The 57,671-nt window shown below is 59.3% G+C and carries 44 protein-coding genes and 3 pseudogenes (2 of these 47 only partly in view); 18 read left to right on the top strand and 29 right to left on the bottom strand.

Translation table 11 applies throughout. The features are described from left to right. The 6 genes from A7J50_RS13920 to A7J50_RS13895 form a co-directional block, all read right to left on the bottom strand. Positions 1-21 carry the beginning of an HlyD family type I secretion periplasmic adaptor subunit gene (locus A7J50_RS13920; protein WP_064452323.1) on the bottom strand. Its footprint begins 1,293 nt before the window's first position, so the window shows 21 of its 1,314 coding nt (coding positions 1-21); it begins with the start codon at positions 19-21; its stop codon lies beyond the left edge, outside the window. Continuing rightward, the gene (locus A7J50_RS13915) at positions 18-1,769 is read right to left on the bottom strand and encodes a type I secretion system permease/ATPase (RefSeq protein WP_064452322.1); all 1,752 of its coding nucleotides are present in this window, start codon (positions 1,767-1,769) and stop codon (positions 18-20) included. The genes A7J50_RS13920 and A7J50_RS13915 overlap by 4 nt, the downstream gene beginning before the upstream one ends. 101 nt (positions 1,770-1,870) lie before the next feature. After that, positions 1,871-2,239 carry a protease inhibitor Inh/omp19 family protein gene (locus A7J50_RS13910; RefSeq protein WP_064452321.1) on the bottom strand — a complete coding sequence of 123 codons (369 nt, stop codon included), beginning with the start codon at positions 2,237-2,239 and terminating at the stop codon, positions 1,871-1,873. A 48-nt stretch (positions 2,240-2,287) separates the two neighbouring features. Next, positions 2,288-3,721 carry a serralysin family metalloprotease gene (locus A7J50_RS13905; protein WP_064452320.1) on the bottom strand — a complete coding sequence of 478 codons (1,434 nt, stop codon included), beginning with the start codon at positions 3,719-3,721 and terminating at the stop codon, positions 2,288-2,290. 368 nt (positions 3,722-4,089) lie between these two features. After that, positions 4,090-5,193: a P1 family peptidase gene (locus A7J50_RS13900; RefSeq protein ID WP_064452319.1), complete on the bottom strand. Its 1,104-nt coding sequence runs from the start codon at positions 5,191-5,193 to the stop codon at positions 4,090-4,092. 9 nt (positions 5,194-5,202) lie between these two features. Beyond that, positions 5,203-6,567 (bottom strand): APC family permease, encoded by a 1,365-nt coding sequence (locus A7J50_RS13895; RefSeq protein ID WP_064452318.1) that lies wholly within the window; start codon positions 6,565-6,567, stop codon positions 5,203-5,205. 199 nt (positions 6,568-6,766) lie between these two features. On the opposite strand from A7J50_RS13895, the gene A7J50_RS13890 reads away from it, so the two are divergent. Beyond that, on the top strand, positions 6,767-7,552 hold the full coding sequence (locus A7J50_RS13890) for a helix-turn-helix transcriptional regulator (protein WP_064452317.1): 786 nt from the start codon (positions 6,767-6,769) through the stop codon (positions 7,550-7,552). Positions 7,553-7,633: 81 nt separating this feature from the next. Here the strand turns inward: A7J50_RS13890 and A7J50_RS13885 are convergent, their stop codons facing one another. The 4 genes from A7J50_RS13885 to A7J50_RS13870 form a co-directional block, all read right to left on the bottom strand. Beyond that, complete coding sequence (locus A7J50_RS13885; protein WP_064452316.1) at positions 7,634-8,713, bottom strand: polyamine ABC transporter substrate-binding protein; 1,080 nt, start codon at positions 8,711-8,713, stop codon at positions 7,634-7,636. 87 nt (positions 8,714-8,800) lie between these two features. After that, positions 8,801-9,169, bottom strand: coding sequence for a cupin domain-containing protein (locus A7J50_RS13880; RefSeq protein WP_064452315.1), 369 nt, complete (start codon positions 9,167-9,169; stop codon positions 8,801-8,803). A 26-nt stretch (positions 9,170-9,195) separates the two neighbouring features. Beyond that, on the bottom strand, positions 9,196-10,602 hold the full coding sequence (locus A7J50_RS13875; RefSeq protein ID WP_064452314.1) for an NAD(P)/FAD-dependent oxidoreductase: 1,407 nt from the start codon (positions 10,600-10,602) through the stop codon (positions 9,196-9,198). Between the two features lie 49 nt (positions 10,603-10,651). Beyond that, entirely contained in the window at positions 10,652-11,461 is an 810-nt protein-coding gene (locus A7J50_RS13870; RefSeq protein WP_064452313.1) for a helix-turn-helix transcriptional regulator, read from the bottom strand. Between the two features lie 257 nt (positions 11,462-11,718). On the opposite strand from A7J50_RS13870, the gene A7J50_RS13865 reads away from it, so the two are divergent. Further along, positions 11,719-11,991, top strand: a complete 273-nt coding sequence (locus A7J50_RS13865; RefSeq protein ID WP_064452312.1) for a DUF1652 domain-containing protein — start codon at positions 11,719-11,721, stop codon at positions 11,989-11,991. A gap of 72 nt (positions 11,992-12,063) precedes the next feature. Here the strand turns inward: A7J50_RS13865 and A7J50_RS13860 are convergent, their stop codons facing one another. Continuing rightward, the gene (locus A7J50_RS13860; RefSeq protein WP_064452311.1) at positions 12,064-14,514 is read right to left on the bottom strand and encodes a UvrD-helicase domain-containing protein; all 2,451 of its coding nucleotides are present in this window, start codon (positions 14,512-14,514) and stop codon (positions 12,064-12,066) included. A gap of 218 nt (positions 14,515-14,732) precedes the next feature. Between A7J50_RS13860 and A7J50_RS13855 the strand changes: the two genes are divergently transcribed. Continuing rightward, entirely contained in the window at positions 14,733-15,428 is a 696-nt protein-coding gene (locus tag A7J50_RS13855) for a pirin family protein (RefSeq protein ID WP_064452310.1), read from the top strand. A gap of 67 nt (positions 15,429-15,495) precedes the next feature. On the opposite strand, the gene pgm is transcribed toward A7J50_RS13855, so the two are convergent. The 4 genes from pgm to A7J50_RS13835 form a co-directional block, all read right to left on the bottom strand. Further along, complete coding sequence (gene pgm, locus A7J50_RS13850) at positions 15,496-17,139, bottom strand: phosphoglucomutase (alpha-D-glucose-1,6-bisphosphate-dependent) (RefSeq protein WP_064452309.1); 1,644 nt, start codon at positions 17,137-17,139, stop codon at positions 15,496-15,498. Between the two features lie 106 nt (positions 17,140-17,245). Beyond that, the gene (locus tag A7J50_RS13845) at positions 17,246-18,652 is read right to left on the bottom strand and encodes a PLP-dependent aminotransferase family protein (protein ID WP_064452308.1); all 1,407 of its coding nucleotides are present in this window, start codon (positions 18,650-18,652) and stop codon (positions 17,246-17,248) included. Next, complete coding sequence (locus tag A7J50_RS13840; protein ID WP_064452307.1) at positions 18,649-20,079, bottom strand: hypothetical protein; 1,431 nt, start codon at positions 20,077-20,079, stop codon at positions 18,649-18,651. Before A7J50_RS13840 ends, A7J50_RS13845 begins: the two co-directional genes overlap by 4 nt. A 716-nt stretch (positions 20,080-20,795) precedes the next feature. Next, positions 20,796-21,818 carry a zinc-dependent alcohol dehydrogenase family protein gene (locus A7J50_RS13835; RefSeq protein ID WP_064452306.1) on the bottom strand — a complete coding sequence of 341 codons (1,023 nt, stop codon included), beginning with the start codon at positions 21,816-21,818 and terminating at the stop codon, positions 20,796-20,798. 268 nt (positions 21,819-22,086) lie between these two features. Between A7J50_RS13835 and A7J50_RS13830 the strand changes: the two genes are divergently transcribed. The 3 genes and pseudogenes from A7J50_RS13830 to A7J50_RS13820 all read left to right on the top strand — a co-directional run. After that, positions 22,087-23,001, top strand: coding sequence for a LysR substrate-binding domain-containing protein (locus tag A7J50_RS13830; RefSeq protein ID WP_064452305.1), 915 nt, complete (start codon positions 22,087-22,089; stop codon positions 22,999-23,001). A 154-nt stretch (positions 23,002-23,155) separates the two neighbouring features. After that, positions 23,156-23,715, top strand: a pseudogene (locus A7J50_RS13825) (tyrosine-type recombinase/integrase); the annotation flags it as partial. Then, positions 23,709-24,254, top strand: a pseudogene (locus A7J50_RS13820) (hypothetical protein); the annotation flags it as partial. The pseudogenes A7J50_RS13825 and A7J50_RS13820, both read left to right, overlap by 7 nt. A gap of 21 nt (positions 24,255-24,275) precedes the next feature. On the opposite strand, the pseudogene A7J50_RS30690 reads toward A7J50_RS13820, so the two are convergent. The 7 genes and pseudogenes from A7J50_RS30690 to A7J50_RS13790 form a co-directional block, all read right to left on the bottom strand. Then, positions 24,276-24,485: pseudogene (locus A7J50_RS30690) on the bottom strand (ADP-ribosylglycohydrolase family protein); the annotation flags it as partial. A 249-nt stretch (positions 24,486-24,734) separates the two neighbouring features. Continuing rightward, positions 24,735-25,292 carry a hypothetical protein gene (locus A7J50_RS13815; RefSeq protein ID WP_064452304.1) on the bottom strand — a complete coding sequence of 186 codons (558 nt, stop codon included), beginning with the start codon at positions 25,290-25,292 and terminating at the stop codon, positions 24,735-24,737. Position 25,293: 1 nt separating this feature from the next. After that, positions 25,294-26,550 carry an HlyD family type I secretion periplasmic adaptor subunit gene (locus A7J50_RS13810; RefSeq protein WP_064452303.1) on the bottom strand — a complete coding sequence of 419 codons (1,257 nt, stop codon included), beginning with the start codon at positions 26,548-26,550 and terminating at the stop codon, positions 25,294-25,296. 522 nt (positions 26,551-27,072) lie between these two features. After that, positions 27,073-29,142, bottom strand: coding sequence for a prolyl oligopeptidase family serine peptidase (locus A7J50_RS13805; protein ID WP_064452302.1), 2,070 nt, complete (start codon positions 29,140-29,142; stop codon positions 27,073-27,075). A gap of 31 nt (positions 29,143-29,173) precedes the next feature. Next, a complete protein-coding gene (locus A7J50_RS13800) occupies positions 29,174-30,085 on the bottom strand; it encodes a LysR family transcriptional regulator (RefSeq protein ID WP_064452301.1) in 912 nt (303 codons plus the stop codon). Positions 30,086-30,121: 36 nt separating this feature from the next. Further along, a complete protein-coding gene (locus tag A7J50_RS13795) occupies positions 30,122-30,811 on the bottom strand; it encodes a cysteine hydrolase family protein (RefSeq protein WP_167353729.1) in 690 nt (229 codons plus the stop codon). 197 nt (positions 30,812-31,008) lie between these two features. Next, positions 31,009-31,914, bottom strand: a complete 906-nt coding sequence (locus A7J50_RS13790) for a LysR family transcriptional regulator (RefSeq protein WP_064452300.1) — start codon at positions 31,912-31,914, stop codon at positions 31,009-31,011. Positions 31,915-32,055: 141 nt separating this feature from the next. Here A7J50_RS13790 and A7J50_RS13785 point away from each other — a divergent pair, with 141 nt between their 5' ends. From A7J50_RS13785 to A7J50_RS13765, 5 genes are all read left to right on the top strand, one after another. Next, on the top strand, positions 32,056-33,261 hold the full coding sequence (locus A7J50_RS13785) for an MFS transporter (protein WP_064452299.1): 1,206 nt from the start codon (positions 32,056-32,058) through the stop codon (positions 33,259-33,261). A 329-nt stretch (positions 33,262-33,590) separates the two neighbouring features. After that, positions 33,591-34,832 carry a multidrug efflux RND transporter periplasmic adaptor subunit MexE gene (gene mexE / locus A7J50_RS13780; protein WP_064452298.1) on the top strand — a complete coding sequence of 414 codons (1,242 nt, stop codon included), beginning with the start codon at positions 33,591-33,593 and terminating at the stop codon, positions 34,830-34,832. Between the two features lie 15 nt (positions 34,833-34,847). Beyond that, positions 34,848-38,027, top strand: coding sequence for an efflux RND transporter permease subunit (locus tag A7J50_RS13775; RefSeq protein ID WP_064452297.1), 3,180 nt, complete (start codon positions 34,848-34,850; stop codon positions 38,025-38,027). Beyond that, positions 38,024-39,439 carry an efflux transporter outer membrane subunit gene (locus A7J50_RS13770; protein WP_064452296.1) on the top strand — a complete coding sequence of 472 codons (1,416 nt, stop codon included), beginning with the start codon at positions 38,024-38,026 and terminating at the stop codon, positions 39,437-39,439. Before A7J50_RS13775 ends, A7J50_RS13770 begins: the two co-directional genes overlap by 4 nt. A gap of 152 nt (positions 39,440-39,591) precedes the next feature. Continuing rightward, on the top strand, positions 39,592-40,494 hold the full coding sequence (locus A7J50_RS13765; protein WP_064452295.1) for a lipase family protein: 903 nt from the start codon (positions 39,592-39,594) through the stop codon (positions 40,492-40,494). 7 nt (positions 40,495-40,501) lie between these two features. Here A7J50_RS13765 and A7J50_RS13760 read toward each other — a convergent pair whose 3' ends face one another. The 3 genes from A7J50_RS13760 to A7J50_RS13750 all read right to left on the bottom strand — a co-directional run bounded on the left by A7J50_RS13760 (position 40,502) and on the right by A7J50_RS13750 (position 44,911). Beyond that, complete coding sequence (locus tag A7J50_RS13760) at positions 40,502-42,202, bottom strand: aspartate:alanine exchanger family transporter (RefSeq protein ID WP_064454931.1); 1,701 nt, start codon at positions 42,200-42,202, stop codon at positions 40,502-40,504. Between the two features lie 68 nt (positions 42,203-42,270). After that, complete coding sequence (locus tag A7J50_RS13755; RefSeq protein ID WP_064452294.1) at positions 42,271-43,701, bottom strand: glutamate decarboxylase; 1,431 nt, start codon at positions 43,699-43,701, stop codon at positions 42,271-42,273. Positions 43,702-43,888: 187 nt separating this feature from the next. Then, positions 43,889-44,911 carry an AraC family transcriptional regulator gene (locus tag A7J50_RS13750; RefSeq protein WP_064452293.1) on the bottom strand — a complete coding sequence of 341 codons (1,023 nt, stop codon included), beginning with the start codon at positions 44,909-44,911 and terminating at the stop codon, positions 43,889-43,891. Between the two features lie 167 nt (positions 44,912-45,078). On the opposite strand from A7J50_RS13750, the gene efeU reads away from it, so the two are divergent. The 4 genes from efeU to efeO (A7J50_RS13730) are packed head-to-tail and all read left to right on the top strand — an operon-like array spanning position 45,079 to position 49,303. Beyond that, positions 45,079-45,924 (top strand): iron uptake transporter permease EfeU, encoded by an 846-nt coding sequence (efeU, locus tag A7J50_RS13745; protein ID WP_064452292.1) that lies wholly within the window; start codon positions 45,079-45,081, stop codon positions 45,922-45,924. A 10-nt stretch (positions 45,925-45,934) separates the two neighbouring features. Further along, the gene (gene efeO / locus A7J50_RS13740) at positions 45,935-47,137 is read left to right on the top strand and encodes an iron uptake system protein EfeO (protein WP_064452291.1); all 1,203 of its coding nucleotides are present in this window, start codon (positions 45,935-45,937) and stop codon (positions 47,135-47,137) included. Positions 47,138-47,151: 14 nt separating this feature from the next. Beyond that, positions 47,152-48,459 carry an iron uptake transporter deferrochelatase/peroxidase subunit gene (gene efeB / locus A7J50_RS13735; RefSeq protein WP_064452290.1) on the top strand — a complete coding sequence of 436 codons (1,308 nt, stop codon included), beginning with the start codon at positions 47,152-47,154 and terminating at the stop codon, positions 48,457-48,459. A 25-nt stretch (positions 48,460-48,484) separates the two neighbouring features. Next, positions 48,485-49,303 (top strand): iron uptake system protein EfeO, encoded by an 819-nt coding sequence (efeO, locus tag A7J50_RS13730; protein ID WP_064452289.1) that lies wholly within the window; start codon positions 48,485-48,487, stop codon positions 49,301-49,303. A 65-nt stretch (positions 49,304-49,368) separates the two neighbouring features. On the opposite strand, the gene A7J50_RS13725 is transcribed toward efeO (A7J50_RS13730), so the two are convergent. Together A7J50_RS13725 and pssA are read right to left on the bottom strand one after the other, a co-directional pair. Continuing rightward, positions 49,369-53,223 carry a hypothetical protein gene (locus A7J50_RS13725; RefSeq protein WP_064452288.1) on the bottom strand — a complete coding sequence of 1,285 codons (3,855 nt, stop codon included), beginning with the start codon at positions 53,221-53,223 and terminating at the stop codon, positions 49,369-49,371. Positions 53,224-53,380: 157 nt separating this feature from the next. Beyond that, the gene (pssA, locus tag A7J50_RS13720) at positions 53,381-54,724 is read right to left on the bottom strand and encodes a CDP-diacylglycerol--serine O-phosphatidyltransferase (RefSeq protein WP_064452287.1); all 1,344 of its coding nucleotides are present in this window, start codon (positions 54,722-54,724) and stop codon (positions 53,381-53,383) included. 124 nt (positions 54,725-54,848) lie between these two features. Between pssA and A7J50_RS13715 the strand changes: the two genes are divergently transcribed. Then, positions 54,849-55,412, top strand: a complete 564-nt coding sequence (locus A7J50_RS13715) for a TetR/AcrR family transcriptional regulator (protein ID WP_064452286.1) — start codon at positions 54,849-54,851, stop codon at positions 55,410-55,412. A gap of 53 nt (positions 55,413-55,465) precedes the next feature. Continuing rightward, the gene (locus A7J50_RS13710) at positions 55,466-55,945 is read left to right on the top strand and encodes a DUF1348 family protein (protein ID WP_064452285.1); all 480 of its coding nucleotides are present in this window, start codon (positions 55,466-55,468) and stop codon (positions 55,943-55,945) included. Positions 55,946-56,001: 56 nt separating this feature from the next. Here A7J50_RS13710 and A7J50_RS13705 read toward each other — a convergent pair whose 3' ends face one another. After that, positions 56,002-57,159 carry a PQQ-dependent sugar dehydrogenase gene (locus A7J50_RS13705; RefSeq protein WP_064452284.1) on the bottom strand — a complete coding sequence of 386 codons (1,158 nt, stop codon included), beginning with the start codon at positions 57,157-57,159 and terminating at the stop codon, positions 56,002-56,004. Between the two features lie 12 nt (positions 57,160-57,171). Next, a complete protein-coding gene (locus A7J50_RS13700; RefSeq protein WP_064452283.1) occupies positions 57,172-57,486 on the bottom strand; it encodes a hypothetical protein in 315 nt (104 codons plus the stop codon). A 183-nt stretch (positions 57,487-57,669) separates the two neighbouring features. Here A7J50_RS13700 and A7J50_RS13695 point away from each other — a divergent pair, with 183 nt between their 5' ends. Further along, positions 57,670-57,671, top strand: partial view of a Ku protein gene (locus tag A7J50_RS13695; protein WP_064452282.1) — a 2-nt sliver only. Its footprint extends 874 nt past the window's final position; a 2-nt sliver of its 876-nt coding sequence is all that appears in the window; the start codon is cut by the window's right edge — 2 of its three bases fall inside, at positions 57,670-57,671; the stop codon falls past the right edge of the window.

Here is a 57,671-nt window from a genome sequence, read left to right as displayed (position 1 = left end):
TTCAACAATAAGGCTGCTCATGCGCCTGGATTCCTTCCGGCTTGGTACTGACGGCTGAGGCTCACGCCGGCCTTTTCGCGGGGTGCTTCCTGCTGGCCCGACAAGGCGCGCAGCACTTCCTGGCTCGGCCCGAACGCCTGCAGGCGCCCTTCGTTGAGCACCAGTAACTTGTCGGCCTGGGCCAACGCCGAGGAACGGTGAGTCACCAGCACAACGCTGCTGCCCTGGGCTTTCATCTGCACGATGGCGCTGGCCAAGGCCGCTTCGCCGACGGTGTCGAGGTTGGAGTTGGGCTCATCCAGCACGATCAAGCGCGGGCCGCCGTACAGCGCACGCGCCAGCGCCACGCGTTGTTTCTGGCCACCGGAGAGGCCGCCGCCGTTATCGCCCAGCACGGTGTCGTAGCCTTGGGGCAGGCGCAGGATCAGTTCATGTACACCGGCTTGTTGCGCGGCTCTGACCACGAGTTCCGGGTCGGCATCGCGAAAGCGTGCGATGTTGTCGGCGATGCTGCCGCTGAACAGTTCGATGTCCTGGGGCAAGTAACCGATATGCGGGCCAAGGTCGTCGCGGTCCCAGCGATGAATATCCGCGCCGTCCAGGCGCACGGTGCCGGCCAGGGTTGGCCACACGCCCACCAGCACGCGGGCCAGGGTGGATTTGCCCGAACCCGACGCGCCGAGCACGCCCAGCACTTCGCCCGCGCCGAGGCTGAAGCTGACTTGATGCAAGGTCGCCATGCGCCGCCCCGGCGGGCCTGCGCTGACTTGCTCGAAACTGACCTGGCCCTTGGGGGCCGGCAACGCCATCTGCTCAACTTCCGGCGGGAATTCACGCAGCAACTCGTCAAGCCGCTGGTAGGCCAGCTTGGCCGAACTCCACTGCTTCCACACCGCAATCAACTGGTCGATGGGGCTGAGCACGCGGCCCATGAGGATGGAGCCGGCGATCATCATCCCGGCGGTCATCTCGCCCTTGATCACCAAAAATGCGCCCAGGCCCAGCACCAACGATTGCAGGCACAGACGCAGGGACTTGCTCAGCGAGGTGATCACCGAGCCGGTATCGCTGGCCGTGTTCTGATAGCCGAGAAATTGCGAATGCACGGCAAACCAGCGTTTGCGCAACGCGCCGAGCATGCCCATGGCCTGGATCGTTTCGGCGTTGTGCAAATGGCTGGTCGCCAACTGCGTGGACTGCTGGGAGAACGCACCCGCCTCGCCCAACGGCTTTTTGGTCAGGTATTCATTCAGGCACGCCAGCGCGATCAGCAGCACCGCGCCCGCAGTGGCCAACACGCCGAGCCACACGTTGAACAGGAAAATCACGAACAGATAGATGGGAAACCACGGCGCATCGAAGAACGCGAACAGCGCCGGCCCGGTGATGAACTGCCGGATAACCGTCAAATCGCCGAGAGATTGCCCGGCATGCCCCTGGCCCCGCTGCAGGTTGCGTTCAAACGCAGCCTTGTACACGCGCAAGTTGAAACGCCGCTCCAGCTGGCTGCCAATACGGATCACGATAAAACTGCGCACGACTTCCAGGGTGCCGATAAAGGCAAAGAAGCCCACGACCATCAGCGTCAACATCACCAGGGTGGTTTCATTCTGGGAGGACAGCACACGGTCATACACTTGCAGCATGTAAATCGACGGCACCAGCATCAACAGGTTAATCAACGCCGTGAAGCAGCCGATGCTGATCAAAATACTCTTGTATTCACCCAACGCCCTGAATAAGGGCGCAACCGCATGGGACTTCGCCATATCTTCTTATCTTCCGTGAGCGAATGACGCGCAATAGTTGCCCAAACCCTTAGTAAGGGCGGCCAACTATAAAAATCGAGTTATATGCTTATAACTTTTAACTAAGGTCTTCGTTGCAGTACAACTTCCGTGCCGGACGGTGTGCGCCCTTTATATTCGCCTTCTTTCTGGCGGTTTAAATGGGTAATGCCCGTGCCTTCGGCATTCATCAGCCAGATACCATCCGGGGTGGGCGTCCAGGTCAGGGGTTTCTCGCCCAGCCATGCGGTGACACAGCCGACATCACCGGCCAGGGCATTGGCCTGTTCCAGCAAGTCCAGCGCGCACACCCGATCCTGCTGGTGTAACTGCCAATGGCCGGCCAATTGCGCGGTGGTGGGTAAAACAAGACTGCTCGCCATTACATGGGCTCCTGCCGAAACGAACAACACCTGTGAAGCACAGGCGATCAAATGAGAAAAACGCGGCATCTTTCGCTCCATCCTAGAGCGCGGCGCCGAAGCGCCGCGCGCTTTACATCACGCTACGATGTCGCTGACCGCTGCCTGGCCAACGGTGGTGACGAGGAAATCCGCCACGCCGTGCCCGGAGAAGTCCACGGCCAAGGTGCCCAGGTTGGTGCCCGAGGCATAACTCAGCACTGCGTCGCCGGCATGCCCGGAGAACGCGTTGACGAAGGTCAAGCCTGCACCTTTGGTGATACCGGACAGGTCGATCTTGTCCGAACCGGAGGTGAAGTCAAAGATCTTGTCTGCCGCACCCGGCTTGGAATCGGAACTGGCACCGAACACGAAGGTGTCGTTGCCGGCGCCGCCCCACAGTTGGTCCGCACCGCCACCACCGTAGATGATGTCGTTGCCGGCACCGCCTTTGATGAGGTTGGCTGCGTTGTTACCAATGATCAGGTCGTTGCCCGAACCACCGAACGCGTTCTCGACGGTAACGCCCTTGGCGATGGACACGTTGCCCACCAGGCCGCCAACGTCGGAGAACGAGGCCTCATTGAGGTTGATCTTCTGGTTCTGGGTGAAACCGGAGAAGTCCAGGGTGTCGTTGCCGCCACCGTCCCATACCGAAAACACCAGCTTGTCGGCGTTGGAGGTGGCGCTATAGAAGTCACGCCCGGTGTTGGAGTTGAAACCGTAGGTGGTGTCGCCGGCGCGGGTGCTGTAGTTGGCACCGTAGAGCTTCTGGATCGCGGCAATGTCGTCGATCAGCGGGCCCGAAGAATAAGCTTCGACGCCGCCTTTACTGAAGTTCTGGTTGGTGTTGCTCTCGCTCCAGTAACTCATGACGCTGTAGCCACGCGTGTCCTGTCCATAGGTCGCGTCGTTATAGGTCGGGTTGCCATTCCCGGCGTTGTAGTCGCCAGGGTGAGCCAGGCCCAGGGTGTGGCCGATTTCGTGGGTCAGGGTCTGCCGGCCATAGTTATTCAGGTCCGGCGTCTTGTTCGGCGTGTAGCTATTGTTGGTCAGGTACCACGAGGTGCCGTCGTAGCCTGCGCCGGTGCCGGGCAGGTAAGCGAACGCCGCCGCGCCGTCCTGGCCACCGCTGTAGTTGCCGAAGGTCATGTGTGCGTCACCGCCCGAGGCCTTTTCGCTAAAGGTCACGTTGGCAACATCCGACCAGGATTGCATGGCCAGTGCGGCCTGTGCTTTCTGCTGGGTGTTGAACTGGCTGAACCCGGAGATGCCATGCTTGTTCATGGTGGCCGAGGAAGCCGAGGTGAGGAAGGTGTAAGTCAGATCAATCTTGCCGTTGCCATCAAAATCCCGATACGCGGCGCCATCACGCAGCAGCTGGGTGGCTGCCTGGTCCACGGAATAGGACGGTTTGCCATTAACCGTGAGGTTGCCGCCACGGTCGTATAAATGGCTAAAGCTATCGATTTGCGAGTAAGCAGTGCTGGCTTGCGCGGCAGAAACAATAGCTTTGTCTTTTACTTTTGACATAAACGTACTTCCTTGTTTGCAAGTGCATCAGTCTTTGGTCGATAGGAACCTCGCGGGCGAGATCGTCCTATCACTCGCCTCTTTTGAAGGCGTATCGAAACTGACACAACTTGAAATCTTTCGTCTACAAATATTTCTGAACTGAAAATGTGACGCAGATTCAACTTAAAGAAGTCGCGCGTAGCATTTATTGGGCGGCATTGCTGTTGCGCGGCAAATTGCCAGCCACTGTTATTTAAATATTAAATAGACGAAACGCCGCTCTAGTTGAGCGGCGCACTTGAATAATGGATCCAATATATTGTCACGGTGTCATTGGCGACATTAAAGAGCCATTACTTAGACTATTTAATTAACGTTGTCCCCTATTACCGGGACACACCCCAACCCGACTTGCCTAATGCCTCCAATAAGGTCTCGCCCGCCAACCCAGGCACCTGGACGCCGTCATCCGTGGTCATGGCCTCGCCGGCCAGCATGGCATTGATGATCGCCTCCTCCACCGCCTCGGCCGCAGCGCTGAACAGCGGCGAAATATGGTCGTTATTGACCATGCGCAACACGGTGCTCAGCGGCAGGTCCTTGCGCGCGTAATCCGCCGGTGGTAGCGCGTGATTGCCGGTGGCGAAGGCCAGGAACAGGTCGCCACTGGAGTCCTCGGTGCCGCCACCGGTGCGGGCAATGCCGATGGAGGCGCGCTGCGCCAGGCGCTTGCATTGATGGGGCAGCAGCGGCGCGTCAGTGGCGATAATCACCACGATCGAGCCCATGCCCGGCGTGCCCCGTTCGGCGAACGGTGAAGCAATGCCCATCAACTGGCGGCCCACCGGGTAGCCATCCACGCGCAGTTCCTGGCGTTTGCCATGGTTGGCCTGCACCAATACACCGACGGTCCAGCCGCCTTGCGCTTCAGGCAAACGTCGGGACGCCGTGCCGATGCCGCCCTTGAACTCATGGCAGATCATGCCGGTGCCGCCGCCCACCGCGCCCTCCTGCACCGGGCCGCTCTCGGCAGTGTCCAGCGCCTGGCGCACATGCTCGGGTTTGACGTGTTGGCCCCAGATGTCGTTGAGCAGGCCATCGTAGGTTTCCATGACGACCGGCATGCACCAGTACACCGCCGGGTCCGCCAGGCGCTCGCGCTCCAGGGCGATCAAGGTGTCACGCACGATACCGATGCTATGGGTGTTGGTGATGGCCATTGGCGTGGTCAACAACCCGGCCTCGCTGATCCACTCAAGGCCGGTGGCGTCGCCATTGCCATTGAGCACGTGGTAGCCGGCAAAACACGGCTGGTGCCGCGCCTCCCCGGCGCGCGGCTGGATCACGGTGACGCCAGTGCGCACTTGCTTGCCGTCGATACGGGTCTTGAGCGTACTGTGGCCGACCCGGACGCCTGGAACATCGGTGATAGCATTCAATTCGCCAGGCGTACCCAGCCCCAACGTGATGCCCAATTGACGTGCACGCATACCCACTCCTTACAATTTCTGAAACGCCGGACTCGACCGGCCACTGATGCAATACAAAATCACCGACAAGGCCAGCAAGCCGATGATAATCATGATGTCGCGCACGGACGCTTGTGCAACCAGGGTCACCAGCAGATAACCCGCGCCCAGCACCGCCAACAGCGCCGGCAGCGGCCACAACGGCATGCGATAGGGATGTTCGCGATCACGCAGCAGCACCCGGCTCATCAGCGCGCTCATCGCCACCACCAGGTACACCAGCATGATCAGCAACACGCTGAACGAAGTGAGGTCCGCCAGGTTGGAGCTGAAGCTCAGCAGCGCCGAGGGAATGGCCAGGAACAATGTCGCCAGCCACGGCGAATCCCAGCGCGGGTGAATGCGTGTGAACAGCGTGTTGATGCGCGGCGTCCACAAGGCATCGCGGCCACTGCTGAACACCACACGACCAATCTGAATAACGATGGCGACGATTGCGTTGAACACCGACAGGAAGATCCCCGCGCTGACCAGTCGGGATAAGGTTTCATTGCCATGGCTGGTCAGCAAATAGCCAATCGGGTCCGGGCTGCTGATCATCGCACTCAGCGACGGCGCGCCGATCAACAGCGCGGTGATAGGCACCAGCTCGATCACCACCACCAGGCCCAGCGACCACAACACCGCCTTGTGCACGCCTTTGCCACCGCACTTCATGTCCTCGGCGAGCAAGACGGCCGGGCCGTAACCATTGAACGAGAACAGGCCGATACCCACCGCACCGATCACCAACGCCCAAGGCGCCAGGTGCAGCACGCCGTTTTCGACGATCTGCGGTTGAAACAACACGCTGGCGGGCTGCACCGGGTTACCGAAGCCGATAAACACGATGACCAGCAACGCCGCCACTTCCAACAGCAGGCAGGTGCCGGTGATCCAGGCATTGAGCTTGATATTGAGGATGCCCAAGGCGTAGCTGCACACCACAATCACCAGGGCCACGGTTTGGGAATCGAATCTCGTGCCCAGGGCGTTGTTCAGGTAAGTCGCCGCCCCCGTCGCCAGTACCGGCGGGATAAACAGCAACATCACCAACACCGTCAGAAACGTCGCATAACCCGCCATACCGCCAAATACCCGCTTGGCATACACGTACTCACCCCCGGCGCTGTTGTGCGCCCGGCCCAGCTCGGCGTAACAGAACGCGAACATCAGGGCGAGCACCGCGGCCATCACAAACGCCAGGAATACACCACTGCCCGCCTGCTGAATGGCAAAGGGCGCAATCACAAACACGGAACTGGCCGGCGTGACCGCCGAAACCGTAATGGCCACCACATCGAAAACGCTCAGCGTTGGCTTGAGCACGCCATCTGGCGCGGGGGAAGCACTCATATCGTTATCCTCTGTCGTTGTTTTTGGTAGGAGGCAGAAACGAAAAGTCGGGCTTTTGCGGGATATGTTTCCCACTGGACAGTGGCAAAGGTAAACGCTGTGTTTATGCCGGCCAATTCCCCTATTGGCGTACTCCCCTTGACGGTACTCGTTAAAAGCCGAACCCTTGGCCGATCTTTTGATGGCGGGAGCCTGTTACATGAGCCTGTTCAGAGAGGTCGGCATGCACGCCGGTTTAGGGCGTACCGTCGCGCACATCGGCACCGAGCGGTTCTGGAAACAGCTGGTGTTGTTGCTGCACCAATGCCTGCCGTTCGATAACGCCTTGGCGATTTTCTATCCCAAAGGCGGCCCGCCCCAGGCCCTGGAAGAATACGACGCCCAGCCCAGCAGCAAACCAGCGTCGATGCTGGTGTACCTCAATGGTTTGTATTTGCTCGACCCGTTTTACCAGGCCTGTCGCGAGGGCTACGCCAGCGGCGTGTACCGCCTGGAGGAAGTGGCGCCGGACCATTTTCGCCAGAGTGAATACTTCCTCAACTACTTCCACGACAACGTGCTGGAGGACGAGGTGCAGTTCATTCTGCAATTGCCGGGAATGGGCACCTTGTCGTTATCGCTGGGCATGCAACGGCGGTTCAGCGTTGAAGAAACCGGGCTGATGGCCATGCTGGCGGCCTGGGTGCTGCCGTTGATGCAGCAGCATTGGCAGCAAAGTACCCTGCGCGCGCCGGCCATGGACAGCCAGATCAGGGATGCGCTGAGCCATTTCGGCAGCGGCGTACTCTCGGAACGCGAACTGGAAGTCGCGCGACTGGTACTGCGCGGTTTTTCGTCCAAAGCCATGGCCGAGCGCCTGAAGATCTCGCCGGACACCGTGAAGGTGCACCGGCGCCATCTGTACGCGAAGCTGGATGTTTCGTCACAGCCGGAACTGTTTTCGTTGTTTATCCAATCGCTGGGGCATGACCTGGAAAACCCCTGATCTTTGGACCCTTTGCAGTCTGAATGTGGGAGCAAGCCGCCTCCCACACAAGCCTGCTCCCACAGGGGTGCTGCGTTCTGCCTAGCGCCCGGTACGAATGGTGTTCCACACCCGCGTGCGAATCCGGTCGATATTCAGCGGCATCGCCTCCAGCGCGAACAACTTGCCCATCATTTCCGGGCTCGGGTACACCTTGGTGTCGGCTTTGATCGCCGGGTCCACCAGGCTATCGGCCGCCGCGTTGCCGTTGGCGTAGCGCACATAGTTGGTGATGCTGGCCATCACGTCCGGGCGCAGCAGGTAGTTCATGAACGCATAACCGGCTTTTTCGTCAGGCGCATCGGCGGGCATGGCGACCATGTCGAACCAGATGGCCGCGCCTTCCTTGGGAATGCTGTAGCCAATGTTCACGCCGTTCTTGGCTTCCTTGGCGCGGCTTTCGGCCTGCAGGATGTCGCCGGAGAACCCGACGGCCACGCAAATATCGCCGTTGGCCAGGTCGGCGGTGTATTTCGAGGAGTGGAAGTACGCCACATACGGCCGCACTTTCATCAGCAGGTCTTCGGCCTTCTTGTAGTCCTCGGCCTTCTTGCTGTGGTGCGGCAAGCCCAGGTAGTTGAGCGCGGCCGGCAGCAGTTCCGGGCCGTTGTCGAGGATCGCGACCCCGCACTTCTGCAACTTGGCCATGTTTTCGGGCTTGAAGATCAAGTCCCAGGAGTCCACTGGCGCGTTGTCGCCCAGTACCGCCTTGACCTTGTCGATGTTGTAGCCAATGCCGGTGCTGCCCCACAGGTACGGGAAGCCATGGGTATTGCCCGGGTCGTTGTTCTCCAGGGCCTTGAGCAACACCGGGTTAAGGTTTTTCCAGTTAGGCAGCTGGCGCTTGTCGAGCTTTTTCAGGGCGCCGCCCTGGATCTGCCGGGCCATGAAATGGTTGGACGGGAACACCACGTCGTAGCCGGATTTGCCGGTCATCAACTTACCGTCGAGGGTTTCGTTGCTGTCGTACACGTCGTAGGTGAAACCGATGCCGGTTTCTTTCTGGAAGTTCTTGGTGGTGTCCGGTGCGATGTAGTCCGACCAGTTGTAGATCTTCACCGTCTCGGCGGCCTGACTGATAGAGGCCACCAACATCAAGGGCAACAGGGCAATGGCTTTCATGGTTCGATTTCCTGGCGGTTTTAGGGCTGTTTTTATGGCAGGAGAACAAAAGGCAGCTGCAAGCGTTCAGCTGCAAGCTGTAAGCTTTTAGTCTTGAGGCTTGCAGCTGGGCGCTTGCAGCATCAGTACGTAGGTCTTGCGCACGGTTTCCTGGATATCCCAGACCCCGGTGCTGTTGGCCGGCAACATCAGTGCATCGCCGGCTTGTAGGTGGACGACTTCACCGTTGTCGGGGGTGAAGGTGCAGCGGCCCTGGATAAAGTGGCAAAACTCCTGGGATTTGATCTGCCGACGCCAGCGCCCTGGCGTGCATGCCCAGATGCCGGTTTCGACGCCGTCGTTACGCTCTACGCTCAAGGTCGAGGCCACGGCGATGGGCTCGCCCAAGGGCACGGCCACAGGTGATGAGTCGGGCAAGTGGGCATTCAGCGCGTCTTTGAATTGAGTGATGCTCATGGGGCTTCTCGTGTGAGTGAAACGTCTTAGTGCATGAAACTTTCCATGAATCCCGCCACGCCGGTCGCCAACTTGCGGCGCCAAGGCGCGGTACTGGGGTTGGCCAACACCTGGTCTTCATGGACAAAACTGCGAATGATCGCGTTGTAGCCCAGCCAGCGGCATGGCTCGGGCTCCCAGGCTTTGAGCGCGTCCAGGCCACGTTCGCGGATCACCCAGGGCTGCGTGGTCAAGGGTGTGTCGAGGCCGAGAATCAGATCGGCCAGGGTGCGGCCGCCGAGGTTGGTGGCGCCTACGCCCTCCCCGCCATAACCGCCGGACAGCGCGATGCCGGTCTTGTGGTCGCACAACATGTGCGGCCGGAAGTTACGCGACATCCCAAGGTTGCCGCCCCAGGAGTGGGTAATCTTTACGTTCTTAAGCTGTGGGAAGAGTTCGCCAAACAGGTAGCGACGCAGCTCCACTTCGCTGTCGGTCAGGTCGAAGTTGTGGCGCAACTTACCGGCGAACTGGTAGCCGCCACGGGCGCCGAATACCAAACGGTTATCGGCTGAACGCTGGCCATAGGTGACCTGCCGACTGCTCTCGCCGAACGCCTGGCCATGGCTCAAGCCAATTTCATCCCAGGTGCTGGCGGGCAGCGGCTCGGTGGCGACAATCAAGCTTTGTACCGGCAACTGATAGCGCCCCAACGGCGGCAAGGTAGTGGCGTAGCCTTCGACTGCCGGCACCACCCAAGCCGCGCGCACGCTGGCATTCGCGGTGCGCAGGCTGCCGGACTGCCAATGGGTGACCGGGCTGTTTTCGTAGATGGTGACGCCCATGCCCTCCACCACGTTCGCCAGGCCGCGCACCAGCTTGGCGGGGTTGATGGTCGCGACATGGGGCGCATAAATACCGCCATAGGGCTTGGCGATGCGGATCTGTTCGGCCAGTTGTTGCGGGCTCAGCCAGCGATAATCGGCTTCGGTCAGGCCTTGGGCATAGAGCTTGTCCAGGTAACGCCGCAGGCTGCCTTCTTGCTCGGGATAACGCGCGGCGCAGTAAAGCGCGCCACCCTTGCGGTAGTCGCAGTCGATGCCTTCGCGGGCCAGCACCCGGGCCACTTCATCGGGGATGCCGTGCAGCAGGTCAAATGAAGCACGGCGCTGTTGCGGTGAAAGCCCGGCCAGCAGGCGGTCTTCACCCAGCAAGTTGCCCATCAGCCAGCCGCCGTTGCGGCCCGAAGCACCGAAGCCTGCGGTCTGCGCCTCGATTATCGCGATTTTCAACTCGGGGGCCTGGCGTTTCAGGTAATAAGCGGTCCACAGGCCGGTGTAGCCGGCGCCGATAATGGCCACATTGACGTCCAGGTCATGCTCAAGCGACGGCCGTGCTTGCAGCGGCTCGTCCAACTGTTCCATCCATAAACTGATAGTGCGCCATGCCGGCATGCCAAATTCCCCAACCTCGTTTCGATAGGCTGGATCCTAGAGCGCGGTGTTATTGGCTGTCTTGCGCGCGTGCACGCAGGGAAATTTGTTTGACGTAGGCCTTCGGCGATTGGCCAGTGTGCTGGCGAAACGCACTGTAGAACGCCGACAGCGAGTTGAAACCGGCAGCGAATGCCAGGTCATCGACTTTTATCGGCGGCACGGCGGTCTCCAGCGCGGCCAGCAAATGCTGGAGCCGGGCCTGGTTGACGTAGCGGTAGAAGCTCTGCCCGAGCACCTGGTTCAGCAGGTAAGAAATCTGATTGCGGCTGTAGCCAACTTCCTTGGCCACCCGCTGCAAATCCAGTTCCGGGTCCAGGTAGGGTTGCTTGAGTTCGAAGTATTGCTGCAGGTCTTTGGCCATATGCCCCAATTGCTGGGGGGACAGGCCCAAGCGGCTGACCGTCGGGCGCATGGCCTGGGTGGGCTGCTCGTGGACCAGGGACGCATACTCGTTTACACGCCAGATCAGGCCATCGCGTACGGTGATGGCTTCGCTGGTGCGAAACGACACCAGGCCCTGCCCGCCGCGCAAAGTAATGCGGTACTGAATAAACGCAGTGTCGCCGTCGGCGCGGATACGGTCGGTGTGCTCAATCGCCTCATCGGCGCCACGGGGCATGCTGGCTTGCAGGTAATCACGCAACTCGGCGTAACCGACGACGCGGTTCTGGAAGAAGTCGTGGTACTGGATGTCGGGGTGGTAGTAGGACATGACGCCATCCAGGTCTCGATGCCGCCAACACAAATGGTGGCGCAAGACCAGCTCGCCGGTGGCGTGAGTGTTTTGGCAAGCATCGTCTGGGGCGATGTTGGGCATGTAAGGCTCGGTGACGGATAAACGACTGAGATTGCCCAATTTTAGCGGGCCCTTCAATGGCCAAACGGAACTTCTGGCTAGTGGCCTTTTGCCTAGTTTGTAGTAGGACGTGACCTACATCAACCTAACGGAAGAGAACCGCCGAACGGGGCCAAAAAACTCACCGTCGACTTGCGAACGGATGCTATTTTGAAGTGAGTCGATGCCATGACCAGTGACGGTCCTGGCCCCCTGCCGCGAGCTAAAGGAAGCGCTCAATGAACAAGGTGGGCAACATGAACAAAGTGACGTTCCCCAACGCGTGCCAGCTGATGCGCTGGCATTTTCATCCGGTGGGCTTTGAGGGGAGCATGGACGCCCCTGGCAGTATGGTCGCCCGTCTGTTCGACCGTGGCACGGGCGAAACATTGATTGCCATTGCCGGCATCCCCTGCGCGACCGTGATGAATGCCGCCGATGTGGAGCGAATCATCGAGGCGGTTGAGGATGAGCTGGAGAGTTTCGTGCCACCGCTGTCCTTGCGGGCTTGAACCGATCGATCAAGTGAAAAGATCCCCCTGTGGGAGTGGGCTTGCTCACTCCCTCAGGGGAATTGCGTGTATCTACTGATTACGCTGATCGTCAAAAAACGCTTTTCTGCCGTCGACTCGCTCTGACGCCCGGGGCACATTCACGCCCTGGCCTTCCGGCTTCTCCACATACCAATAGCAATGGCTCACCGCACGGGTAATCCCGACATAGGCCAGACGCAGCACTTCGTCTTTTTGTGCAGCGTCATACGGCTCGCTGTCACCCTCATTGCCCAGGCCCGCCATGCGGTAGACCTGGTTCTTGTAGGGCGAACTCGTAACGTGTTGGCAATCCCCAAGCAGGAATACCGCATCCGCTTGCAGGCCTTTGGCGCTGTGATAGGTCAGTTGCTTCAAGCGGCGCGCGTGCGGCGGCAAACTAGAATCCACATTAACTACCGACTGAATATGCTCTTGAATCAGTAACTTATCGCTACTTTTTCGATAAAGCATTAACACTGATTCGCCTTTTTGATAGTGCTCCAGCAACCGGCGACCCAACGCAGCATCGTCCCGCTCCAGCACCGCAACAGGCACCGTTGCCTTGGGTTCGCCACTGGCTTTGGCCTTCTTGCCGGGGATCGCCGGGGCGGCACGCACGATATGCTCGGCGGCGTCGATGATGTGCTGATGGCTGCGGTAATTCTCACTGAGCATCACGCGGGTGGTGCTCGGCGACGGGAATTCCTTGTTGAACGCCATAAAATACTTGGGCGAGCTACCGCGCCAACCATAAATCGACTGCCAGTCATCGCCCACGCACAACAAGGACGAGCGTTGTGCGCCACGGCCCACGTGCATCGCCGGGCCTCGGCTACGGATCTCGCGCAGGCTGGCCCGCAGCCAGGAGACGATCTGCGGTGAGACATCCTGAAACTCATCAATCATGAGGTGCGACATCGGCCGCAGCAGCGGGTCGCTGAGCAACTTGAGGTTTTCCGGGGTGTTTTCGCCGAACAGCGAGAACATCCGGTTGTAGGTCATGATCGGCGGGGATTGATCCAGCAGGTGGTCTTCCAGGGCCTTCCAGAAAATACTCAGGGCTTCAAAGAAGAACCGGTCCGGGTCGTCCTTGGCGAAGCTCATTTGGCCAACAGCCGTCGGTACGTCCAACCCGAGGTTCTCGATAAACCCGGCCGCCATGACAAAACTGTCCAACAGCGGCGCCGACGACAGCTCACCTTTGACCTTGTAATCAAAACCGGGCCCGGCGGCGGCGTCACCGGCAAGGCTGCTTAAAAGACGCTTTGACGATTCGTAACTATCTATCCATATCAAAGGCTTACGGCAGAAAGCTTGAAACAGGGTGCGTTTTACCGCCCACTCCGCGCGTACCGATAGTTTCGCGTTTGGGCGACTGACCTGGGCATTTTCCCGCGAATCGAAACCCAGCATGACCCAGGCATCCAGTTCCGGGATATAACCGTGGCAATGAAACTGCGCGCCGTTGATTTCGAACATCTGGCGGCTGGGCTCAATGCCCTTGATCGGCCAGGCGCCGGCGCGAAACCACAGGTCCTCAATCACATCGCAGAGTTCTTCATCGCGCTTGGCTGCCAGTTCGGTCACGGCCACCCGCTTCTGTACGTCCGGGTGATCGCGCTCCAGCTCCTTGAGTTGCAGGCCGTGACGCGCCAACGGGGTAATCAGCTCGCGAAAGCGCTCATGGCGGCCATGCAGCCGGTGATAACAGGCATTCATCTGTTGGCGCTGGGCGTCGCTGATACGCAGGTCGAATGGGTTGCTGTCGGCGTCCTCGACACCGCTGCTGAGGTTTTCGAAGGCTTGCAGCCGTTCAAACCCCGGCAGGCTGCGGACCATCGGCAGAATGCGCGAGTGAAAGGTGCGCACCACCGCCTGAGCGTCTTTGAAGCCAAGGGGTTGGCCCCATAGGCCGAGAATTTCCATGAGCTTGTTGATGAAGTCCTTGCGCGACTCGCGGGTGAACGTCACCACGGTCATCGAGCTCAGCTCAAAGCCCAAGTAATGGGTCAGCAGCAGTATGCGCAGCACCAGCGAGGTGGACTTGCCAGCACCCGCGCCCGCAATCACTGAGGTCGAGGGTGTGTCGCTGAAGATCATCTTCCATTGCGCGGCACTTGGCTGTGCATGGGCCGGCAGCAAGCGCGCCACATCAGCCTTCATGCGCTTCTTCACCTCGGCGGTGAGTGGCAGGCGCCAGTCGTCGAACAAACTGTCATCCACACCCGGTGCACGGTGCTCATCAGGGCGAAAGTCGCGGATCAGCAACACCTGCCGACCTTCCTCTATACCGTCGGCCTTGCCCTCGCGATAACCATACTCCACACCCGCCTCATGCCCGCTGCGGAACCCATCGGCCTGACCGTGCAGCCACGAAAACCGATGCTGCGCACGCAGGCGCGTGAGGCCATGGCCAAACAAACGCGCGGCAAGGCGTTTGAGCCAAGGCATTTCGTTTAACGGGCGCAGCTCGGGGGGCAGATCAGGCGTTTGTTGCGGCACGCGGACTCCAGCGATGAGGTTGGTTTTGGCGAAGGCGCCATGGTCGCCGGAATCGGCGCTCAGTTCCAGCCAATTGCTTTGACGTCATGCAGTTAGGCGACGAAGTAAAAGTCAAAACGCCAGCAACCAATCGAATCAACTGATAGGAATCAGGCATTTTTTACGCTTTTTATCGATCTTGCACTGCAGGATGATGGGCCCATCAACAGGAGACGATCATGCTTGAACTTCGACCTTTCAATACCCTGGGCGGCGCACATCATGGCTGGCTCGACGCTCATCATCACTTTTCATTCGCCGAATACCACGACCCCAAGCGCATGCACTGGGGCAATCTGCGGGTGTGGAACGATGACATCATCGCGCCAGGTACCGGCTTCCCCCAGCACCCGCACCGCGACATGGAAATCATCACTTATGTGCGTGAAGGCGCCATCAGCCATGCCGACAACCTGGGCAACAAGGGCCGTACCGAGGCTGGCGACGTGCAGGTAATGAGCGCCGGCACCGGGATTGCCCACAGCGAATACAACCTGGAAGCCACGCCGACCAAGATTTTCCAGATCTGGATCATCCCGAATGAAGCCGGCTTGCCGCCCTCCTGGGGTGCCAAACCTTTCCCGAAGGGTGATCGCGAGGGATTTGTGACATTGGCCAGCGGCAAAGCCGGTGACAGTGAAAGCCTGCGCATTCGTGCCGATGCACGCCTGGTGGCAGCCAACCTGAAAGCAGGTGAGAGTGCCGAGTATCGGCTGGACAGCGGACGTCGGGCGTATCTGGTGCCAGCGACGGGGGTGATTGAGGTCAATGGCTTACGGGCGCAAGCTCGAGACGGTGTGGCGGTTGAGGATGAGCAGGTGTTGCGGGTGACGGCGATTGAAGACAGCGAAATCGTGTTGGTCGACCTGGCCTGATGTGACGCTTTGCGCCAAGCAAAAAAGTGGGAGGGAGCAAGCCCCTCCCACTTTTGGTTTGGCGTAATTACTGGCTGATGGCGCCGTCTACCAGCACCTGTGCTTCTTCCACCAACTGCTTGAGGTGATCTTCGCCAATAAAGCTCTCGGCGTAGATCTTGTAGATGTCCTCGGTGCCCGATGGCCGCGCGGCGAACCAGCCGTTTTCGGTCATCACTTTCAAACCGCCAATGGCCTGGTTATTACCCGGCGCATGGCTAAGGATTTGTTGGATGCTCTCCCCGGCCAATTGCGTGGACGTGACCTGCTCCGGCGACAGTTTGCCCAACAGGGCCTTCTGCGCCGGGGTGGCCTTGGCATCCACACGAATCGCGAACGGCTCGCCCAGGGCGTCGGTCAGGCCACGGTAGATCTGGCTTGGGTCCTGGCCTTTGCGCGAGGTCATCTCCGCCGCCAACAAAGCCGGGATCAAGCCGTCCTTGTCGGTGCTCCACACGGTGCCGTCTTTACGCAGGAACGAGGCGCCAGCGCTTTCTTCGCCGCCAAAGCCCAGCGAACCTTCGAACAGGCCATCGGCAAACCACTTGAAGCCGACCGGCACTTCGTACAGGCGACGACCGATACGGGCGGCGACGCGATCAATCAAGCCGCTGCTGACCACGGTCTTGCCTACGGCCGCGTCAGCACGCCATTCAGGACGGTTCTGGAACAGGTAATCAATGGACACTGCCAGGTAGTTGTTCGGTGCCAGCAGGCCACCGGACGGAGTGACGATGCCATGGCGGTCGTGGTCCGGGTCGCAGGCGAAGGCCACGTCAAAGCGCTCTTTGAGGCCGATCAAGCCTTGCATGGCATAGCTGGAGGACGGGTCCATGCGGATCTGACCGTCCCAATCGACGCTCATGAAGCGGAACGTGGCGTCCACTTCGGTGTTCACCACATCGAGGTTCAAACGGTAGTGCTCGGCAATTGCCGACCAGTAGCGCACCCCTGCGCCACCCAACGGATCGACACCCAGGCGCAGATCGGCGCTGCGGATGGCGTCCATGTCGATCACATTGACCAGGTCGGCCACGTAGCTGTTGAGGTAGTCGTGGCGGTGCGTGGTATCTGCCTTGAGCGCCTGGGCGTGGGTGATGCGTTTGACCCCGGCCAGTTTGTTGGCCAGCAGCTCGTTGGCCTTGGCTTCGATCCACTTGGTCACGTGGGTATCGGCCGGGCCGCCGTTGGGTGGGTTGTACTTGTAGCCGCCGCTTTGTGGCGGGTTGTGCGACGGCGTAATCACGATGCCGTCCGCCAGGCCAGTGGTACGGCCACGGTTGTAGCAAATGATGGCGTGAGAAATGGCCGGGGTCGGCGTGTATTCATCGCCTTCGGCCAGCATGACGTGCACACCGTTGGCCGCCAGGACTTCCAGGGCGCTGGCACCGGCAGGTGTCGACAGTGCGTGGGTATCCAGGCCGACGAACAAAGGACCATTGATACCTTGGGCTTCACGGTACAGGCAGATGGCCTGGCTGATGGCGAGCACATGCCATTCGTTGAAGCTCAGCTCAAACGAGCTGCCGCGGTGCCCGGAGGTACCAAAGGCCACACGCTGTGTGGAGATCGCTGCATCAGGCTGGCCGGTGTAATAGGCCGTGACCAGTCGCGGGATATCCACCAGCAACTGAGCTGGGGCCGGCTTGCCCGCAAAAGGACTGATTGTCATGCATAAACCTCGATAAAGAAGGATTCGGAAAAAATGACAGTTTACTGAGAGTTGGACTACTGCGCGACGGTATCGATCCTACAGCGGCAAGAGAAATTTCATGCGCTTAGGCAATCTGTGCCTGTCGCAGCGCCTCGCCCAGTGTCGCCAGGGCAATCTCCAGGTTGGGCTGGCCATGGAAAGTATGGCTTAAACGCAGGTGCTGATGATGCAAGCCGCCGATGCTGAACAGTTCTCCGGGCGCAATCACCACCTGCCGCGCCAGCAAGTGCTGGAATACCTGGCGCATGTCCACTGTTTGAGTGGAGCTTAACCAGAACGCGCCACCCCCTGCGGGCATCCGATAGCTCACTTGATCACCCAGATGCCGGTCCAGGTACTGGCTCATTTCGCTCGCCTGTTCACGCAGCAACCGGCGCAAGTCGTGCAGGTGCTGGTCGATTCGCCCACTCTGATACAAGCGTGCAATCGCGCGTTGGCGAATGGAGGACAACCGGAACGAACGCAACAGGAACTGGCGCTGCAATTCGCCGCTCAGGTGCCGCGACAGCGCATAACCAAAAGGCGCCTCTGGCCCGAGTATTTTCTCGAATGAGGAAAACACCACCAATCGTTCAGGGTTGACGAGGTCGCGCAGTGCCGCCTGGGGCGGCTTGAAACCCAGCTCACCGCAGGTGTCGTTTTCGAGCAGCCAGCAATCGTACTGGTCAAGCAGTTTCGCCACGCCCAGGCGGTCACGAGGCTGCATCGCAACCGCCGACGGCAGGCTGACCGACGATGACAGCAACACCAGCTGCACCGGCTCACTGCGCAGCATCCCTTCGAGCGTCACCAGGTCCAGGCTGCCATCGTCGCCCCAGGGCCACTCGAGGATGCGCACCCCGGCATCCTGCAGCACGCGCAGGATCAGCCAGTCGCAGGGCGACTCGACGATCACCGTGGAGCCCCGCAAGCCCAACACCTCAATGAGAATGTCGAGCACGCCTTGCAGGTCGGCACCGATATACACGTCGTCGGCGTGCCAACAACGCGTCGGCGACGAGGTATAGCGTGCCGCCAGCGCCGCTCTCAGTTCCCAAACGCCACATGGCTGGGACCACGGCTGCAAATGACGCGGATACTGGCGCACCAGCTCGCGCTCCAGCCCCAGCATGGTGCCGTCCAGCGACGCCAGCAACGCAGGTTCATCGCCGCTGAGTACCATCATGCCTGGGCGGCGAGCCGCCACATAGAGGCGTTCGAGTAAATCCCCACTGGGCCATGTGTCCGGGCTACCCGCCAGCGGCCAAGCGTAATAGCCCGACTTGGCCACCGAATACACCCGGCCCTCTTTCTCCAACAGCGAGTACGCGTATTGAATGGTGGATATCGATACATTCAGACGCTGGGATAACTGGCGCAACGACGGCAGTTTTACCCGAGCATCGCTACTGACCTCATTGATCAAATTGATCATGTAGCGATAGACCGCCTGATAAGCGAAGTCTACTTGCCGCGCCCCTCGCAGCGTCATCGGCCGGACAGCTGACAGGCCATGCTGCCACTGGCCATGGGCCTTTGCGTTAAACCGCTACGTATGCCAGCAGGAGCAAGCGTCATCGGCCGCTTGCGGTACAGATGCTGAAGCAAGGACAGCGGCAGCCCACTGGCGTCGGCCACCCATTGCTGCAGCATCTCGGCGGCGGGCTTGCCCTGCAGCATCTTGTGCAGTTCGGGCAACGCCACCAGCATTCCGGGGTGGCACTGACGCAAGTAACCTTCCAGTCGCTCACCGTGATGGATAAAGGGTGAAAACAACAGGCAGGTCAGTTGGCTTTCATCCAGGCCGAAGAACTGCTGGGCGTAAGTGCTCGACACGACGCGCTCCTCTCGGTTGACGGCCCGGGTCACCAGCTCTTCGGGAACATGCCGACGCCGCAGGTACTCACGCGCGAGCACCAGGAACTCATCGACGCCCTCCTCGTAACGCAACTCGCGCAGGCATTCGGCCTGCAGGCCTCGCAGGTGCGCCATCAACAACGGATTGGCAAAGGCTGGGTGGCTGAAATGAAAGCCCAGCGGGTCCGGTGTGTAGCCCATGAACTCGGTGAGCAAAGGTGCACGAGCGCGCTCGATACCCTCGAGCAGGTCGGCCATTCCGATGTACGCCAAGTTGCGGTGCCCACCCGGGCTGATGTCGGCCTTTGGCACGTAGTGCTCGCCGTACAGGTCGCGGTAGAAGTCGCCGCTCCATTCATCCATGCGCTTGAACAGCCCGTTGAGCGAGGAAGGCTGGCCCTTCGGGGGGCTGACCCCCCTGGCTTGAGCGGCCTTTTTCAGCCAGGCGAGGAGCTGGCTCTGTTTACGCGTGGAATCGCCGCTGACCAATGCATGCACGCCGCCTTTCCAGGCCGTGACACGCTGATAGAAATCACCCAGGGCCAAGTAGGTCTCGTTGCACAAGGTGGCGCGAATATCGCCGGAGGTCAGATGCCCCACCATCAACATGTTGCGCTGGTGGGTTTCACAGGCACGGCCGGAGACCGGACGCTGGTGATTGAAGGGCAGCACCTGTTCGTTGTCGACCATCAGCAGCTCGACGCGGTGGTCATCGTGGAAAAACAATCGGGTGTAACCGCGATGAATCGCGTCGAGGGTGTCTTGAGTCATGCCCGCGTGGCACAGCGTGGCGACCCGTAGCTGGAACGTCCTGGGCGATCGCCCGGCAATACTCAGTTGTGCGGCACGCAGCAGTGCCAGGGTGTAGCTGCTGACTTCGCCGCCGCCGTGGGCCACCAGCACTTTGTAATCCCCCACTTGCTCCATTCCGCCTGCGGCCACGACGATACGCTGAATCAACAATTGAAGTGCTGTGCGCTCCGCACGTGTGAAATACCCGACTAAGCGTTGTTGAACTTGCTGGTAAACATAATTCATAGCCTGTTCGTGAATAGCGCTCATAGCTCTACTACCTGAGTTGAAATATCAGTTTCAAACAACTACCGAGCGTAGTTGCCCGATCTCTTGCATGTGTAATGACGTTGCCCGTGGCACAGTGTTCGCGATAAAAAACACTAGCATCTTGCAACAAACCGATGGACTGCGTACTTCGCACGTCCGAGAGCACTCGCGGCGCCGAAAGCCAGTGCAACAAGCATCCAGCCCATTACAGCAGTGCTCCTAGGAATATTCAGACAAACTCCTACAACCCTTTAACCATGGTTTAAAAGAGCCATCCGACAAATAAAAACCACTAAACTTTGATATTCGTTTGCGTATTGATTGATATCCGCCGTGAAAGGCCCCGTTTCCTCGGAGCTGGATAAGCACTGCATCACGCGTCATGGCGGGAAGTACCGGCCGCCGTATCAGATTGTCATTCATTACTCAGTCCTTGAGTTGAAAGTGAAGCACCAATTATCAGGACTGAAATAATGAATAACAGATACAGAACCTGGCCGAAAACCAGTTCAGACAGTTATCAGGAATTACGTTGAAGAGGCACACACAAGAACGCCGCGCTGAATTTCAGGGCGGCGCCGGGGAGAAAGGTATCGTTTACAGGACTGAAGGGCACCTGCGCGTTTCAGCCACCGCGCGGGTTAAACCCTGTCAAATGGCGCATTTGCCCCATGCGCCCGGGGGTTTGAAGACTTATTTGCGAATATTCCTACATCTCAAACAGCTTCAACCTGCAACGCAACACGCTCGCGGCACGGACATTCGTCCATATAACGGTGCGCTTCCACGAACTGGTTGAACGCAAACACCGTGGTTTTCAGTGGCACCAACACCCGATCGGCCGTCAGTTGGTTGATATCGCGCAACGCACGTTGCAACGCCACATGGTCCTGAATGATGCCCAGTTCCGGCTTTCCGGTGAAGTTACCGATACAGTGCACGAAGAATTGAATGTTCTTCTGGAAGGCTGCGCACGCCGGGAATGGCGTCTGGTTGCCGCCTTGCAGGCCATAGAGCACCAGGCTGCCACGCGGCGCCAGGACATCGCCCAGCAATGACATCTGCGGGCCGCCCAAGCCATCGAACACCACATCCACGCCGCGGTTATCGGTGTACTTGTTGATCTGCATGAGCAAGTCCTGCTCTTCGGTGACGATGACCTTCTCCGCCCCCAGGGACAGTAAGTACTCACGCTCCGCGCTGTCCTTGGTCGCGGCAATCACCCGCACACCCAAGGCCTTGCCCAGTTGTACGAACGAGGGACCGGCGCAGTGGCTGGCGTCGGTCACTAAGGCAAATTGACCGGGCTTGACCCGCGCCAGATCCATGTACGCAAAGTAGGCAATCAGCAGCGGCGTGTAGTGCACGCTGGCTTGAATCGGGCTCAAGACGTCCGGGTAGCGGGTCAAGGCCGAACGGGGCAGGACGATCTGCTCGCCATACACCGGATAATCATTGGGGCTCTCGGCCGGGAAACTGGCCACTTTATCGCCCACAGCCAAATCATCCACGCCCTCACCGAGGGCGACGACCACACCGGCCATTTCATGACCAAGGCCGGACGGCAAACGTGCATGCGAGGACGCCAGGTTCTGGCGCCACAAAATGTCATACCAGCTGATGCCAATCGCTTCGACACGCACCTGCACTTCGCCCGGTGCGGGCTGTGCGGCTGCATGCTCTTCGCATTTGAGCACCTCGGCCGGACCAAACTTGTGAAAACGGATCGTGCGGGACATCGCAAACCTCGTCAAAGTAACCTCTAATGCCATGAACTCTATCTGGGCTTTCCAGCTAAGGCCATCGGTCGGCGTTAATAGTCGACATGCCTGTCATTGATTCCGCAACCGAGGAATAGACCTCAACTCCTGTAGGAAAACTCAATTATCTTGTGCAGAGTACCAGCCTTTCCCCGTAAGATTCATGCCGGTCATGCGTCTAAGTGGAACCTGAGGGTTCTGAATATGGCCGTTCACGTCAAGTTTGCTGACTCTTCCAGGACACAAGATGAACCGTAACGACCTGCGTCGTGTCGACCTTAACCTCTTGATCGTATTCGAAACCTTGATGCATGAGCGCAGCGTGACCCGCGCCGCCGAGAAGCTGTTCCTCGGCCAGCCGGCCATCAGTGCGGCCTTGTCGCGTCTGCGCGGGCTGTTTGATGACCCGCTGTTTGTGCGCACCGGGCGCAGCATGGAGCCGTCGGCACGCGCTGTAGAAATCTTCGCCCTGCTCTCCCCGGCCCTGGACTCGATTTCCACCGCCGTGAGCCGTGCCGCCGAGTTCGACCCGGCCACCAGCACCGCCGTGTTCCGTATCGGCCTGTCCGACGACGTCGAATTCGCCCTGCTTCCCCAATTGCTCAAACGCCTGCGTGCCGAAGCTCCCGGCATCGTGCTGGTGGTGCGCCGCGTCAACTACATCCTGATGCCGGGCCTCCTGGCCTCCGGTGAGATCTCCATCGGCGTCAGCTACACCGCCGACCTGCCGGCCAATGCCAAGCGCAAAGTGCTGCGTCGCAGCCTGCCGAAACTGCTGCGTGCCGACAGCGTGCCCGGCTCGCTGAGCCTGGACGACTTCTGCGCGCGCCCCCACGCCCTGGTGTCCTTCGCGGGCGACCTGAGCGGGTTTATTGACGAAGAGCTGGAAAAGCTAAATCGAAAACGCCACGTGGTACTGGCTGTGCCGCAGTTCAATGGGCTGGGCACCTTGCTGGCGGGCACCGACATTCTGGCCACCGTGCCGGACTATGCAGCCGAGGCCCTGACAGCGGCGGGCGGCCTTCGGGCCGAAGACCCGCCGTTGCCGGTGCGTAGCTTTGAACTGCATATGGCCTGGCGCGGGTCGCAGGATAACGACCCGGGAGAGCGGTGGCTGCGGTCGCGGATTCAGATGTTTTTTGGGGACCCGGACAGTCTGTAACAAAATTCCATTGACATCCAAAAAAGCTTTTTAAACATCGTGTTATGAACATTATTAGTCTATGGCCGTCCGTCTATTTCCACTGAATTCTTGGGCTGATGGGGGACAAAACTGGGGGTAAATTCCGGCTCATAAAAATTGCCCACCCCCACCGATGCCTCCAGAAAACGCCCCTGTTTTCAGACGAAAACTCAGCAATGCCTTCATCCGTTCACTGACCGAACCCGGCAAGTACGTCGACGGCGAAGTCCCAGGCCTTTACTTGCAGGTCAGGCTTTCGAGCATGCTCGGAACCACCCTTCCAAATCGTGGCGCCTGAAATATCGGCTGCTTGGCAAGGAAAACTGTTTCACGATTGGGACTTACCCCGACATCAGCCTGAGAGAGGCAAGCCACATTGCTCGCGGTGCACGCCGCGACGTGGCCAACCACATAGCCCCGCTCAAGGCCAAGACCGCCAAGGTAGAAGCGCAGCTACTTAACGAAGAACGAACTTTCGTATACGTGGCTGAGCAATGGTTGGCTTTCAAGTCCCCCGATCTGGTGAGCAAATCTGTTGCGGGGTTTCGCGGCGCCCTGAACAACTACGTCTTCCCTGTCATTGGCAAAAAACAGGTCAGCGAAATCAAGCTCGAGCACATCACCACGATCATCACCGAGATGCGCCGCCAGCGCATTCTGGCTATGGCAAGCCATGTACGTACGCAGTGCCGATACTGGTAAGCCGTGCGCCTGAAGCCAAGGCCAACGACCCTCCCACCGCGCCTCTGAAAACACCCAATTACGGCCTACGCTGGACGCTACGTCATGTGCTGGCAGACTTTTCCGAAGCGCCGTTTTTTGGCAATGAGTGGGCCAGCCTGGGTTTGCTCGCACGCGTGTTGCTGGCCTACCCCTTAAATCCTCTGAGCCCCGCCGATGGGTCGGGCTGGGTACTGCATCTGGTGGCAGGCCAGGCGCTGACCTCACTGCTGGGCATCCTCCTATGGCGACAGCAATGGCGAATACGGGGTTGGTACCCGACCTATGTGCCACTAGTGTCGGTGGTGCCGGCCGCTGTGTTGACTTATGGCGGTAGCGTGACGGTTATTGTGCTCAGCTCGGTGCTGGGCGCGCTGATTGCGCCGCCGTTGGCGTGCGCGATTGTCGGCCGGTTGCCGAGTTACCTGCATCCGTATATTGGCAATGTGCTGTCGATGACGATCAGTACGCTGTTGATTGTTCCTGCCATCGGCTTAGTGATCGAGGATTAATCCCGGGCGATGGCGCGTGTCTTAGTGAGGCTCGCCCATCTGCATCAACGCATCGGCAGTGGCCTGGATCCGCTCACGCATCCACAACTTGCCTAACCAATCCTCTGGAATACTTTGCACGCCATAATATGCACCGGCAACCTGGCCAACGATTGCCGCGGTAGTGTCCGCGTCATCCCCCAGATTCGCAGCCATTAGCACGGCCTCGGCAAAGCTATCCGTCTTGTGGAAAATACATCCGGACTCACAGGCAAACCCTGATCTCGCAGCGCCTGATAAGTTGCATAATGCACGAAGTCACTATGCCAACTACCATCATTAGAGTTAATACTCGCGGCCGTTTCCAACCATCTAGCAGTCCTAGGATCCCCTCCTGCCTGACCAGAGACGATATTAGCCACATAAAGATAACCTGAAGCGTAATTTTTTTGAGACACAAGGTTTTGGACAGCGACTCTTTGATCAGCGGACAAAACCACGTTAGTTTCCATCACGTTGACCTATAAAAATTAGCCGTTTTACATCCCAGTACCCTTTCAGTATTTCGCTATAGGTCAATTTTTTTTCTGACGGTCTAAAGTCGACTCTAACCCCAAGCTCTCCCTTATAAGTACCTCTAATAGTACAAAGACTTTGAAGTCGACAATCAAAATAAATATACTCACCCGAAATCAAGTCGTTAAATATTAAATCATTACTCCTTACCTCATCGCTCGACTTATACACTACAAACTTTGAGTTAGACTCCGCCACCGTCAACGTCGGCTTTACAAATTCATAAGCAAGGCGCCCCGTATCGTTTTTTTTGGCCTGATTTCGCTCTACATATACGGAGACCTTCCCCATATTTACGACATCCAGATCATGAATGATTAAAATTTGATTTTCACCATCAGTCATGACACCTCTTTCTGAAGCCGATGAATTCACATAATACTTCGACTCCCCCACTTTAAAATACATAATCTGCTCTGCCCATGCCATAACAGCACCGCAACCAACTACACAAATAGCCAAAAACAATAAAACACCTTTCATATTAATACTCCATCATACTTTCAGCGATATGGCGCTCTAGCGGGCTCAGCAAGTAGTCAATTATTCGTCGATGATCAGTCTTTACGTTAGAACTCACTGACATACCGGACACCAAACTAATATCCTTGCCCTTTACAGTCACAAAATCGCTAAACAAGCGAACTCTGACACTGTAAAGCAAACCTCGTTTCTCATCTTCAATGGCATCATTGGAGACGCTAATTACCTCATTCTCCAGCATTGCCTCAACTTCTACTGGCCGGTCAGTCGGCACGACAACCATCAAGGGTTGAGCGGCGGTGACAACTCCGCCGATTGTGTGAACAGCCAACTGCTGCACCATCCCATCTACCGGCGCAGTCAATCGCATCAGATGATCACGCTGCTCAGCTTTGCTGACCTCTTGAGTGAGCGAGGCAACTTTCTGTTCCGACTGCTGCTGCAAATCCAGCATGGCCCGACGGGTCTGGGCGAGGATGCCTACCCAGCGTCCTTCAGCCTCCTTCTTCGCAGCCTTGAGTTCGTTCACTCGCCCACGCTGCAATGCCAGCTCACGTTCTAGATCAAGCAGCGCTAGTTCTTTCTCCAGGTAGGCATGACGCGGAACATACTGTTGCTCTAACAGCGTCTTGTAGTCCTCTGCAAGTCTTCGAGAGACGGGTAATGTTTTCTGCAAAGTACCGACGTTGATATTGGCTGAAGCGATTTCTGCCGTGCGTTGATCGATCTCCGCTTCCGCTTGGTACAGGGCACTTTTAAGTTCGAAATATTGCCCCTGCAACCAACGCTCAGCAGCGAGTTGTTGAACAGGGCCGGCATCATTAATTTTGCCCTGTAGCGATCCTGGTTCTTTATGGTTCTGGATTGCTTCAAGCATGGCTCCAGCCCGGGTGCTGTCGACCTTGGCGGCCATCAAATCGCTGTTCAAACGCCTGACATCAGCACCGGTCACGCTGGCATCCAGCTCTATCAATACATCCCCGACCTTTACTTGTTCACCGTCGTATACATGGATCGCTTTGACTACCGCCACCTCGCTGGGCTGGATGGTTTTGCTCTTGCCACTTGCGACAACTTTGCCGGTGGCGGTCGCCACGACATCAATCTCACCCAGGCAGGCCCAGAAGAAGGCTAGAGCTGCGAATAGCATGATTGAAAAGAGAATGTAGCGCGGGGCCGGGTGTACTGGTTGCTCCTGCAACGCCAGGGCAGCGGGCAAAAACTGGACTTCGTGCCGCAGGCGCCGTGGTGTATCCAGTAGCTTGCGCTGCCCCCAGGCATGACCCCAAGTGACTGTTCTACGACCGTGTCTTCCTTTACACCCATCATCATTTCCATATGAATACTGAGCGGGTTAACCCAAGGTTTAAGGGCCGTTGAAGCGAGCGTAGACGAGGAATTTCAGGCGGCCGCCTTTTTTATAGATCAAAATGCTATCCCCGGAATACTTTATTAAAATAAAGACGCCAAAACATAGCGAGTTTCCTCAGGAACGAAACCTCATAGCGTCATGTACCGCAGGCAGAACAATAGCCAATTTCGAATGAAGTCAGTGTTGATCAATCGGTCGCGGTAGGAATGGCAGTTCCCTCCCCCGGTGCGAAACTACCGCATACGGCTCCTGCCTCGGGTGCGTGATGCGAGGCCCCTCAGCATACGAGAGTGCATCTTTGGGCTCGGTATGTAGTGATCTGTGAGCAAATCGAAGCGAGGCTACCGTTTTTTTTGAGAGCACCCAGCAGGCGAACGACCCGGACAGCCTCTGACCCGCCGGCCTCGGTCAATCCCCGCCGACGCTCAACCGCTCCCACAAAAAGCTGTAAACCAACGCTTTCATGTACGCACTCTGCGCGTTATCCGCCGCTCCACCATGGCCCCCTTCGATGTTCTCGTAATAGGTCACGTCCTGGTTGGACTCGATCATCCTGGCCGCCAGCTTGCGGGCGTGGGCCGGGTGTACGCGGTCATCACGGGTGGAGGTGGTGAACAGCACCGGCGGGTAAGTCTGCGCCGGATCGAACAGGTGGTAAGGCGAAAAAGTCTGGATGTAGGCCCACTCTTCGGGCACGTCCGGGTTGCCGTACTCCTCCATCCACGAGGCTCCGGCCAGTAAGTGGTGATAGCGCTGCATATCGAGCAACGGCACCTGCACGACAACGGCGCCTAACAGTTCAGGGTACTGGGTCAGCATATTGCCGACCAACAGGCCGCCATTGCTGCCACCTTGCACGCCCAAATGCCGGGGCGCGGTGATTTTTCGGCTGATCAGGTCTTGCGCTACGGCGGCAAAATCTTCGTAGGCGCGCGCGCGATTGTGCTTGAGTGCGGCCTGGTGCCAACGCGGGCCGTATTCGCCACCGCCGCGAATGTTGGCGACGGCATACACCCCGCCTTTGGCAAGCCAGGCGCGGCCCAGCCCGCCGGAGTACTCCGGGCACAGCGAATACTCGAAACCGCCGTAGCCATAGAGCAAGGTTGGCGCACTGCCGTCGTACTGCAACCCTTGCTCATGCACCAGGAAATACGGCACACGAGTGCCATCCCTGGACGCTGCAAAATGCTGTTGCACCACGTGGCGACTCGAATCGAAGAACGCCGGCATGGCTTTCAGCACGTGCGGTTGAGCGCCGATTTGAGCCAGTGAAAGCGTGACCGGCGTGAGGTAGTCCCGCGTGATCAGCCAAACCGCGTCGCTGTCATCGCTGTCGACCGCACTCACGTCCACAGTCGCCATCGGCGGCGCACCGATAAATGCACTGCGCGTCCATCCTTCGGCGCCAGGCGTCAACACGCTGAGACGGTTCCTGACGTCATCCAGCACGTTCAGCACCAAGTGGTTGCGCGTCCAGTCCATGTCTGCCAGCGAGGTGCTGTCAGACGGCACGAACAACACGTCGAAATCGCGCGCGCCGGCCATGAAATGTTCAAACTTGATTGCCAACAACGAGCCGGCCACATAGCCGTCACCCACTGGCCAGTCGTCACGTAGTTTCAGCAGCAGCCAGTCTTTGTGCAGCGATTTTTCGGCCGAGTTAGGCGCGTCGATTTTGCTCAGTTTGCCGTCGCCGGCCCGCAGGTACAGCTCATCGTTGTAGAACGCCAGCGTACGGCTGACGATATCACGTTCGTAGCCCGGCGTACTGTCGTGCATTGCCGCGATATACATATCGTCGTGCTGGCCTTCGTACACAACACTGGCCGCGCTCAGCGGCGTTCCGCGCTGCCACTGCTTGACGATGCGCGGGTAGCCCGAGCGCGTCATGCTGGCCGCACCGAAATCGGTGAACACATACACGCTGTCCTGGTCGATCCAGTCCATTCCGCCCTTGGACTCGGGCAGTTGGAAGCCGTCTTCGACCCAGGCTTTGCCGACCAGATCAAATTCGCGCGTCACGCTGGCATCCGCCCCGCCACGGGACAGTTCGATCAGACAGCGCTGATAGCCCGGTTGCGAATGGCCCGGTCGCAGGCAGTTGGCGCCATGCCATACCCAGTTCTCGCCCTCAAGGGCGTTCAACGCATCGATATCCAGCACGGTTTCCCATGCGGGTTGGGCCTTGCGGTACTCCTCCAGCGTGGTGCGACGCCACAGGCCGCGTGGGTGCGCGGCGTCAATCCAGAAGTTGTAATAGTGCGCGCCGATTTTTTCCACGAATGGGATATTGCTGTCGCTATCCAGCACCGCCAGCAGGTCGGCCTGCAGCGTTTTGAAGGCGTCCGATTGCGCGAGGCGCGTATCGGTTTTCAGGTTCTGCGCCCGCACCCATTCCAGCGCCCTGGCACTGTCGACCTCTTCAAGCCATAGGTACGGATCGTGGAGCGTGGTGGGTTCTGTTGGGAGGTTTGACATGGTCGAATCCTGTCGAAAGCTGTATTGAAAATTATCCGTGACCGCTTACGGCTTGCCCTTGGGACGCGTAGAAGTCGGCCATGTAATCGACAAACGCCCTGACGTTGGGCGCCAGATACCGCGATTGCGGATAGAGCGCGAAGTAATGCCGTTGGCCCAGTGAATAGTTGGGCAGAATGGAGACGAGTTGCCCTTGCGCAAAATTAGCGCGCACGGTGGCCTGGGTAAAACACGCGATGCCGGCGCCGGCCAGTGCGGCGGCGTGCAAGGCGCTGAGGGTGTTGGTCTTGAACTGCCCCGTTGGCGTGACCTTGACCGGTGCACCGCGTGGCGGGCACAGCTCCCAGTCGGATGAGGCGCCGATAAACGCCAGCAAGCGATGGCCGTCGAGTTCCTGGGCTGTGCGTGGCAAACCGTGTCTGTTTACATAGGCCGGAGAAGCCACCAGGACCAGCTTTGAAACCGTCAGGGTGCGCGCGACCAGCGTGGTGTCAGCCAGTGCACTGGCGATACGGATAGCCACATCGAACCCTTCGGCGACCAGATCAACGAACTGATCGTCGCAGCACAGCTCAAGTTCGATATCGGGGTAGCGCTTCTGGAAACCCGGCAGCCAGTGCGGCAGGTCCAGTGTGCCGACCACCAGGGGCACGCTGACCCGCAACAGGCCATTGGGTTGCTGATGCCCCTGCGCCATGGCCATGGCGGCCGCATCAAGGCGATCGAGAATATCGACGCACGCTGCGAAGTAGTGCTCTCCGGGGCGGGTCAGGCTGAAACGCCGGGTGTTGCGGTTGATCAACTGAACGCCCAGTTCAACTTCCAGTTGCTGCAATTGCCGGGAAATCGTCGAGTGGGTTGTGTCCAGCCGCTCTGCCGCGGCAGAGAAGCCCTTGGCCTCGACGATGCACCGAAAGGCGCGCATGGCAGATAACTGGTTCATGAAGCGAATGTGACTCCAGGCGAGCAATCCGGTGGATCAGTGCACGGGCAAGGCAACGATTTGCGCGGTGGTCAGCACCGAACCGAAGGTGTCTTCGATTTCCGCCAGCGCCGCGTTGTGCAACGCGTCCTTGGACACCGAATCCCCATTGGCGCGAGTGATTGCGCGGGTTGCAGTGGCATCGGATGCTACCACAACGTCGTAGCCCAACGGCACCGCGTCACGCGCGGCACCGGCGACACAGGCGTGGGTCATCAGGCCGGAAATGATCAGTGTCTTGATTCCGGCTTTCTTCAACTGGGCGTCGATATCGGTGCTGGCGAACACACTCACGGTGGTTTTTTGAATGACTTTGTCCTGTGGACGCGGCTGCATCAACGGGTGGAAGTTCACCGTTTTACCGTCCTTGGCAAACACCGCTGCGCCCTCCGGAGCCACGTGTTGCACGTGGATCACCGGGATATGTTGCTTGTCGGCAAACGCAATCAGGCGCTGGGCGTTGTCCAGGGCTTTCATGCCATCCGGGATCGGCATGCGGCCCGTGAAGTATTCGTTCTGGAAGTCGATCACCAGCAGCGCGGTGGTTTTCGGGTCCAACTGGTCGGTCGGTTTGGCACCGAACATGGCGCGGATGGTCGGCTGAGTATTGACCTGAGCATCAGCGGCCACGGCACATTGGCCGAGGCTCATCAGCAGGCCAAGGCCGGCGATGACGGTTTTAAGCATGTGCGGCACGGCGCCGGCGTTTGCGGCGCGCAGGGTCAATTGAGAAGTAGCAATGGCGTGGGACATGAGCGGGTTTCCTTAAGCAGTCGTCGGGTTGACGAGGCCAGCTTAAGCAGGCCCTACTGTTTGATCCACGCACATAAGCAAACAATACCTGTGCTATTTCTGCACATATTTAAAGTCAAGCGACCGCTCACTCAAGCGCCCAGCCCCGTAACCAGCGCATCAACTACCGCGCGAATCTTGGGCAGCGCCTGGCGATTTTTAACCCAGGCCACATTGATCTCCATTCCCGTGATTGCCAGTTTCGGCAACACCTCAACCAGCGTCCCCTCCCGCAATGGTTGCTCGATCAGCCATGACGGCAACTGTACGATACCGCAGCCTGCCAGTGCGGCCATCATCAATCCGTCACCATTCCCCATCACCAGGTGCGCAGCGATTTGCCTGTGGCGTGTTTCGCCCTGCTCACCGGCGTAACGCCAAGGGCTGATGCTCCCGTCAATCCAGCCATAGGCAATACACCGATGATGCTCAAGGTCGCGCTCCGCGTGTGGGGTGCCATGGCGAGCCAGATACGCAGGGGATGCACACAAAACATGCCGCTCACGGTTGAGCAGCCGGTGCTCTACCGTCTCCGGCCAGGTGTGTGCGTCGCCAATGCGCACCACGATGTCCACGCCTTCCTTGAGCGGGTCGATAAAACCATCTGAGAAAGAGATATGCGGTATCAGCAATGGATGATCCTTCACCCACTGCAGAAGGATCGGTAACACCTGTGCGCGGCCAAATGCGCTGGGCAGGTCAATGCGCACACGCCCGCGAGGCTCGGTGTTTTCTGCCTGAAGTGATAACTCCGCTTCTTCCAGGTCTGCCAGTACGCCGGTGCAGGTGCGCAGAAACGCAACACCGGCATCCGTCAGCGATAACGTGCGCGTGGTGCGCTCGAACAGTCTGGCGCCCAGGCGCGTTTCCAGGCGCGCGATGTTTTTACTGATGGCAGAGGCCGTCAGGTGCATTTTCTCGGCCGCTGCCGTGAAGCTGCCGTACTGCGCGACACAGACAAACACATCGATGCCCTTCAAGCGTTCGGAGGAAAACACAGACGTTCCTTATTCATGAATTCATTTCCAATATATTGATAAAAAGCATCCTAAATCAGAACCAGGATCAAAAGTAAGCTGCACCTTTCCGAGCGAGCGAATCATGACGCTCGCACCTTATAAATGGACGATGAGGCTCGAATGCTGGCAACGCTGAAAAACTACCCGCTCACCCTCAACCTGCTGCTGTGTGCCTCACTGGTATTAACCCTCGCCCGCGCAATTACGCTGCCCTACCTGGTCATCTACTTGTCGGGCCACTTTGAATTGAGCATCGCCGACATCGGCCTGGTCATTGGCAGCACGCTGATCATTGGCTCGATGCTGAGCCTGTATGGCGGTTTTCTAGTGGACAGAATGTCCAGTTACCGGCTTATTCTCACGTTCTGCGGCGTGTTCACGCTGAGCTTTCTCGGCGCCTATGTCGCGCCCGCGCTCTGGCTGTTTTACCTGTGCCTGGTGTCAGTCAACCTGGCCTATGCCGTGATTGATATTGCAGTGAAGGCCGGATTTGGCAGCCTGCTCCCCGTCAATCAGCGCAGCGAAGTGTTTTCGATCAAATACACGCTGACCAATATCGGTTATGCCGTCGGGCCGTTTCTGGGCGCGGGGTTGGCCGCCGTGGATACCAGCCTGCCCTTTCTGATGTCAGCAGGGCTTGGTGCCGGGTTCTTTTTTATCTATTTCGTGTGGGGCGACAGGTGCCTGGTGACGGTCGAGGCAAACCGGCCGCCCACGCCGTTCCTGGCAGTCGGCAAACTGCTGCTGCGTGATTACCGCCTGGTGTGCTTTACCTTGGGCGGGCTATTGAGTGCGGTGGTGTTCGGCCAATTCACTGCCTATCTCTCGCAGTACCTGATAGTCACCTCCACGCCCCAGGCGACCTACCGGATTATCAGCACGGTTGTGGCAACCAATGCCCTGATGGTGATCAGCCTGCAATACGGCCTGGGCAAACGGATTACCCATCGGTACTTGAACGTGTGGCTGGCGGCCGGCCTCAGCCTGTTTATCGTCGGGCTGGGCGGGTTCGCGCTGTCCACCACACTGTTGATGTGGGTGCTGTCCATGGCCATTTTCACCCTGGGTGAAATTATCGTGTTCCCCGCCGAATACATGTTCATCGACAACATTGCGCCGAATCATCTGCGCGGCATGTATTACGCCGCGCAGAACCTCAGCAACGTCGGCGCAGCATTGGGGCCCGTGCTGTGCGGATGGGTGCTGGCAACGCAGCCGGCTCACTACATTTTCTACATGCTGGTACTTTTTATAATCGGCGGTGGGATGCTGTATCTGCTGGGCGTTTCCCTGTCAGGTGCCCTCACCGCCAAACCGGTGAAGTGAGCGCCTTCGAGCGTCCTGGCGGGGTATACGATCGGTTGCGTCAAATTACCACCCGGGCTGACGCCTGCGGCCAGGTTGATACTGTTCAAGCGGCTTGCAACGCAAGCTGGCCAGCGGCAGCGCGACGTTGGCCGTGTTCCTTGCAAGCTGCGCAATACACCTTTGTCATCAAGCCCATTGATAGCTCCCTAACGAAACCCGCATCCTAGAGGGCTAATCTCGCGCTTATATCATTCCGAATGATAGTTACCTTTGCTTCATTCGATTCGTGACATAGCACCTCGCCGCGCATGATCCGCCCATCTCAAATACATTGGCGGATGCACCTCATGGAACAGTCACTCAAACATTTGCGCTTCCCCCTGGCGATTTTGGCCGTGGTGGTGATGAGCGCGTGCGGCAAAACTCCGGAACAAGCGGCCGCCATGCCCCCTGCAAAAATCAGTGTGGCCAAGGTGCTCGAACAACCGGTAAACGAGTGGGATGAATTCACCGGTCGCCTGGAAGCGCCGGAAACCGTGCAGATTCGTCCGCGCGTGTCCGGCCAGATCGACCAAGTGGCGTTCATCGAAGGCGCCCTGGTGAAGAAAGGCGATGTGCTGTTCCAGATCGACCCGCGTCCGTTCCAGGCTGAAGTGCGCCGCCTCGAAGCCCAGCTTGCCCAAACCAAAGCCGCCGCCAGCCGTAGCGATAATGAAGCGCAACGGGGCGAACGCCTGCGTCAGAGCAACGCGATTTCCGCCGAACTGGCCGACTCGCGCACCACCGCTGCCCAGGAAGCCCGCGCCGCTGTCGCCGGGATTCAGGCGCAGTTGGACCTGGCCAAGCTCAACCTGAGCTTTACCCGCGTGACCTCGCCGATCAGCGGCCGCGTCAGCCGTGCCGAAATCACCGCCGGCAACCTGGTGACCGCCGACGTCACCGCACTCACCAGCGTGGTCTCCACCGACAAGGTCTACGCCTACTTCGACGCCGATGAGCGCGTGTACCTCAAGTACACCGAGCTGGCCCGCCAAGGCCGTCGTGGCGCAACAACGCCTGTGTACCTGGGCCTGTCCAACGAAACCGGCAACCCGCACCTGGGCCAGATGAACTTCGTCGACAACCAGGTCAACCCGGCCACCGGCACCATCCGTGGCCGCGCCGTGTTCGATAACAGCAAGGGCGAATACACCCCTGGCCTGTATGCCCGCTTGAAGCTGGTTGGCAGCGGCACCTACTCCGCTGTGTTGATCAACGACGAAGCGGTCGGCACCGACCTGGGCAAGAAGTTCGTGCTGGTGATGGACGGCGACAAACCGGCTTATCGCTCGGTGGAACTGGGGCCGAAGATCGAAGGCTTGCGCATCGTACGCAGCGGTTTGAACAAGGACGACACCATCGTCGTGAAGGGCTTGCAGCGCATTCGTCCGGGGTCGCCGGTTGCACCGGAAACCATCCCGATGGCCAGCAAGGAAACCCTCGCCGCCTTGGCACAACAACGACAAGCGCTTGAAGCCAGCAACCTGGAGCAAGTGGCGCCGGATAAAGCCGCGCCCAAAGTTGCCAGCGTCGCGACTCCACGCGGTTAAGGGATACAACTCAAGATGAATTTTTCCAAGTTCTTCATTTCACGGCCGATCTTCGCAGCGGTGCTGTCGCTGTTGATCCTGATCGCCGGTGCAATCTCGCTGTTCCAACTGCCGATCAGCGAATACCCGGAAGTGGTGCCACCGACCGTCGTGGTGCGTGCCAACTTCCCGGGTGCCAACCCCAAAGTCATCGGTGAAACCGTGGCCGCTCCCCTGGAGCAAGCCATCACCGGCGTCGAGAACATGCTGTACATGTCCTCGCAGTCCACCGCCGACGGCAAGCTGACCCTGACCATCACCTTCGCCCTGGGCACCGACCTGGACAACGCGCAGGTGCAGGTGCAAAACCGTGTGACGCGGACTCAGCCGAAACTGCCTGAGGAAGTGACCCGCATCGGTATCACCGTGGACAAGGCTTCCCCGGACCTGACCATGGTGGTGCACTTGACCTCACCGGATCAGCGTTACGACATGCTGTACCTGTCCAACTACGCCTTGCTCAATGTGAAGGATGAGCTGGCACGCCTGGGCGGTGTGGGTGATGTGCAGCTGTTCGGCATGGGCGACTACTCCCTGCGTGTATGGCTGGACCCGAACAAGACCGCGTCGCGCAACCTGACCGCCACTGATGTCGTGAATGCGATCCGCGAACAGAACCGTCAAGTGGCCGCCGGTGCCCTGGGTGCGCAACCTGCGCCGAATGCCACCAGCTTCCAGTTGTCGGTGAACACTCAGGGCCGTCTGGTGACGGAAGAAGAGTTCGAGAACATCATCATTCGCGCAGGCGATAACGGTGAAATCACGCGCCTGAAGGACATCGCACGGGTCGAGCTGGGTTCCAGCCAATACGCCCTGCGTTCGTTGCTCAACAACCAGCCGGCCGTGGCGATCCCGATCTTCCAGCGCCCAGGCTCCAACGCCATCGAGATCTCCAACGAAGTGCGCGGCAAGATGGAAGAGCTGAAAAAGAACTTCCCGCAAGGGATGGACTACAGCATCGTCTATGACCCGACCATCTTCGTGCGTGGCTCCATCGAAGCGGTGGTGCACACCCTGTTCGAAGCACTGATCCTCGTGGTGCTGGTGGTGATTCTGTTCCTGCAAACCTGGCGCGCCTCGATCATTCCATTGGTGGCGGTGCCGGTCTCGTTGATCGGTACGTTTGCGGTGATGCACCTGTTTGGCTTCTCGCTTAACGCGCTGTCGCTGTTCGGCCTGGTACTGGCGATCGGTATCGTGGTGGACGACGCCATCGTGGTGGTGGAGAACGTCGAGCGTAATATCGAGTTGGGATTGGAACCGTTCCAGGCCACTGAAAAAGCCATGAGCGAAGTGACCGGCCCGATCATCGCCACCGCGTTGGTGCTGTGTGCGGTGTTCATTCCAGCAGCCTTTATCAGCGGCTTGACCGGGCAGTTCTATAAGCAGTTCGCGTTGACCATTGCGATCTCGACGGTAATTTCGGCCTTCAACTCGCTGACCTTGTCCCCTGCCCTCGCTGCCGTGTTGCTGCGCGGTCATGATGCGCCGAAGGATCGCTTCTCCAAGGTGCTCGACAAGATTTTCGGCGGCTGGTTGTTCCGTCCCTTCAACCGCTTCTTCGTCAAGGCCAGCCACGGTTACGTCGGCACCGTACGCCGGGTGATTCGTGGCAGCGGTATCGCGTTGTTCCTTTACGCCGGTTTGATGGTGCTGACCTGGTTCGGTTTTGCCCACACCCCGACCGGTTTCGTGCCGGCCCAGGACAAGCAATACCTGGTGGCCTTCGCGCAATTGCCGGACGCTGCGAGCCTGGACCGCACTGAAGATGTGATCAAGCGCATGTCCGACATCGCGCTGAAGCAACCGGGCGTGGAAAGCGCCGTAGCGTTCCCGGGCCTGTCGATCAACGGTTTCACCAACAGCCCGAACAGCGGCATCGTGTTCGTGACCTTGAAGCCGTTCGACGAACGTAAAGACCCGAGCATGTCTGCAGGTGCGATTGCCGGTGCACTGAACGGCAAGTACAGCGGCATCGAAGAAGCCTACATGGCAATCTTCCCACCGCCGCCGGTACAGGGCCTGGGCACGATTGGCGGGTTCCGCCTGCAGATCGAAGACCGTGGCAACCTGGGGTATGACGAGCTGTACAAAGAAGTGCAGAACATCATCACCAAGAGCCGCACCACGCCGGAGTTGTTCGGACTGTTCACCAGCTACACGGTCAACGTGCCCCAGGTCGATGCCGCCATCGACCGCGAAAAGGCCAAGACCCATGGCGTGGCGGTCAGCGACATCTTCGACACCCTGCAGATCTACCTGGGTTCGTTGTATGCCAACGACTTCAACCGCTTCGGCCGTACCTATCAAGTCAACGTGCAGGCTGAGCAGCAGTTCCGCCAGGATGAAGACCAGATCGGCCAGTTGAAAGTGCGTAACAACAAAGGCGAGATGATCCCGCTGGCGACCTTCATCAAGGTCAGCGACACCTCGGGCCCTGACCGCGTGATGCACTACAACGGCTTTATCACCGCCGAAATCAACGGCAACGCCGCACCGGGCTACAGCTCCGGCCAGGCCCAGGCAGCGATTGAAAAGCTGCTGAAAGAGGAACTGCCCAACGGCATGACCTACGAGTGGACCGACCTGACTTATCAGCAAATCCTCTCGGGCAACACTGCACTGTTCGTGTTCCCGCTCTGCGTACTGCTGGCGTTCCTGGTACTGGCGGCCCAGTACGAAAGCTGGAGCCTGCCATTGGCGGTGATCCTGATCGTACCGATGACGCTGCTGTCGGCCATTACCGGGGTGATCATCTCCGGCGGCGACAACAACATCTTCACCCAGATCGGCTTGATCGTACTGGTGGGCCTGGCGTGTAAGAACGCGATTCTGATCGTCGAGTTTGCCAAGGATAAACAGGCCGAGGGGCTCGATCCGCTCGCTGCGGTACTGGAAGCCTGCCGTCTGCGTCTGCGGCCGATCCTGATGACCTCGTTCGCCTTCATCATGGGTGTGGTGCCACTGGTGTTGTCCAGCGGTGCCGGTGCCGAGATGCGTCATGCCATGGGCGTGGCGGTGTTCTCCGGGATGATCGGGGTGACCTTCTTCGGCCTGTTGCTGACGCCAGTATTCTACGTATTGATCCGTCGCTATGTGGAGCGCAGCGAAGCGCGCAAAGCGGCCAAGGCCTTGAAGCTGGAGACACAGCAATGAGCGTGAAAGTATTCCTGCCTAGCCTGCTGGTATTGGCGCTGAGCGCCTGCGCCGTCGGCCCGGACTACAAAACCGAGAAGCTTGCGGCTGCCAATATCACGGCCGCCGCCGACACCAAAAGCTATGACCATGCCCAGTACGAAGGCATTTGGTGGCAGCAGTTCGAGGACCCTACTCTCAACCAACTGGTGACCCAGTCGCTGAGCGGTAACCGCGACCTGCGTGTAGCGTTCGCCCGTCTGCGAGCCGCCCGCGCGATTCGCGATGACGCGGCCAACGACATCATGCCGGTGGTGACCAGCCGTGCCAGCAGCGACGTGGGCAAAGGCCAGATTCCCGGCCAGACCACCAAGCGCGTCAACAGCGAACGCTACGACCTGGGCCTGGACATGGCCTGGGAAGTCGACTTGTTCGGCCGCATCCGCCGCAACCTCGAAGCCAGCGACGCTGACCAACAGGTGGCGGAAGCCGACCTGTACCAACTGCAAGTCACCATGATTGCCGAGTTGGTGGACGCCTACGGCCAACTGCGCGGCGCTCAACTGCGCGAACGCATCGCCCTGGACAACCTGAAGAACCAGCAGGAATCGCGCACCATCACCGTCAGCCTGCGTGATGCCGGCGTCGGCGACCAACTCGACGTGGAGCGCGCCGATGCCCGCCTGGCGGCGGTTGAAGCCAGCGTGCCGCAACTGCAAGCCGAGCAAGTACGCGAGCGTAACCGCATCGCCACCCTCCTCGGCCAGCGCCCCGACAAGCTGACCGTGGACCTGAGCCCGAAAGACCTACCGGCGATTGCCAAGGCGTTGCCAATCGGTGACCCGGGGCAACTGCTGCAACGTCGCCCGGACATTCTCAGTGCCGAACGCAAACTGGCCGCCGCTACTGCCCGTATCGGCGTGGCCAAGGCGGACCTGTTCCCGCGGGTCAGCCTCAGCGGCTTCCTCGGCTTTACCGCCGGGCGCGGTTCGCAGATCGGCTCGGCGGCCGCGAATGCCTGGTCCCTCGGCCCGAGCATCACCTGGGCGGCGTTTGACCTGGGCAGCGTGCGTGCGCGTTTGCGCGGCGCGAATGCCGAGGCCGATGGCGCCCTGGCGACGTATGAGCAGCAAGTATTGCTGGCTCTGGAAGAATCGGAAAATGCCTTCAGTGATTACGGCAAACGCCAGCAGCGTCTGGTCTCGCTGATTCGTCAAAGTGAATCCAGCCGCGCCGCCGCCGACCTTGCCGCGATCCGTTATCGCGAAGGGACGGTGGACTTTCTGGTGCTGCTCGACGCGCAACGTGAGCGCCTGGCGGCGGAAGACTCACAGGCACAGGCCGAAGTGGATTTGTATCGCGGGATTGTCGCGATCTACAAAGCCCTCGGTGGTGGCTGGCAGCCGGACACCGTCGTCGCCAGCAGCAAGTGAGGTAAAGAGCTCCTTTGGTTGGTCGCATCCAGCCAATTTTTTAGCCCTGCGGTCCATTCGGTCGCGGGGCTTTTTTTATAGCGGATTCAGCAGGTTTAACACGGATCTTGTGCTTCACTCATTCACAGTGATGACTTCACAAGGAGCCCGAGATGGATCGACTTTCTGCTGCCCCCTACGCATTACTGGTGATGTACGCCTGGGACCTGTGCGACATAAATCCTCGCCAGATTCCGCCACGAATCGACCCACGCATCAACGAAACGGGATGGAACGTGGTGGGATTTATCTCAGGCTCGGACGACATCCTGATATCTGGCCTTGGCTTGAGGTCGACCATGCTCGGCGCCTCTGACGACCAGCGCAGTCGCGTCTGCTACGGCTATGTCGCCCAGCGTAACGTCCAGGGCCAGGACCAGTACGTGGTGGCGATACGCGGCACCGACGGTGCGCAGGAATGGGGTGACGACCTCGACTTCCTGATGATGAACCACCCCAACCCGAAAGCCGGGCTGGTGGATCAGGGTTTTTGGGACATCTACCGGACGATGCAATTCCACGGCGCGGACGGTGCGTCGCCGGTGCCGCTGGCGCTCGGCATCAGCCAACTCACGGCGGCCAACCCGCCGATGGTGTTGGGACACAGCCTGGGGTCGGCCCTCGCAACCTACCTGACCCTCGACCTGAACCTGCAAGGCTGTAAGGCGAGTGCCTGCCTGTTTGCCTCGCCAAAAACCGGTAACAAGACGTTCGTGGACTTTTTCGAGACTCAAGTCGGCAACTACGACCTCTTCAACTATGCACGCGATGTTGTGCCGACCGTCCCAAAGAGTGACATATTGCATTTCTCCGCCTACTACGCGTTGTTGCAGGCCAAGACAATTCCCGCCGGTGCTTCAAGTCTCGGGATTAAAGACAACCCCCTGTGCAATCACCACCTGATTTGCTATACGGCGCTGCTTGATCCTTTGGCCTATAAGCAAGCCATGGCGGACCCCGGCTGCACCGCCGATGACCGACAGTGCGCACAGTGTGTTGTGCCTGGAGCCTCCTGAATCGGCGTCAGCGTGCGAGAACCATCGCGAAGTAGCCAAACACCGTCAGCAAAATCCCCGACACCGCATACGCCACTGGAAAACCGATCCAGGGCACGCTGCTGTCGATCTCCTTGGCGGCTTCACGTGCTGGCCCGGAATGGCTACGCGCCCCCGCCACACCGCCCATGAGGATCGCCGGGTTGATCTTGAACACGTGAAACCCCACCGCCCATACGATAAACGGCGGAATGGTGCAGGCCACAAAGCCCAGCACAAAGATCTTCAACGCGATGATCGGGCTAATTTGTGAAACCAGATTAGCCCCGGCATTCACCCCTACGATCGCGACAAAGAAAATCAGCCCCATGTCCTCAAGAATGTTGCGTGCCGCGTTGGGTGTATTGCCAAAGAAGCGCACTCGCGACACCAGTGACGACACGATAATCCCCGACACCAGCAAGCCGCCCGCGTTGCCCAGGCCCACCGCTGCACCGAACGCCGGCACTTGGATCAGGCCGATCAGCAAGCCCAATACCATACCCAGCGATAGCGTCAGCAAATCGGTCGCGGTACTCGGCCGCCCTGCCTTGCCCAGTAACGCCGTGGCTTTGTCGATGGCCGTACGCAGGCCGATCAGGTGCATCACATCCAAGCGTTGCAGGCGTGTTTCCAGCCCCACGGGAATGGGCGCGCCGCCGCGCTCGATACCCACCAGTTGCACCTGTCCGGCAATCGACGACTGGCTGAACTGCTTGAGCTGCTTGCCGATCGCGTCGCGGTGGGTCACCAGAATCACCGCCTCATCCAGCGGGATATTAAGCGCCCAGGCATCCGGCACTTCCGGCCCGATCAGGCCCATGTGATCCGTCAGCGCATCAAGGCTGCCCCCCAGCGCAATGATATCGCCCAGTTGCAGCACCAGTGCCGGATCGGCCCCGAGCAACTGGTCGCCGCGCTCGACATTCTCGATCTGGTACAGCTCAAATTGTTGGCGAAACTGCGCGATGGTTTGCCCCACCCATTCACTGTTCACCAATCGATAGGCGCGCAGGTCAAAAGGCCGATAGCCACTGAGCCCGGCGTCGTCAACGTTCGGCACGCCATGCTCCACCTCATACGCCTTGGCCGCCTTGCGTGCATCCACTCCCCACCAGCGCGGCAGGTATTTGCAGATCAGGATGATGCCGACCGTGCCCCAGATGTAAGTGATGCCATAGGACAGCGCAATCATGGCCGTCGCCGCTGCGGCGGTGGTGCCCGGTGGCAGCGGCACGACGCCGGAAGTGATGGCTTGTTCCGCCGAACCGATGGCCGCCGACATGGTTTGTGAACCGGCAAGAATACCGCCGGCCGCACCCACCGGCAGCGACAACAGCTTCACCCCCAACACCACGATGCCCAAGCCGAGGAACGACGAAAGAATCGCCAGAAAGGTGAATTTCAACCCATCGCCCTTCAGGCTATTGATAAACGAGGGACCGACCCGCAACCCTACGCCGTACATGAACAGGTAATAAAACAGGCTCTTGGTGAAGTTATCGAGCTCGAAATGCACGCCGTAGTAAGACGCCCACGTCGCAATGGCGCAGCCTATGACGATAGCCCCGGCCACCGCCCCCAAGCCGTAACCTTTGATGGTGCCGCGCCCGACCCAGACGGACAGGCCGACCACCAGGAACAGCAGAATATAGGGGTTGTCGTGCAGGAAATTGAAGAAGGCTGTCACGATGATTCGTACCTTGCGATGAAACGCTAAAGGCACCGGGCCTCAGGCCCGGTGAAGATGCAATGCGTTCAGGCGAGGTTCGGGGTGTCGGCCGGGATGACCGGCTCAGCAATCGCACCGTGGCTGAAGCTCGGCCCGGCGTCGGAATTCAACACCGGGTTTTTCTGCAAGTAGGCAATGGCCTTGCGCAGGTCTTCAAGCAACAGCGCCACCAGGTCGCGGCTCACGCCATGGCGGACCAGGATGCGCTGCACCACGACGCTCTGGCGATCTGACGGCAGCGGGTACGACGCGATCTGCCAACCGCGCATGCGCACGCGCTCGGACAGGTCATACAGGCTGAATCCATGGTCAATGCCGTCCTTGAGTTTGTAACAGACCGCCGGCAGCCCGTCTTTGCCGTCGTACACCAACTCCAGCGGGGCGAATTTGACGATTTCCGAGGCGAGCCATTGCGCCGTGTCGGAGCAGGCCTGCTGAATACGCGTATAGCCATCACGCCCGAGCCGCAGGAAGTTGTAGTACTGGGCAATGATTTCACCGCCCGGCCGGCTGAAATTCAGGGCGAAGGTCGCCATATTGCCGCCCAGATAATCCACGTAGAAGATCAGCTCTTCCGGCAAGTCGGCGGTGGAACGCCAAATGACCCAGCCCACGCCAAGCGGCGCCAGCCCGTACTTGTGGCCCGACGCGTTGATCGATTTGACCCGTTCGATCACAAAGTCCCATTGCAGCGTCCGCTGGATGAACGGGGCGATAAACCCGCCACTCGCCGCATCAACATGTATCGGGATATCCAGGCCGAGATCGCGCTGCATCGAGTCCAACTCGGCGGCCAACGCGGCGACAGGCTCGTAGATACCCGTGAAGGTGACGCCCAAGGTCGCGACCACGCCGATGGTGTTCTCGTCGCAATATTCTCGCAGGTCGGCCGGAAGCAGGCCCAAGGCGTCACCGCGCAAGGGCACTTCACGAATTTCCACATCAAAATAACGCGCGAATTTTTTCCAGCAAATCTGCACCGGGCCGCACACGAAGTTCGGTTTGTCGGTCGGCAGGCCAGCGGCTTCACGACGCTTCTTCCAGCTCCACTTCAGGGCCAGGCCACCAAGCATGGCGGCTTCACTGGAACCTGTGGTCGAACAGCCAACGGTTTGCCAGGATTTGGGCGCATGCCAGAGGTCGGCGATGATGTGCACGCAACGGTTTTCAATCTCGGCGGTTTGCGGGTACTCGTCCTTGTCGATCATGTTCTTGTCGAGGGCATCGGCCATCAACTGCTTCACTTCGGGCTCGACCCACGTGGTGCAGAAGGTCGCCAGGTTCTGCCGCGAGTTGCCGTCAAGCAACAGCTCATCGCGCACCAGGTTGTAGGCCGCCGACGGCGTAGTCGAGTGATCAGGCAAACGGTACTTGGGCAAGGTGTGCTGGGACGAGCCGCTCGAATACACATCTTCGATGGCTTGGTCTTGAGTTTCTACGGTTTTGTGAAGTGCCATGAAATCCTGCTCTTGAATGAGGGAAATGGCGTAGACGTTGATCGCGACAAGTGCCGATCAGGCTGCGTCAGGGGCAAGCGATGGGACGGTCGCGCCGACTATCACACATAATCCGGCGCCGGAAAGTGCCCCAGATCATTGAAACCATGGGTCTGCGGTCAGAGAGGGTCGGTCGCTTGCAAGTGACCTATTGGCTTATCGCTTCGTTCAATATCAAACTGCGGTAATGCCCGGGGTTGGACCCCGACCACTTGCGAAACGCCTTGTAGAACGAACTGGTGTCGGCAAACCCCAACCGCCCGGCGATTTCGGCAAAACTGACCTGTGGCTCAGCCAGCCAGACAATCGCCAGTTCCTTGCGCACGCTGTCTTTAAGGCCCTGATAGGTCTGGCCTTCATCCGCCAGGCGGCGGCGCAGGGTCGAAGCCGAGATGCACAGGCTGGCGGCCAGGCCGTCGGTTTCCGGCCACATGTCAGGCGGCATCTGGCGCAGGTCGTTCTTGATGCGAGTAGCCAGGCTATCCGGATCACGGTATTTGACCAGGATGTTGGCCGGCGCATGCGCGAGAAAACGCTTGAGGTCCTCCGGGCTGCGCTTGATCGGCAGGTCCAGGCAGTCGGCAGAAAAGATCATGCGCGTGCGCGGCCGGTCAAACCGCAGGTTGTCGGAGAACATCACCCGATAATCGTCACAGAAGTCCGGCTGCGAGCAACGCAGCTCAATGGCCAGGATCGGAATGCGTCGCCCCGCGAGCCAGCAGGCGACGCCATGGACGATCATCCAATAAGTGAAATAGGTAAACGCCCGCTTGGGCTCCAACTCGGGCTCCAGCAACACAATTTCTGCCAGGCTTTGCTGGCGCACCAGTTGAGCGGGCATCTGCTCAAGCATCAGCGACAGAAAACCCAGGCCGGTTTCCAGACTTGTGTCCAGACTGGGCTGCGCCATTGCGGCGCGGCACAGGAACGCCAGGCTGCCGGACTTGAGCTTGCGCGGGTCCATGCCGAAGAACTCATCATCCAGGCGCCGCGCCAACAAGCGCCACAGGCGCGCGTACGCCGTTGCCGGCACCCGAGCATTGGGCTGCTGCAGCCATGCCGGGGCGATCCCGACCTTGCTCAACGCTTCAACGGTGGCCGCGCCGGGGGCGCAACTTTGCAGTAAGGCCTCACGGACAAGATGGATGGAGATGGTGTCTTTTTCCGCCATGGGGGTTGGGCTATTCAACGCTACAAAAGAGGATGAGCATCATAAGGTCGGTTGCGATTCGCCACCACCGTTCAGCCGTAGTTCAGCAAAGGTCGACATTCAGTGTTTAGTAATGAGTATCATTATGTTACAAATTAGCATCTTCTACAGTCTTGATGCGGTGCCGAATGCTCGTTCCCTTTTTAATCATGCTGCGCGAAGGCATTGAAGCCGCATTGATCGTTGGCATCATCGCCAGCTACCTGCAACAAACCGGTCGCGGCCAGTGGATGCCCGCCGTGTGGATCGGCGTGTTCCTTGCCGCCGCCCTCGCCTTGCTGGTAGGCGGTGGCCTGGAACTGGTCAGCGCTGAATTCCCGCAAAAACAACAGGAACTGTTCGAAGGTGTCGTAGGCCTGGTCGCCGTGGGCATTCTCAGTTCCATGGTGTTCTGGATGCGCAAGGTAGCGCGCTCGATCAAACATTCCCTGCATGCATCCCTGGACCACGCGCTCACAGGCTCCAGGCATCAGGTGATTGCGCTGATCGCCATGGTGTTTTTCGCCGTGGCCCGCGAAGGCCTGGAAACGGTGTTCTTCCTGCTGGCGGTGTTCCAGCAGAGCGAAGGCCCGGGCGCACCGATTGGCGCCCTGCTCGGCCTGATCCTGGCGATCATCGTCGGGTTCCTGATCTACAGCGGCAGCATGCGCCTGAACCTCGGCGCGTTTTTCCGCTGGACCGGCCTGTTCATCCTCGTGGTAGCCGCCGGCATTCTGGCCAATTCGGTGCAGGCCCTGCACGAAGCCGGTGTGTGGAACCACCTGCAAACCGTGCTGTTCGACTTCAGTGCCGCGCTGCCGATGGACAGCCCGCTGGGCTCAGTCCTGGCCGGTATGTTCGGTTACCAGGAAGCGCCAACGGTCAGCACCCTGGGCGCCTATCTGATTTATCTGGTGGTGGCGCTGGTGATGTTCTTCCTGCCCTCGCCCCCCGCCAGGCCCGTCGCCAACCCCTCTTCCGTTTCCAGCCAGTAAGGACCGTCTCTTGTCCAACCAAACCCCTCAATCGGCACCGCCTTCCCGCGCCTTGCGCTGGGCGGTGGCCGGCTCGGTGGTGGTGATGATCGCCGCCGGCGCGCTGTTCTACTACGCCTCACAGTTGGCCGCGGCCAAACGCCAGACCAACCACGATGAAATTGCCGTGACCATCCATGGACACGCCTGCGAACCCAACGAACTGACCGTGCCCGCCGGGCGCGCGAGTTTTCGCATCATCAACCGCTCCGACCGCGCGGTGGAATGGGAAATCCTGGACGGTGTGCTGGTGATTGAAGAGCGCGAAAATATCGCCCCGGGTTTAAGCCAGATCATCAACGCCAACCTGCTGCCCGGCGACTATGCGATCACGTGCGGTTTGCTGAGCAACCCGCGCGGTACCTTGCACGTCACACCGACGGCGGCGTCCGATGCCCAGGCCAAGGCCAAGCCGTCGATGGTGGCCTTTATCGGTCCGCTGTCGGAGTTCCGCGTGTACCTGAGCAGCCAAGGCAGTGCACTGATCAAGGCGGTGACCGCGCTGCAGCAAGCCATTGAGGCCGGCGACCTGGCCCAGGCCCAGGCACTGTATGTGCCGGCCCGCGAGGCGTATCAGCGACTGGCGCCGGCCTCGCAACGCCTGGCCGAGCTGGATAACGCGATCAACGCCCGCGCCGACTACTTTGAAAAGCGCGAGCAAGACCCTGCCTTCAGCGGCTTCCACCGCCTTGAATACAGCCTGTTCAAGCAGCGCAGCCTGGATGGCCTGGCGCCGGTTGCTCAACGCCTGGTCAGCGACGTCACCGCGCTCAAGCAACAACTGCTGGCCCAGTCGCTGCCACCCGAGCAACTGGTGAGCATTGTGGTGCGCAACCTCAATAGCCTAGCGGATGTTCGTGCCGCCAGCGGTGAAGAGGAACGCTACAGCCATATCGACTTGAACGGCTTTGCCGCCAACCTTGAAGCCGCCCACAAGGTGGTGGAGTTGATGCGACCGTTGTTGACCAAGTCCGCTGCTGACGTGCTGCCGAAAATCGACAGCGCCCTCGAAGCGTTCGATGCCGAACTCAATGGGTTCAAGGTCAACAACGGCTACAGCGCGTATGACAGCGTTACCGCCGATCAGCGCAAGCAGATCGCCGACAAGGCCAAGGCTCTGGCCGTTGCACTCGATGGAATCGACCCCGCCCTTGGCCTTTCCGGCCTGCAGTGAAGACGACCTAACACATGAGTGATTCAGAACAATTTTCCGCGCAACGCCGCCGGGTCCTGCTCGGCATGGCCGCCACCGGCGCAGCGATTGCCGGCAGCACCCTGACCTGCCCGGCCATGGCGGCCGCCGCCGCCGAACAGGTCACTACCGCACCGCGCAGTGACAAGACCCAGGACCATCAGGACTTTTTCGGCAAGCACCAGAGCGGCATCGTCACTCCGCGCCCGGCCTGCGGCATGCTCGTAGCGTTTGATGTGCTGGCCAGCGACCGCGAGGACCTGGAGCGCCTGTTCCGCACGTTGAACGAGCGCATCGGCTTCCTGATGACCGGCGGCACCGTGCCGCAAGTCGACCCGAAACTGCCACCCACCGACTCCGGCATCCTCGGCCCGGTCGTGACACCGGATAACCTGACGATCACCGTCTCCGTCGGCGAGTCGCTCTTCGATGAGCGTTTCGGCCTCACTGCCGTCAAACCCAAGCGCCTGATCCGCATGGTCGGCTTCCCCAATGACGCGCTGGAACCGGCGCAGTGCCACGGCGACCTGAGCCTGCAATTTTCCTCCAACACGCCGGACACCAATATCCACGCCCTGCGCGACATCGTGAAGAACCTGCCGGACCTGCTGCTGGTGCGCTGGAAGCAGGAAGGCAGCGTACCGCCCCAGGCCCCCGTCAAACCGGGTGAGCCTGCGCAGAGCGCACGTAACTTCCTGGGCTTTCGTGACGGTTCGGCTAACCCGAACTCCAACGACAACAAGGCCATGGACCAGATTGTCTGGGTGCAGCCCGGCAGCGACGAACCCGCCTGGACCGCCAACGGCAGCTATCAGGCCGTGCGGATCATCCGCAACTTTGTCGAGCGCTGGGACCGTACTCCGCTGCAAGAACAGGAAAGCATCATCGGCCGCGTCAAACCCACAGGCGCGCCGATGGATGGCGACAAAGAAACCCAGGTCCCCGACTACAGCAAGGACCCGGAAGGCAAGTTGACCAAGCTCGATGCCCACATCCGCCTGGCCAACCCACGCACCCCGCAGACTCAGGCCAACCTGATCCTGCGTCGGCCGTTCAACTACTCCAACGGCGTCAACAAAAACGGTCAGCTGGACATGGGGCTGTTGTTCATCTGCTACCAGGCTGACCTGGAGAAAGGCTTTATCAGCGTGCAAACCCGCCTCAACGGCGAGCCCCTGGAGGAATACCTCAAGCCGGTCGGCGGCGGGTACTTCTTCACCTTGCCAGGGGTGGCGGGCCCCAAGGATTTCATTGGGCGCACGCTACTTGCTGCAACGCACCCTCAAACCACTGCCAACACTTAAAACAAACTCAGAGCGGATACGTCACATGAAGAAGTCGATTATCGCGTTGTCGTTGTTAATGACCCTTTCGCCGCTGGCAGCTTTCGCCGCGACTGCGCCGCTGGACCTGGTAGGCCCGGTATCGGACTACAAGATCTACGTCACCGAAGAAATCGGTGAGCTGGTCACCCAGACCAAAGCGTTCACCGATGCTATCAACCAAGGCGACCTGGCCACCGCCAAGAAGCTCTACGCGCCAACCCGCGTGCACTATGAGTCCATCGAGCCGATAGCCGAGCTGTTCAGCGACCTCGATGCCTCGATCGACTCACGCGTTGATGACCACGAAAAAGGCGTGACCGCCGAAGACTTCACCGGCTTCCACCGCATCGAGTACGTGCTGTTCTCCCAGAACACCACCAAAGGCCTGGAAACGCTGACCGCCAAGCTCAACACCGACGTCAACGACCTGAAAACCCGAGTCGATGGCCTGACCTTCCCGCCCGAAAAAGTCGTCGGCGGTGCCGCAGCATTGCTGGAAGAAGTCGCCGCCACCAAGATCTCCGGTGAAGAAGACCGCTACAGCCACACCGACCTGTATGACTTCCAGGGCAACATCGACGGCGCGAAGAAAATCGTCGACCTGTTCCGTGGCCAGCTCGAGAAGCAAGACAAGGCCTTCCTGGCCAAGGTCGACAAGAACTTCGCCACCGTGGACAAAATCCTGGCCAAGTACAAAACCAAGGATGGTGGCTACGAGACCTACGACAAGGTCAAGGAAACCGACCGCAAGGCCCTGGTGGGTCCGGTCAATACCTTGGCTGAAGACCTTTCCACCTTGCGTGGCAAGCTGGGTCTGAACTGATAACAAACTCCCACGCCATGCACCTGGACGAGTCGTAGAGTGCATGGCACGGGGCCTGTGAGCGCTTAACTCACCGGTGAGTCCGGCGTGAAGTCTTGCAATGGAGCGCCAGTGGGCTGCTGCGTGACGGGGTCAATCGCGTACCACAGTGTGTCTATTTGCACCGCGCGCAATGCGCAATTTTGACTCACTCCCAGTTGGCTTGACGGGTACATACTGGTCTCCTGCCCCACGGGCTGAGGGTACAACGTGTCATAGACCCCAAGCCCCCATCGGCACTTTTCAAAGGCCGTGGTCGTCAGATAGAAACCCTTCCCGACAGGCACCAACTTACCTGCCAGTACTTGTCGGGTTGCACCGATTGCTTTGGGGCCGATCCTCAAGACATCAGAAACTCCGTCGAGCGGATTGAACAGACTGCGAAAGAATGGCGCAACGCCTTTCACCGCCCGCAGGGTGAATGCAGTGCCGCTGAACGGAACAATCGCCTTGAGCCCCTTGAAAAAGTTTCTTGCCCCGGCCAACCCTCCAGTAAATGCGAATGAAGCGAAGTCGATCAACAACCCTTTGAACCCTGCGCCAATGTTGCCGTCGCCGATATCGGCAACAGCCCCCACAAACGGGATAAGGCTTAACACCGTTCTCAGGTTTTCATGGGTAAAGACTTTCCCGGAATCAAACGGATAGGTGCGTCTTTTCCGCAGCTTTGTCGGCTCGTTGGCGTAATCGAGCAACGCCTGGCGTTTGCCATCGAACGTGGCGGCGACGATAGCCTTGGCTATATCGTTGGTTTTTCTCGAAGCCCAACTGTTGGGCACATAAACAGGTGTGACGTTGGACCGCCTCGGCGCAGCCTGACCCGGCAACGTTTGCCCGAACTTTTCGATAATGGCCTTGGTTCGCACCCCAGGGCGCAGCTCGCTCCCCGTCTGGTAGGCCTGGAAGTCAAAGTCAACCGGTGCCGCCTTACGAAAGTCCACAGATATGTGTGCGAAAGGGCCATAGGGAACCGAATCTTTTTCAACCACACCGTCCAACTTGAGCTCAGAGAACAGCAGGTGGCGTTTGGATACCTTCATTGAGCCTGGGAACATTTCGAGATAGGTGTATCCCCCTTCTTCCCCTTTGTTCTTGTAACGCAGCAGAACGCCGCGCTTGGCCCTCTTGTCGGCAACCTTCGAGTCCTTCCCCTGATCCCGTTCCAGGGACTCCCCGGTCTCTTCCCGCAATGTGAAGATCTCCACATCACCGGACTCCAACCCCTGGCGCACATCCAGCGGTGCGTTGGCGATCATCAGCTTGATCACGGTTTCTTCTGCACGACGACTGTCGGCCAGGTATTGATCCACAGCAGGCGTCACCAGCGACGCAATTGACGAAAGCTTGCTGACCCTATCGTTAAAGGTTTCCTGAGAAACCTTGGGGTGAATGAATCTGTATGTTTTGTCTTGGGCAAATACCTTGTTCAACACGTCGCCCAGGAGCGTCAGAGGGTCCAGACTCGCTTGTTGTGTAAGGATCACATCGGTCAAGCGCAGCTGGCGTGGCTCCAGGTGCCCTTCATTTCTAGGGTTGTACGGCGTGTCGGTATCAAGTTCGAGTTTGAAGTTGGCGATTTCTTCTTGGGTCATTTCAGGAAACAGCAGCGCCAATTGATTAATCAACAGGCTCGTCTGGCTGGGCGGCTCACTGGTCAGGCTCTGGAAAGCTGTGTGAGTGCTGTTTTCTCGGTCGGCGAACGCCTGCGCGGCGGCGCTGTAATCCCCAGCAGAGTAAAACCCATCGGACCTCTTGGGAAATACACCACTCATCACGGCCCAATCCAGCAGCGTCGGTGCCCCGAGGCATTTTATCAACGTCTCGTGTTCCAGCCCCATGGGATTGAGCCGGGTAAGGGCCTGAGCCTGGGTGATATTCAACGATCGTGAACTACCCGCCCCACCCAGTTTATCCGCCATGGCACAACCAAGGCGCAGGTTCATCCAAGCGGTCGAACCCATGCTGACTTGCCCGGGTGACAACTTGAGCGACTCAGGCGCCTGTGCCGACACGCCGGGGTCGGGTTTAACCAGAAACTCGGGGGCCGCCTGTGCCAACAACAGATGGGCGATCAGAGGTGCCATCTTGGCGTCGGCAACTTTACTTTCCAATTGGGTTTCAATATCGCCGCGTACCTCGTCCAACGTGCGGCCAAGGTTGTTGGGCTGATAAATGTCGTAGCCGGCAACCACCCCAGGCTTGCCGGGCAGCTCGGCACCGGTGCCGGCCTTGATGGCGGCCGCCAGGAGTTGATGACGGGTTGCCCGTGAGAGCGGCTGGCCACCTTTGACCTCCGCCATATTCAGCCGCTGGGCCAGTGCCTGGGCCTCGGCGACAGCGTGGGCCGAGTCGAAAAACCCTTGCAGTTGCAGGTCCCGATCATTCGGCAAATCTATTCTGGCCATATGGCTGACCAACAGTTGAGTCACCGAGCCAGGCCCGATAGATGCCGCCTTCAACACGATCAAATCATTCGACGACAGCGCACCTGGAGCCCAGGTATAGGGTGACAATCCGCCAAAGTCCCCTGCCGTTGGCGGGGGTGGCAACCGAGTGGTCAGCCAGGCAATGGCCGAGTTCACTTGCGCAACCGTTTCGGGGCTCCCCAACCCGGAAAAACTCAGCAGTTGCCGTAGGTCGTACAGGGGGCGCGAATACACGACGTTTCCGGTTGCCTTGCTCCTCTCTACGAGTTGATTGAAGTCGTTATTGAGGCTGTGGATAGCGGCTTTTTCGGCCGGACTACCGCCCACTGAAACTTTGCTGATCTCATCGTCCAGAAAGACGTGTAGAGAGATCCATTGATTAGCGGCGTCACGCAATTCGAGGTTGCCGTTGGATAGCCTGTAAACGGTATCCGCGCCGCCAAGGCCCGTCTTCTCCATGAAGGTCTTGAACGCTGGCATCGCCAGCCATTCAACAAAGCGTTCACGGGGTCGCTGGCTTTTTTGCGCCAACGTCGATTCAGGGTAAATGACTGCGGGCAGGTCGCTCAGGTTGAGCGTGTCTCCTTCGTTTTTATCTGCGACCTGTGCCTGCAGTTGTGACGCCAGTTGCGAGCGAACATCGACGTCAGTGCTTTTCTGCGAAAGCTGCTCGAACCGTTGGCGCCATTCGTTACGTGTTTCGTTGGATATAGCCGGCCAACCGGCTTTTTTAAGCCGCTCGCCAAGCTGCTTTCCATCTGTTGGGGCGCTGGGCATGTTTACACCGTAAAAATGCAGGATCGCGTTTAAATCCCGGAACGGGACCGCTTCATTTCCCGGCAGCAATACCCCTAAATCATCCGGGCGCAGCTTTTTCACAGCCTCGCTGACTTTTGCGCCGACCTGCCACCAACCTGACCCGTCGGTAGTGGTGAACCTTCGCGTTACCGTTTCGCCCCCAACCACCACCGAGCCTGCTACCCCGTCGCTGAAAACACGCACCGTCGATACATCCAGGCCTTTGGCGTTAAGCCACGCCTGCACCGGCGGCTCGCGCACTGCGTCGATGAAGGCCTCAATGAAAGGGCTGATCGAGGCGTTTGGAGGAAAGGGGTTGGCTCTGAGCTTGCCGGTAAGCAGCAAGTGGGTGAGGGTTTTCTGCAGATTGGCATCGGCTTGTTTTGCGGGCTCGGACGCTGGGTAAACCATGGGTTTGCGCACGGGGTCTGCCGAGGGAGCCTCGCGCTTTGAGCGTATCGAGTGTTGTTCGAGCCCCACTTGTTTCAGTTGGCCGCCCCACTGCTGTAGCGCGCCGGCAACCGATGACTGTTCACTCGCATCCGGCCGGTCCTGAGCCCTCGGCGCGCTGGAGGGATTAAGCGGTTTCGCCTCACCATTGCTAGCTGCCGAAACATAAGCAGGCATAGCTGTACGGCTTACAGAAACTGTCGACATTTCAAGTTCTCTTCACGTTTAACCGCAAGAGTTCTTGTCCTTAAGAACTACCAACAAAAAGCCTAAGAGAGAACCCAAAGGCAAGGTGTAGGAGAGATCTCAATACGTCGACGAAAGTAAACTGGAAAGCCGGCGATTCCGGAGAACCTATGCGCGCTTACAAAATGCGGTAAAGCAACCGCTCGATCCGCACCCTGCTGACCCGCCGCAGGAACTTGCCCACGGCCGGCGGGTACTCCAGCAGCGTCTGCAATTGTTGGTAACGTTCAATGCGCGTGGTGTGCTGAAAAATCTCTGCCAGCTCCGTACGCCTCGGCGCCAGCCACTGGCCTTGCGGGTCATCAATCAGCAAGGCGTTTTCCAGATCGAGGCGGAACGCACGCGGGTTGAGGTTATTGCCCGTGAGCAAGGTGTAACGCTGGTCGACCCACATTCCCTTGAGGTGGTAGGTGTTGTCACCGTCGCGCCACAAGTGCAGGTTCAACTGGCCGCTGTCGATCATTGGCTGATGACGTTTGGCGAATCGGCGCAGGCTGATTTCATACAGGTAAGGCAGTGCCGAGATCACCTTGAATGGCTCGCTGGGCGGTATGTAGAAATCGTTGGCGGTTTTGTCGCCGACGATGATGTCGACCTTCACCCCGCGCGCCAGGGCCCGGTTAATTTCCCGGGTCACTGGCAGCGGCAGGTTGAAGTACGGCGTGCAAATGGTCAGTTGATGCTGGGCACTGGCGATCAGCTCGAGGATCACCCGGTTCAACGGGTTGTTCTTGCCGACACCGAGCAATGGGCTCACCGACAAATGGCCATTAGGCAACAGCCCCGTGGTGGTGTCATAGGCCGCGTGCTTCAAGCGGCTGCGCAGGTCGCCGATATCGTTGCGCAGGCTGCGGGTGGTCGGCGGGTTCGGCAAGTCCAGGCGGTGCACGGCCTTGGACGCTACCAGCCCGTGCTCCACCAGGTGTTGCATCGAGTCAGCCAACGCCGGGTTGTGGATCAGGTGATAGCGGTCAAAACGGTACTTGTCGAACTTGTGCAGGTACACGTTGTTCAGGCTGGCGCCGCTGTACAGCACACTGTCGTCGATCACAAAGCCCTTGAGGTGCAACACGCCGAACAGTTCGCGGGTTTGCACCGGCACGCCGTAAACCGGCACTTCGCTGGCGTGGGTTTGGGTCATGGCCTGGTACCAGGCGCTGTTGCCCGGCTGCTTGCCGGCACCGATCAAGCCGCGCTGGGCACGCAATGAATCGACCACCACCACAACGTCCAGCGCGGGCCGCGCAGCCTTGGCGGCGTGCAAGGCGTCGTAGATTTCCTGCCCTGCTTCGTCCTGCTGCAAGTACAGCGCAACAATGTAGATACGCTGCGTGGCCTGGGAAATTTTTTCCAGCAGGCAACGGCGAAATGCGTCGGCGCCGGACAGCACGTCGATGGCATCGGGAGACAGTGGGAAACCGCGCAGCTTGGGCAACAGGGAGCGTTTGAAGAACGACGGCATAAGGCTCGCAATGGTCGAATCCGAAGAGGCCCCGAGCTTACACCATGGGGGTGCTCAGGTCTCGCTGTCACACAGGGGAAAAATGTAATTGACCAAGAAGAACGATCGTTCTACTGTAGCCGGCATGAACGATATGACCCTGAGTGAAACCCGCGACATTATCCTCGACGTTACCGAAAAGCTGATCTATCGCCACGGCATCGCCGCCACGGGCATGGAGTTGCTGGTGAAAACGGCCGGTGTTTCGCGCAACAGTATTTACCGTTACTTCGCCAACAAAGATGAGCTGGTGATCGCCGCGCTGCAACGCCGCGACGCACGCTGGATGCAGTGGCTGCGCGATGAAGTGCAACGCAGCGAAGGCAGTGGCGAACGCCTGCTGGCGCTGTTCAGCGCCCTCAAGGCCTGGTTCGGCTCGGCGGACTTTCGTGGTTGCGCTTTTATCAATACCAGTGGCGAAACCGGCAACCCGCAAGACCCGGTGCGCCTGCTGGCCAAGGCGCATAAACAGAAACTGTTCGAGTACGCACGTGAACTGTGTCAAGCCCATGGCACCGCAGCCCCCGAACAGCAGGCCGCGCAACTGCTGATCCTGATCGACGGCGCCATTACCGTTGCCTTGGTGATGGGCGATTCAACGGCTGCTGATAACGCGCAATGCATGGCGCGAACGTTATTGGGGCTTTGAACGCACATGCGTTGCAACTTTCGATAACCCTTTTTGTGTTCAGGAGCTGCCCCATGTCATCCAACGCCGAAGTACGTCCGCCGCTGCCTCCATTTACCCGGGAGTCCGCCATCGAGAAAGTCCGCCTGGCCGAAGACGGCTGGAATTCCCGGGACCCGCAGCGGGTGTCGCTGGCTTATACGCCGGACACGCAGTGGCGAAACCGCGCCGAGTTTGCGCACAACCGCGAAGAGGCCAAAGGTTTCCTCACCCGTAAATGGGCCAAGGAGCTGGACTATCGGCTGATCAAGGAGTTGTGGGCGTTTACCGGCAACCGCATCGCCGTGCGTTATGCCTATGAGTGGCACGACGACTCCGGCAACTGGTTCCGGTCCTATGGCAATGAGAACTGGGAATTCGACGAGAACGGCTTGATGGCGAATCGTTTTGCCTGCATCAACGACCTGCCTATCAAGGAAAACGAGCGCAAGTTCCACTGGCCGCTGGGCCGGCGCCCGGATGATCACCCAGGCTTGTCTGACCTGGGTTTATAGACCCACGCTGTCAACAGGTGGGAGCTGGCTTGCCTGCTCCCGCCTGCCGAGGTTGTTCAGTCCTGATTCAGGCCTACCCGATACAGCACGCCCTTGTCCTCATCGGTCAGCACATACAGGTAGCCGTCCGGCCCCTGCCGCACATCGCGAATCCGCGCGTGCAAAGCGCCCAGCAGGCGCTCCTCATGGATCACCTTGTCGCCATCGAACTGCAGGCGGATCAGCTCCTGGCTGGATAACGCGCCAATAAACAGGTTGTGCTGCCACGCCTTGAAACGATCGGCGTCATAAAACGCCATGCCACTGATGCCCGGCGATTTTTCCCAGACGTGATGGGGCGCCACTGTACCCTCCACGGTCTTGCCCTTGGCCTCGGGAATTGGCGTGAGGGAATAGTTGATGCCATGGGTTGCCAATGGCCAACCGTAATTCTTGCCACGCTCAATGATGTTGATTTCATCCCCTCCGCGCGGCCCATGTTCATTTTCCCAGATCGTGCCGCTCCACGGGTTCATCGCCAGCCCTTGCGGGTTGCGCTGGCCATAGGACCAGATTTCGGGGCGTACGCCCTCCTGACCGACGAAAGGGTTGTCATCCGGCACGCGGCCATCCGGGAAGATCCGCACCACCTTGCCTTGCAACTTGTCCAGGTCCTGGGCCGTCGGCCGGTCGTTGTTTTCACCGAGCGTCACGAACAGGTAGCCATCGCGGTCGAAAGCCAGACGTGAGCCGAAGTGGTTTCCGGTCGAGAGCTTGGGCTCCTGGCGCAGGATCACCTTGAAGTCTTTCAAACCGCTCAAGTCGTCGGCCAGACGCCCACGCCCGACGGCGGTGCCGGCTTTGCCACCCTCGCCGCCGCCTTCGGCGTACGACAGGTAGACCATACGGTCCTGCTTGAAGTCCGGCGAGAGCACCACATCGAGCAAACCGCCCTGCCCTTTGGCCCACACCTGCGGCACACCGGTCAGTGGCGCTGAAAGCTTGCCGTCCGGGCTGACAAACCGCAGATGCCCCGGGCGCTCGGTCACCAGGAAGCCTTGTTTGTCTGGCAGAAACGCCACCGCCCACGGGTGGTCCAGGCCTTTGGCGATCGGGGTCGCCGTGATGCTGCCTTGCTCGCTCGGGAACTGCTGGGCATCAGCCGCCCAAACGGTCGTCATGGGCAGCAGCGTGGTTGCGCAAAGCGCGGCTAGAAGGGTTTTGCGTAGAAACATAAGACAGAGTCCTTACCGGCGATTGCCGTTGGCATCGTAAGTGGGCGCTTTGGTGTCAGTGGCGGGACGGCTCGGGGCGGCATCCCGTTTCGGGTAGCGATTGCCGATACCACCGTTTTCCACGGTCGGCGCGGGGCTGGTCGGCCCGGTCTGGACACCGCGAACGGCCGGCGTATTGGGCTGGGTGCCCTGCATGCTGTTGGGGTTGGCCCGATGAATGGGGCTGTTGTTGGAATCGTTGCTGCCGGGCAGGTTTTGCGCCTGGGCAAATGGCGCGAGCGCCAGGCCCAACGCGAGCACTGCGAGATGACGCACACAGCTGTTCATGACAAAGCCTCTTTGGGGCGAGTGGTACCTGCTTTCGATAACACGCTACGCCTTGGGTTCGGCTTTCGACATTAAATAGTTTCTCATCAGATGTAACACAATCTGTCCGCGCATCTGCCCGTCGAAACTTTTGCCAACGCCTGCGAGTCACCAGAACACTGACTCTTCTCAAGGAACGCAGCCAT

Source organism: Pseudomonas antarctica (assembly GCF_001647715.1).
GTDB lineage: Bacteria > Pseudomonadota > Gammaproteobacteria > Pseudomonadales > Pseudomonadaceae > Aquipseudomonas > Aquipseudomonas antarctica_A.
Note: the sequence above shows the minus strand (reverse complement) of the source record. Positions and strands in the feature narration are given on the sequence as shown.

Bases quoted from the DNA above. Each gene is read 5' to 3' on its own strand.
- A7J50_RS13700 (WP_064452283.1), bottom strand. From the start codon at position 57,486: ATGAACAGCTGTGTGCGTCATCTCGCAGTGCTCGCGTTGGGCCTGGCG.
- A7J50_RS13875 (WP_064452314.1), bottom strand. From the start codon at position 10,602: ATGCCGGCATGGCGCACTATCAGTTTATGGATGGAACAGTTGGACGAG.
- A7J50_RS13805 (WP_064452302.1), bottom strand. From the start codon at position 29,142: ATGTCAAACCTCCCAACAGAACCCACCACGCTCCACGATCCGTACCTA.
- A7J50_RS13845 (WP_064452308.1), bottom strand. From the start codon at position 18,652: ATGACGCTGCGAGGGGCGCGGCAAGTAGACTTCGCTTATCAGGCGGTC.
- pgm (WP_064452309.1), bottom strand. From the start codon at position 17,139: ATGACAATCAGTCCTTTTGCGGGCAAGCCGGCCCCAGCTCAGTTGCTG.
- efeU (WP_064452292.1), top strand. From the start codon at position 45,079: ATGCTCGTTCCCTTTTTAATCATGCTGCGCGAAGGCATTGAAGCCGCA.
- A7J50_RS13795 (WP_167353729.1), bottom strand. From the start codon at position 30,811: ATGCTTAAAACCGTCATCGCCGGCCTTGGCCTGCTGATGAGCCTCGGC.
- A7J50_RS13755 (WP_064452294.1), bottom strand. From the start codon at position 43,701: ATGGCACTTCACAAAACCGTAGAAACTCAAGACCAAGCCATCGAAGAT.
- A7J50_RS13705 (WP_064452284.1), bottom strand. From the start codon at position 57,159: ATGTTTCTACGCAAAACCCTTCTAGCCGCGCTTTGCGCAACCACGCTG.
- A7J50_RS13900 (WP_064452319.1), bottom strand. From the start codon at position 5,193: ATGCGTGCACGTCAATTGGGCATCACGTTGGGGCTGGGTACGCCTGGC.
- A7J50_RS13815 (WP_064452304.1), bottom strand. From the start codon at position 25,292: ATGAAAGGTGTTTTATTGTTTTTGGCTATTTGTGTAGTTGGTTGCGGT.
- pssA (WP_064452287.1), bottom strand. From the start codon at position 54,724: ATGCCGTCGTTCTTCAAACGCTCCCTGTTGCCCAAGCTGCGCGGTTTC.
- A7J50_RS13710 (WP_064452285.1), top strand. From the start codon at position 55,466: ATGTCATCCAACGCCGAAGTACGTCCGCCGCTGCCTCCATTTACCCGG.
- A7J50_RS13835 (WP_064452306.1), bottom strand. From the start codon at position 21,818: ATGTCCCGCACGATCCGTTTTCACAAGTTTGGTCCGGCCGAGGTGCTC.
- A7J50_RS13800 (WP_064452301.1), bottom strand. From the start codon at position 30,085: ATGAACCAGTTATCTGCCATGCGCGCCTTTCGGTGCATCGTCGAGGCC.
- A7J50_RS13855 (WP_064452310.1), top strand. From the start codon at position 14,733: ATGCTTGAACTTCGACCTTTCAATACCCTGGGCGGCGCACATCATGGC.
- mexE (WP_064452298.1), top strand. From the start codon at position 33,591: ATGGAACAGTCACTCAAACATTTGCGCTTCCCCCTGGCGATTTTGGCC.
- efeO (WP_064452289.1), top strand. From the start codon at position 48,485: ATGAAGAAGTCGATTATCGCGTTGTCGTTGTTAATGACCCTTTCGCCG.
- A7J50_RS13830 (WP_064452305.1), top strand. From the start codon at position 22,087: ATGAACCGTAACGACCTGCGTCGTGTCGACCTTAACCTCTTGATCGTA.
- A7J50_RS13750 (WP_064452293.1), bottom strand. From the start codon at position 44,911: ATGGCGGAAAAAGACACCATCTCCATCCATCTTGTCCGTGAGGCCTTA.
- A7J50_RS13770 (WP_064452296.1), top strand. From the start codon at position 38,024: ATGAGCGTGAAAGTATTCCTGCCTAGCCTGCTGGTATTGGCGCTGAGC.
- A7J50_RS13840 (WP_064452307.1), bottom strand. From the start codon at position 20,079: ATGAGCGCTATTCACGAACAGGCTATGAATTATGTTTACCAGCAAGTT.
- A7J50_RS13880 (WP_064452315.1), bottom strand. From the start codon at position 9,169: ATGAGCATCACTCAATTCAAAGACGCGCTGAATGCCCACTTGCCCGAC.
- A7J50_RS13785 (WP_064452299.1), top strand. From the start codon at position 32,056: ATGCTGGCAACGCTGAAAAACTACCCGCTCACCCTCAACCTGCTGCTG.
- A7J50_RS13885 (WP_064452316.1), bottom strand. From the start codon at position 8,713: ATGAAAGCCATTGCCCTGTTGCCCTTGATGTTGGTGGCCTCTATCAGT.
- A7J50_RS13715 (WP_064452286.1), top strand. From the start codon at position 54,849: ATGAACGATATGACCCTGAGTGAAACCCGCGACATTATCCTCGACGTT.
- A7J50_RS13890 (WP_064452317.1), top strand. From the start codon at position 6,767: ATGAGCCTGTTCAGAGAGGTCGGCATGCACGCCGGTTTAGGGCGTACC.
- A7J50_RS13905 (WP_064452320.1), bottom strand. From the start codon at position 3,721: ATGTCAAAAGTAAAAGACAAAGCTATTGTTTCTGCCGCGCAAGCCAGC.
- A7J50_RS13915 (WP_064452322.1), bottom strand. From the start codon at position 1,769: ATGGCGAAGTCCCATGCGGTTGCGCCCTTATTCAGGGCGTTGGGTGAA.
- A7J50_RS13895 (WP_064452318.1), bottom strand. From the start codon at position 6,567: ATGAGTGCTTCCCCCGCGCCAGATGGCGTGCTCAAGCCAACGCTGAGC.
- A7J50_RS13765 (WP_064452295.1), top strand. From the start codon at position 39,592: ATGGATCGACTTTCTGCTGCCCCCTACGCATTACTGGTGATGTACGCC.
- A7J50_RS13775 (WP_064452297.1), top strand. From the start codon at position 34,848: ATGAATTTTTCCAAGTTCTTCATTTCACGGCCGATCTTCGCAGCGGTG.
- A7J50_RS13870 (WP_064452313.1), bottom strand. From the start codon at position 11,461: ATGCCCAACATCGCCCCAGACGATGCTTGCCAAAACACTCACGCCACC.
- A7J50_RS13865 (WP_064452312.1), top strand. From the start codon at position 11,719: ATGAACAAGGTGGGCAACATGAACAAAGTGACGTTCCCCAACGCGTGC.
- A7J50_RS13725 (WP_064452288.1), bottom strand. From the start codon at position 53,223: ATGTCGACAGTTTCTGTAAGCCGTACAGCTATGCCTGCTTATGTTTCG.
- efeB (WP_064452290.1), top strand. From the start codon at position 47,152: ATGAGTGATTCAGAACAATTTTCCGCGCAACGCCGCCGGGTCCTGCTC.
- A7J50_RS13910 (WP_064452321.1), bottom strand. From the start codon at position 2,239: ATGCCGCGTTTTTCTCATTTGATCGCCTGTGCTTCACAGGTGTTGTTC.